Source organism: Alterirhizorhabdus solaris, assembly GCF_007785815.1.
Taxonomy (GTDB): Bacteria; Pseudomonadota; Alphaproteobacteria; order Sphingomonadales; family Sphingomonadaceae; genus Alterirhizorhabdus; species Alterirhizorhabdus solaris.
This window is the reverse complement of the sequence record NZ_VNIM01000022.1, coordinates 1-51,009: the sequence shown is the minus strand read 5'-3', so window position 1 is coordinate 51,009 and position 51,009 is coordinate 1. Positions and strand designations below refer to the sequence as shown.

55 protein-coding genes and 1 tRNA gene are annotated in these 51,009 nt (G+C 69.0%); 30 read left to right on the top strand and 26 right to left on the bottom strand.

Annotated elements, in window-relative coordinates; genetic code table 11:
* Together FOY91_RS21620 and FOY91_RS07650 are read left to right on the top strand one after the other, a co-directional pair.
* A partial coding sequence (locus FOY91_RS21620; protein WP_203234520.1) for a hypothetical protein occupies positions 1 to 975 on the top strand: 975 nt, incomplete at its 5' end.
* Between the two features lie 44 nt (positions 976 to 1,019).
* A tRNA-Val gene (locus tag FOY91_RS07650) sits at positions 1,020 to 1,094 on the top strand.
* A gap of 12 nt (positions 1,095 to 1,106) precedes the next feature.
* Here the strand turns inward: FOY91_RS07650 and FOY91_RS07645 are convergent.
* From FOY91_RS07645 to FOY91_RS07630, 4 genes are all read right to left on the bottom strand, one after another.
* Complete coding sequence (locus FOY91_RS07645; protein WP_145149741.1) at positions 1,107 to 2,444, bottom strand: site-specific integrase; 1,338 nt, start codon at positions 2,442 to 2,444, stop codon at positions 1,107 to 1,109.
* Positions 2,445 to 2,609: 165 nt separating this feature from the next.
* Positions 2,610 to 3,143, bottom strand: a complete 534-nt coding sequence (locus FOY91_RS07640; RefSeq protein WP_145149739.1) for a hypothetical protein — start codon at positions 3,141 to 3,143, stop codon at positions 2,610 to 2,612.
* The gene (locus FOY91_RS07635; RefSeq protein ID WP_145149737.1) at positions 3,140 to 3,445 is read right to left on the bottom strand and encodes a hypothetical protein; all 306 of its coding nucleotides are present in this window, start codon (positions 3,443 to 3,445) and stop codon (positions 3,140 to 3,142) included. Before FOY91_RS07635 ends, FOY91_RS07640 begins: the two co-directional genes overlap by 4 nt.
* Positions 3,442 to 4,470, bottom strand: coding sequence for a hypothetical protein (locus FOY91_RS07630; RefSeq protein WP_145149736.1), 1,029 nt, complete (start codon positions 4,468 to 4,470; stop codon positions 3,442 to 3,444). Before FOY91_RS07630 ends, FOY91_RS07635 begins: the two co-directional genes overlap by 4 nt.
* Positions 4,471 to 4,497: 27 nt before the next feature.
* On the opposite strand from FOY91_RS07630, the gene FOY91_RS07625 reads away from it, so the two are divergent.
* The 6 genes from FOY91_RS07625 to FOY91_RS07605 all read left to right on the top strand — a co-directional run bounded on the left by FOY91_RS07625 (position 4,498) and on the right by FOY91_RS07605 (position 12,241).
* Complete coding sequence (locus FOY91_RS07625; RefSeq protein ID WP_145149734.1) at positions 4,498 to 7,110, top strand: hypothetical protein; 2,613 nt, start codon at positions 4,498 to 4,500, stop codon at positions 7,108 to 7,110.
* On the top strand, positions 7,107 to 7,889 hold the full coding sequence (locus FOY91_RS21615) for a hypothetical protein (RefSeq protein WP_162527172.1): 783 nt from the start codon (positions 7,107 to 7,109) through the stop codon (positions 7,887 to 7,889). The genes FOY91_RS07625 and FOY91_RS21615 overlap by 4 nt, the downstream gene beginning before the upstream one ends.
* Positions 7,890 to 7,914: 25 nt before the next feature.
* Entirely contained in the window at positions 7,915 to 10,335 is a 2,421-nt protein-coding gene (locus tag FOY91_RS07620; protein ID WP_162527171.1) for a Calx-beta domain-containing protein, read from the top strand.
* A gap of 11 nt (positions 10,336 to 10,346) precedes the next feature.
* A complete protein-coding gene (locus FOY91_RS07615; RefSeq protein WP_145149731.1) occupies positions 10,347 to 11,540 on the top strand; it encodes a hypothetical protein in 1,194 nt (397 codons plus the stop codon).
* A gap of 118 nt (positions 11,541 to 11,658) precedes the next feature.
* Positions 11,659 to 12,069, top strand: coding sequence for a hypothetical protein (locus FOY91_RS07610; protein WP_145149729.1), 411 nt, complete (start codon positions 11,659 to 11,661; stop codon positions 12,067 to 12,069).
* Positions 12,062 to 12,241: a hypothetical protein gene (locus FOY91_RS07605; protein WP_145149727.1), complete on the top strand. Its 180-nt coding sequence runs from the start codon at positions 12,062 to 12,064 to the stop codon at positions 12,239 to 12,241. Before FOY91_RS07610 ends, FOY91_RS07605 begins: the two co-directional genes overlap by 8 nt.
* Positions 12,242 to 12,244: 3 nt before the next feature.
* Here the strand turns inward: FOY91_RS07605 and FOY91_RS22600 are convergent, their stop codons facing one another.
* Positions 12,245 to 12,373 (bottom strand): hypothetical protein, encoded by a 129-nt coding sequence (locus tag FOY91_RS22600; protein WP_275265944.1) that lies wholly within the window; start codon positions 12,371 to 12,373, stop codon positions 12,245 to 12,247.
* Between the two features lie 101 nt (positions 12,374 to 12,474).
* Here FOY91_RS22600 and FOY91_RS07600 point away from each other — a divergent pair, with 101 nt between their 5' ends.
* The 3 genes from FOY91_RS07600 to FOY91_RS07590 are packed head-to-tail and all read left to right on the top strand — an operon-like array spanning position 12,475 to position 13,657.
* On the top strand, positions 12,475 to 12,936 hold the full coding sequence (locus FOY91_RS07600) for a M15 family metallopeptidase (RefSeq protein ID WP_145149725.1): 462 nt from the start codon (positions 12,475 to 12,477) through the stop codon (positions 12,934 to 12,936).
* Positions 12,933 to 13,229: a hypothetical protein gene (locus tag FOY91_RS07595; protein ID WP_145149723.1), complete on the top strand. Its 297-nt coding sequence runs from the start codon at positions 12,933 to 12,935 to the stop codon at positions 13,227 to 13,229. The genes FOY91_RS07600 and FOY91_RS07595 overlap by 4 nt, the downstream gene beginning before the upstream one ends.
* On the top strand, positions 13,226 to 13,657 hold the full coding sequence (locus tag FOY91_RS07590) for a hypothetical protein (RefSeq protein ID WP_203234519.1): 432 nt from the start codon (positions 13,226 to 13,228) through the stop codon (positions 13,655 to 13,657). The genes FOY91_RS07595 and FOY91_RS07590 overlap by 4 nt, the downstream gene beginning before the upstream one ends.
* Before the next feature lie 90 nt (positions 13,658 to 13,747).
* On the opposite strand, the gene FOY91_RS07580 is transcribed toward FOY91_RS07590, so the two are convergent.
* From FOY91_RS07580 to FOY91_RS07575, 3 genes are all read right to left on the bottom strand, one after another.
* Positions 13,748 to 14,005: a hypothetical protein gene (locus FOY91_RS07580; RefSeq protein ID WP_145149719.1), complete on the bottom strand. Its 258-nt coding sequence runs from the start codon at positions 14,003 to 14,005 to the stop codon at positions 13,748 to 13,750.
* Between the two features lie 54 nt (positions 14,006 to 14,059).
* A complete protein-coding gene (locus FOY91_RS21610) occupies positions 14,060 to 14,221 on the bottom strand; it encodes a hypothetical protein (protein ID WP_162527170.1) in 162 nt (53 codons plus the stop codon).
* A gap of 74 nt (positions 14,222 to 14,295) precedes the next feature.
* Positions 14,296 to 14,604, bottom strand: coding sequence for a hypothetical protein (locus FOY91_RS07575; RefSeq protein ID WP_145149717.1), 309 nt, complete (start codon positions 14,602 to 14,604; stop codon positions 14,296 to 14,298).
* Positions 14,605 to 14,815: 211 nt separating this feature from the next.
* On the opposite strand from FOY91_RS07575, the gene FOY91_RS07570 reads away from it, so the two are divergent.
* Positions 14,816 to 15,619: a DNA adenine methylase gene (locus tag FOY91_RS07570; RefSeq protein WP_145149715.1), complete on the top strand. Its 804-nt coding sequence runs from the start codon at positions 14,816 to 14,818 to the stop codon at positions 15,617 to 15,619.
* Between the two features lie 167 nt (positions 15,620 to 15,786).
* Entirely contained in the window at positions 15,787 to 17,007 is a 1,221-nt protein-coding gene (locus FOY91_RS07565; RefSeq protein ID WP_145149713.1) for a tyrosine-type recombinase/integrase, read from the top strand.
* Positions 17,008 to 17,236: 229 nt separating this feature from the next.
* On the opposite strand, the gene FOY91_RS07560 is transcribed toward FOY91_RS07565, so the two are convergent.
* Entirely contained in the window at positions 17,237 to 18,091 is an 855-nt protein-coding gene (locus FOY91_RS07560) for a helix-turn-helix domain-containing protein (RefSeq protein WP_145149711.1), read from the bottom strand.
* A 315-nt stretch (positions 18,092 to 18,406) separates the two neighbouring features.
* On the bottom strand, positions 18,407 to 18,604 hold the full coding sequence (locus tag FOY91_RS07555; protein ID WP_145149709.1) for a hypothetical protein: 198 nt from the start codon (positions 18,602 to 18,604) through the stop codon (positions 18,407 to 18,409).
* A gap of 140 nt (positions 18,605 to 18,744) precedes the next feature.
* Between FOY91_RS07555 and FOY91_RS07550 the strand changes: the two genes are divergently transcribed.
* Together FOY91_RS07550 and mdoH are read left to right on the top strand one after the other, a co-directional pair.
* Positions 18,745 to 20,235 carry an OpgD/OpgG family glucan biosynthesis protein gene (locus FOY91_RS07550; RefSeq protein ID WP_145149707.1) on the top strand — a complete coding sequence of 497 codons (1,491 nt, stop codon included), beginning with the start codon at positions 18,745 to 18,747 and terminating at the stop codon, positions 20,233 to 20,235.
* 27 nt (positions 20,236 to 20,262) lie between these two features.
* Positions 20,263 to 22,044: a glucans biosynthesis glucosyltransferase MdoH gene (gene mdoH / locus FOY91_RS07545; RefSeq protein WP_145149705.1), complete on the top strand. Its 1,782-nt coding sequence runs from the start codon at positions 20,263 to 20,265 to the stop codon at positions 22,042 to 22,044.
* Here mdoH and cpdR read toward each other — a convergent pair.
* Positions 22,041 to 22,415: a cell cycle two-component system response regulator CpdR gene (gene cpdR / locus FOY91_RS07540; RefSeq protein WP_145149703.1), complete on the bottom strand. Its 375-nt coding sequence runs from the start codon at positions 22,413 to 22,415 to the stop codon at positions 22,041 to 22,043. The genes mdoH and cpdR overlap by 4 nt on opposite strands.
* Before the next feature lie 169 nt (positions 22,416 to 22,584).
* Here cpdR and FOY91_RS07535 point away from each other — a divergent pair, with 169 nt between their 5' ends.
* Positions 22,585 to 23,463, top strand: a complete 879-nt coding sequence (locus FOY91_RS07535) for an N-formylglutamate amidohydrolase (protein ID WP_145149701.1) — start codon at positions 22,585 to 22,587, stop codon at positions 23,461 to 23,463.
* Between the two features lie 204 nt (positions 23,464 to 23,667).
* Here the strand turns inward: FOY91_RS07535 and FOY91_RS07530 are convergent, their stop codons facing one another.
* The 3 genes from FOY91_RS07530 to FOY91_RS07520 are packed head-to-tail and all read right to left on the bottom strand — an operon-like array spanning position 23,668 to position 26,526.
* Positions 23,668 to 24,231: a cytochrome b gene (locus FOY91_RS07530; protein ID WP_145149699.1), complete on the bottom strand. Its 564-nt coding sequence runs from the start codon at positions 24,229 to 24,231 to the stop codon at positions 23,668 to 23,670.
* The gene (locus tag FOY91_RS07525) at positions 24,231 to 25,028 is read right to left on the bottom strand and encodes a SapC family protein (protein ID WP_145149697.1); all 798 of its coding nucleotides are present in this window, start codon (positions 25,026 to 25,028) and stop codon (positions 24,231 to 24,233) included. Before FOY91_RS07525 ends, FOY91_RS07530 begins: the two co-directional genes overlap by 1 nt.
* A 43-nt stretch (positions 25,029 to 25,071) precedes the next feature.
* A complete protein-coding gene (locus FOY91_RS07520; protein ID WP_145149695.1) occupies positions 25,072 to 26,526 on the bottom strand; it encodes an FAD-binding oxidoreductase in 1,455 nt (484 codons plus the stop codon).
* 112 nt (positions 26,527 to 26,638) lie between these two features.
* Between FOY91_RS07520 and FOY91_RS07515 the strand changes: the two genes are divergently transcribed.
* Together FOY91_RS07515 and FOY91_RS07510 are read left to right on the top strand one after the other, a co-directional pair.
* Complete coding sequence (locus tag FOY91_RS07515) at positions 26,639 to 27,079, top strand: hypothetical protein (RefSeq protein ID WP_145149693.1); 441 nt, start codon at positions 26,639 to 26,641, stop codon at positions 27,077 to 27,079.
* 113 nt (positions 27,080 to 27,192) lie between these two features.
* On the top strand, positions 27,193 to 28,746 hold the full coding sequence (locus FOY91_RS07510) for a DEAD/DEAH box helicase (RefSeq protein ID WP_145149691.1): 1,554 nt from the start codon (positions 27,193 to 27,195) through the stop codon (positions 28,744 to 28,746).
* 547 nt (positions 28,747 to 29,293) lie between these two features.
* On the opposite strand, the gene tgt is transcribed toward FOY91_RS07510, so the two are convergent.
* The 8 genes from tgt to FOY91_RS07470 form a co-directional block, all read right to left on the bottom strand.
* Complete coding sequence (tgt, locus tag FOY91_RS07505; RefSeq protein WP_145149689.1) at positions 29,294 to 30,430, bottom strand: tRNA guanosine(34) transglycosylase Tgt; 1,137 nt, start codon at positions 30,428 to 30,430, stop codon at positions 29,294 to 29,296.
* Positions 30,431 to 30,476: 46 nt separating this feature from the next.
* Positions 30,477 to 31,511 carry a tRNA preQ1(34) S-adenosylmethionine ribosyltransferase-isomerase QueA gene (gene queA / locus FOY91_RS07500; protein ID WP_145149687.1) on the bottom strand — a complete coding sequence of 345 codons (1,035 nt, stop codon included), beginning with the start codon at positions 31,509 to 31,511 and terminating at the stop codon, positions 30,477 to 30,479.
* Positions 31,512 to 31,689: 178 nt separating this feature from the next.
* The gene (locus FOY91_RS07495; protein ID WP_145149685.1) at positions 31,690 to 32,529 is read right to left on the bottom strand and encodes a peptidylprolyl isomerase; all 840 of its coding nucleotides are present in this window, start codon (positions 32,527 to 32,529) and stop codon (positions 31,690 to 31,692) included.
* 33 nt (positions 32,530 to 32,562) lie between these two features.
* Positions 32,563 to 33,063: a pantetheine-phosphate adenylyltransferase gene (coaD, locus tag FOY91_RS07490; protein ID WP_145149683.1), complete on the bottom strand. Its 501-nt coding sequence runs from the start codon at positions 33,061 to 33,063 to the stop codon at positions 32,563 to 32,565.
* The gene (locus tag FOY91_RS07485; RefSeq protein WP_420822866.1) at positions 33,063 to 33,956 is read right to left on the bottom strand and encodes a polyprenyl synthetase family protein; all 894 of its coding nucleotides are present in this window, start codon (positions 33,954 to 33,956) and stop codon (positions 33,063 to 33,065) included. Before FOY91_RS07485 ends, coaD begins: the two co-directional genes overlap by 1 nt.
* Before the next feature lie 17 nt (positions 33,957 to 33,973).
* Positions 33,974 to 34,216 carry an exodeoxyribonuclease VII small subunit gene (locus tag FOY91_RS07480; RefSeq protein WP_145149679.1) on the bottom strand — a complete coding sequence of 81 codons (243 nt, stop codon included), beginning with the start codon at positions 34,214 to 34,216 and terminating at the stop codon, positions 33,974 to 33,976.
* Between the two features lie 7 nt (positions 34,217 to 34,223).
* The gene (locus FOY91_RS07475; RefSeq protein ID WP_145149677.1) at positions 34,224 to 35,963 is read right to left on the bottom strand and encodes a long-chain-fatty-acid--CoA ligase; all 1,740 of its coding nucleotides are present in this window, start codon (positions 35,961 to 35,963) and stop codon (positions 34,224 to 34,226) included.
* A gap of 111 nt (positions 35,964 to 36,074) precedes the next feature.
* Positions 36,075 to 36,767, bottom strand: a complete 693-nt coding sequence (locus tag FOY91_RS07470) for a DUF1013 domain-containing protein (protein WP_145149675.1) — start codon at positions 36,765 to 36,767, stop codon at positions 36,075 to 36,077.
* 769 nt (positions 36,768 to 37,536) lie between these two features.
* Between FOY91_RS07470 and FOY91_RS22595 the strand changes: the two genes are divergently transcribed.
* Entirely contained in the window at positions 37,537 to 37,671 is a 135-nt protein-coding gene (locus FOY91_RS22595; RefSeq protein ID WP_275265943.1) for a hypothetical protein, read from the top strand.
* 24 nt (positions 37,672 to 37,695) lie between these two features.
* On the opposite strand, the gene FOY91_RS07460 is transcribed toward FOY91_RS22595, so the two are convergent.
* Positions 37,696 to 38,703, bottom strand: coding sequence for an NAD(P)H-quinone oxidoreductase (locus FOY91_RS07460; protein WP_203234518.1), 1,008 nt, complete (start codon positions 38,701 to 38,703; stop codon positions 37,696 to 37,698).
* A gap of 68 nt (positions 38,704 to 38,771) precedes the next feature.
* On the opposite strand from FOY91_RS07460, the gene FOY91_RS07455 reads away from it, so the two are divergent.
* From FOY91_RS07455 to FOY91_RS07435, 5 genes are all read left to right on the top strand, one after another.
* Positions 38,772 to 38,969, top strand: a complete 198-nt coding sequence (locus FOY91_RS07455; RefSeq protein WP_145149673.1) for a DUF1192 domain-containing protein — start codon at positions 38,772 to 38,774, stop codon at positions 38,967 to 38,969.
* 152 nt (positions 38,970 to 39,121) lie between these two features.
* Entirely contained in the window at positions 39,122 to 41,434 is a 2,313-nt protein-coding gene (gene clpA, locus FOY91_RS07450; protein ID WP_145149671.1) for an ATP-dependent Clp protease ATP-binding subunit ClpA, read from the top strand.
* A gap of 38 nt (positions 41,435 to 41,472) precedes the next feature.
* Positions 41,473 to 42,351 carry a class A beta-lactamase gene (gene bla, locus FOY91_RS07445; RefSeq protein ID WP_420822865.1) on the top strand — a complete coding sequence of 293 codons (879 nt, stop codon included), beginning with the start codon at positions 41,473 to 41,475 and terminating at the stop codon, positions 42,349 to 42,351.
* A gap of 28 nt (positions 42,352 to 42,379) precedes the next feature.
* Positions 42,380 to 43,261, top strand: a complete 882-nt coding sequence (locus tag FOY91_RS07440; RefSeq protein ID WP_145149668.1) for a dienelactone hydrolase family protein — start codon at positions 42,380 to 42,382, stop codon at positions 43,259 to 43,261.
* An 11-nt stretch (positions 43,262 to 43,272) separates the two neighbouring features.
* Positions 43,273 to 43,902, top strand: coding sequence for a glutathione S-transferase family protein (locus FOY91_RS07435; RefSeq protein WP_145149666.1), 630 nt, complete (start codon positions 43,273 to 43,275; stop codon positions 43,900 to 43,902).
* Positions 43,903 to 43,974: 72 nt separating this feature from the next.
* On the opposite strand, the gene FOY91_RS07430 is transcribed toward FOY91_RS07435, so the two are convergent.
* Positions 43,975 to 44,703 carry a Bax inhibitor-1/YccA family protein gene (locus tag FOY91_RS07430; RefSeq protein WP_145149664.1) on the bottom strand — a complete coding sequence of 243 codons (729 nt, stop codon included), beginning with the start codon at positions 44,701 to 44,703 and terminating at the stop codon, positions 43,975 to 43,977.
* Positions 44,704 to 44,831: 128 nt separating this feature from the next.
* On the opposite strand from FOY91_RS07430, the gene thpR reads away from it, so the two are divergent.
* A complete protein-coding gene (gene thpR, locus FOY91_RS07425) occupies positions 44,832 to 45,356 on the top strand; it encodes an RNA 2',3'-cyclic phosphodiesterase (RefSeq protein ID WP_145149662.1) in 525 nt (174 codons plus the stop codon).
* A gap of 7 nt (positions 45,357 to 45,363) precedes the next feature.
* Here thpR and FOY91_RS07420 read toward each other — a convergent pair whose 3' ends face one another.
* Positions 45,364 to 45,543, bottom strand: a complete 180-nt coding sequence (locus FOY91_RS07420; protein ID WP_145149660.1) for a hypothetical protein — start codon at positions 45,541 to 45,543, stop codon at positions 45,364 to 45,366.
* Positions 45,544 to 45,746: 203 nt separating this feature from the next.
* Positions 45,747 to 46,928 carry a PQQ-dependent sugar dehydrogenase gene (locus FOY91_RS07415; protein WP_145149658.1) on the bottom strand — a complete coding sequence of 394 codons (1,182 nt, stop codon included), beginning with the start codon at positions 46,926 to 46,928 and terminating at the stop codon, positions 45,747 to 45,749.
* 199 nt (positions 46,929 to 47,127) lie between these two features.
* Between FOY91_RS07415 and rimP the strand changes: the two genes are divergently transcribed.
* The 5 genes from rimP to FOY91_RS22310 form a co-directional block, all read left to right on the top strand.
* Complete coding sequence (gene rimP / locus FOY91_RS07410) at positions 47,128 to 47,703, top strand: ribosome maturation protein RimP (protein WP_145149656.1); 576 nt, start codon at positions 47,128 to 47,130, stop codon at positions 47,701 to 47,703.
* 5 nt (positions 47,704 to 47,708) lie between these two features.
* Positions 47,709 to 49,307, top strand: coding sequence for a transcription termination factor NusA (gene nusA, locus FOY91_RS07405; protein ID WP_145149654.1), 1,599 nt, complete (start codon positions 47,709 to 47,711; stop codon positions 49,305 to 49,307).
* Positions 49,307 to 49,537, top strand: coding sequence for a tautomerase family protein (locus FOY91_RS07400; RefSeq protein ID WP_145149652.1), 231 nt, complete (start codon positions 49,307 to 49,309; stop codon positions 49,535 to 49,537). Before nusA ends, FOY91_RS07400 begins: the two co-directional genes overlap by 1 nt.
* Positions 49,524 to 50,282, top strand: coding sequence for a DUF448 domain-containing protein (locus tag FOY91_RS07395; RefSeq protein ID WP_145149650.1), 759 nt, complete (start codon positions 49,524 to 49,526; stop codon positions 50,280 to 50,282). Before FOY91_RS07400 ends, FOY91_RS07395 begins: the two co-directional genes overlap by 14 nt.
* On the top strand, positions 50,283 to 51,009 hold a 727-nt coding region (locus FOY91_RS22310), incomplete at its 3' end, for a translation initiation factor IF-2 associated domain-containing protein (protein ID WP_238995294.1).

Genomic DNA, 51,009 nt, shown 5'->3' with positions numbered 1-51,009 from the left:
ACCGCCCCCATCCCGCTCACGCTCGCCACCCTGAACGAGACGATCGCGCCGCAATCGCAATTGACCGAGCGGGATCGCAAGGGCGTGCCGCTGCTGCTCGGCCCGCACGGCATCAGCGTGGACCGGGGCAGGCCGATCGGCTGGCGGCGGCTGGCGGCGGCCAGGGCGGAGGCGCTGTCGATGGGCCAGTGGTGCGCGATCTCGGGCGCCGCCGCCTCGGCCGGCATGGGGCGGCTGACGACGCTTGGCGGCGCGCTGACGCTCACCTTCGCCAACGTGCGGCTGGGCTACTGGTGGGATCACGGCAACACGGTCGGTCGGGAAGGCGGCCACGCCGTCGTCCGTTGGCTCGGCCGGCGGTTCGACACCTTCGTGTTCCTGTTCGACGAGATGACCGCGCGCTATTCGCGCAACTGGCGGCGGGTATATCTGTCCGACGGCGGGCATTTCGAGAACAGCGGCGCCTACGGGCTGCTCCACCGGCGGGTGGGCGTGATCCTGCTCAGCGACGGCGGCGCGGACCCCGGCTATCGCTTCGACGATCTGGAGCAGCTCGTCCGCAAGGTGCGGCTGGACCTGCGCGGCGAGGTGGAGCCGCTGGATGCGGGCGAGGTGGCGACGCTGGCCGGCGGGGCGGCGCGCTTCTTCCTGAACGCGCCTGCGGGTGCCGACTGGCACGACCGGCTGATCGACCCCGCCGCCTTCGCGCTGCTACTGCGCGTGCGCTTCGCCGGCGAGGCGCGATCGAGCCTGATCGTGTGGCTGAAGCCCCGCCCGATCCCGGCGATGGCGGCGGACGTGGCGGCCTATGCGCGCGCCAACCCCGATTTTCCGCAGCAATCCACCGGCGACCAGTTCTTCGACGAGGCGCAATGGGAAAGCTACCGCAAGCTGGGCCTTGAAATGACTGACCTGCTGCTGCGCGAGGCCGGCCCCGCCTTCCTCGACGGGCTGCGCAAGGCGAGCGGACGATAAACCCGTTGCGCGATCCGAAACCCTTCGCTAGTGACCGCCACCGTGGGCGTGTAGCTCAGTGGTAGAGCACTGTGTTGACATCGCAGGGGTCGCAAGTTCAATCCTTGCCACGCCCACCACGAAGTTTGGCTCTATCCGGTCATTTTCACCTCCATCGGTGGTGTGCCGGGTAGAGCAACTTCGGCGCCAGTTCGGCGCAGAGCGCCAGGCGCGCGCAAGTCGATCTCTCCCAGCATGTCAGTCAAAGCAGCGGTCACGGTCGCGAATCGCCCGATCGCGTAGACTTCGGTCGAGCCCGTCACGGCGTGGCCCATGAAGCCTTCCAGATCCCATTTCGCGACGCCGCGGTTACGCAGGATCGTCGCCAGGCTGTGGCGCAGGAGGTAGGGCTTCCATTCCCGCCCCGTCGGCAGCTTCAGCCCCGTCAGCATTGTCGACCAAGCGCGGTCCACATCCTGGACAGCACGCCCGTAATAATTGACGAGGTAGCCGGCCCCTTTGCGTTGATCCTGATCGAGACGGCGGAACGCCACGAGTTCGGCGGCCAGCCATTCGGCCAGCACGGGCATGACAGGGATCAGAGGCCGATACTTGTTCGTCTGGGCACGGCCGAACGGATTGAGATCAAGCGTTGGCGAACCGGGATACCACTGCTCGCGGTCCGGCGAGACGCAGATGTCGACGACACTGTCCGGACGCGCGATCGTGCACAGCGATGCTACCATGAAGGCATGCAGCGACGCGCGCTTCTTGTTCAGCTCGGCCGCATAGGCGAGCATGTCGGCGATTACCGGAACGTCGACGCGCACGCGGCGCGGACGTGACACCTGCTTGCGCGGCAACGGCCGGTAGATCGGCCGGCGCTCGGACCGGGGCGGATCCGCGTCGGCGGCGTGATTGAGCGCGGCAGCGACCTGAAGCACCGATTCCTCGGTCGTCGCGGCCGATCGCGGACGCGAGGCGGTGACCACGCCGGCCTTGTTCCGCCAGACGACCGGCCGCGCCTTGGACCACGCGCGGAATGCGGTGACAAACGGCATCCCGCACGCCACCGCACAGCTGGTGCTGATGCCGAACGTCCCTCCCCGCCCCTCCTCGTCGCTCATGAAATCGACGACGTGCTTCAGCCGCGCCTGGATGCTGACGGCCGAGTCCTTCAGGTCGCCATGCTCAAGGCGATAGTCGGCGATCGCGTCGCTCAACAGATACGCCTCGGCCGATGCGAGCGGTTGCCCGCAAGTGTGGCAGTAGGCTGGGGCTTCGCCGGCATCGCTCAGATATCGCCGGTCGAGGGCGAGGATGGCCTGGTCGACGTCCGCTGTGCCCGTTGAAGCGCTTGCCTCGCGTCGCGCGGCTGGGTCGTACCAGAAGATGTACCAGCGAGGCGAACGTTCGGTCCCGTCATCCCGCCGGAGTTTCTCGAGCCAGTATTTCCCCCGTCGATAGACCGGCGGCGCGCGTCCCTGCATCGTCCCTGTTCCTTGAGATAATTAGCCTTCTCCTCGTGTAGGAGATCGATGAGGCCGACGCTCACCAGAAGGTCGAGGTCGGCAGCAGTCAGGTCGAGACCGCGACCACAGTCGGCGGCCCGGCATACCCGCTTATCGAGGTGGACGATCAGCGATCCGGTCATTTCAATTCGCCTCCCGCGAGTGTTCGAGGCCGATCACGCCGGCGGCTTCCAGCTGCTCGACGACTTTTCGGGCAAGGGCCGTGGCACGCTCGTCGATGCCTTCATACGCCTCGGGCAACATGCCTTGTTCGAGGACCGCGGTAGGCTCGGCGCGATACGCATCCGAGGCCACGGCCACCTGCGCGATCAGCGCGTCGCGCAAGACGGGCTCGAGACCGCGTCGATCCTCGATCGTGAACATGGGGCGCGGCCGGGACTGGACGGGCTGCGGCGGCGCGGGCTGGATCACCTCGCCGGTCGCCTGCCACCACGCGAACAGCGCGTCGACGCACCCCGGGCAGAGGTCATCGCCCTCCCGGCCCACGCCGCCGATCGCGCGCTTGCGGTCGACGGCGCCCGTCTCGGCCACCGCGGCCTTCCCCCAGCTGACCATGCGCGGCTCGATTCCCGGCGTGCCGATCGACTCCACGTGGCGTGGGTCGGCCGAGAAACCGCAGCGATCGCAGCGCATGATCGTGATCGTGGTGCTGCTCACGCCCCGACCTTCCGAAGCTCTTCATGGATCCGGGTCAGGCTCTTCGAGCGTGATGCCTTGATCGCCTCGAAGACCGCCTCGACCACGACGTCGAAGGTCTTCTCGACGTCTGCGACCGATTCGGCCGACGCCGCGATGCTGGCGGCGGCCGTCCTCACCATCATCACCGCCGCCTCGAACAGGAGCGTATTGGTGTCGGCCGGCGACAGCACGACTTTCGCGATCTCGATCTCGCGCTGGAACAGGGCGCCCAGCCCGGTCTGAAGCTTGCGGCTGAGGTCTTTCCGGATCTGATCGTTCACGCTGCCGCCTCCACTACCTGAGCCGCCGGCGCTGGCGGCGTGAGATCGATTTCGCGGAACGCGAGCAGCGGGTGGACCCACTCGGCCGCCGCCTGCCGGCTGCACGCGGCGACGGCGTTGCCGCCGCCGGCCAGCGCCTCTGCGAGCAAGCCGGGCAGCAGCGCCGCCTTCACCTTCCCCCACCGTGAATGCGTCTCCGGCCCGACAAGCGGCTCCGCGATCGCAAGCAGCTGCGACTTGGGCAGCAGCGCGAGGAACGCCTCGGTCGGCTCCCACAGCCGGCGCAGCGAGGCGTCGTCGCCGCCGGTGAGCGCGGCCAGCGCGTCGTGCGTGGTGAAGCTGAACCCGGGCGCGTTGGCGCCCCGTTCCAGCGTCAGCCCGGCCAGCACCGCGCCGGCCAGCCGCTTGGTCGCCGCGCCCGCCCGCCGGTACTCGGCAAAGGCAACGGCAAGATCCTCGCCGGTGATGAAGTTCTCGGCCGCGATCTCGCGGATCGCATCGCGCCAGATGTGGTGGGCGACCTGCTGTTCGGTCTGCGCGCGCGCCGCATCGGCCGCCGTGGCGCTGATGCCGACCATGTTCTCGCCGCGCGAGGGCGCGCCGGCGCCGACGACGCGCGGGCTGTCGCGCCCCACCAGCACGCGCAGCTGCGACCAGACGGCATGATCCAGCCCGACGTCGCCGTCGCGCTGCGCGTTCTCGACCAGCCGCGCGCGCAGCAGCTCGCGCCGCATCGAGCGCACCGTCTCGAGCACGTCGGCCGAGACGCCATGCTCCTCCTTTACCGCCGCCCGCGCCGGCCCCGCGTAGAACTCGGGATCGCACAGTGCATCCGACGCCTTGACGTCGATGCCCCGTTCGCGCGCCTGCGCGGCGACGGCGCCAGTGCCGGTGCCAAACTTGGCCTTCCGGCTCTCCCACCAGTAGGTCACCTGCGGATCGCCGGCCTCGCCAATCTCGATCGCCGCGACGATCTCGCCATCCGGCAGCGTCAGCCCGCCGCCCTCGCCCTTCTTCGGCGTCACCTGCAGCGTGTAGTCGCTGCCGCCGCCGTGCGGGCTGGCGGGCGGCGCGGGAACGAAGCGGATATCCCGGTCGACCTCGGCGCGCGTCGCGGTGCGAACCGCTTCCAGCCGCGCATCGACCAGCGTGCGCAGCTTGCCCTCGTCGACGATCCGCCCGCGCTGCTCCGCCTCATCGGCGAACAGGTCGAGCTCGAAGCGGCCGCCGGCCTCGCGGTAGACGGCGGCCAGCGGACGAAGGAGATCGAGTTTCCGCTGGTGCAGGATCCGAAGCTCGCCGCCGAGCTCGCCGCTTACGAGATCGTCAACGCCCGCGAATTCGGGCCGATTGTGCTGCCGCTCAAGCCGCGCTGGATCGGCTACAAGCCCGGCGACTGCCTGACCATCGACGTGCCCGAACTGAACATGATCGGCCAGACGGCGATCGTGATGAACCGCTCGCTCGATCCGTCGACCGGCGTGGTGACGCTCACGCTGCGGTCGGAGACGGCCGCGAAGCACGACTTCGCGCTGGGCCGCACCGCCAGCCCACCGCCAACGCCAAGCCTTCAGGTGATCGACCCGTCGCAGCTGCTGATCCCCGGCATTTCGGCAGTGTGGGGTGCTATCGCCGACGACGGCGGCAAGCCCGACGACAACGCCGACGTGACCGGCGAGAACACCGCGCTCGACACCGCCAACGTCGCGGGCACGCCGGCCTCCCAGATTAAGGCCGCCGCCGCGCAGGTGGCCACCCTCACCGGCACCGGCCCCGGCTCGATCAGCTACGACATCGGCACAGTGCGGACCGCGCTCGAAGGCCAGATCGTCACCGGTAAGGCCGAGCAGAAGGTCATCACCGACAGCCTCTCGCTTCAGATGGGCGTGCGGCGCAACCTCGTCGTCAACGGCGGGCTGGAGCGCGGGCTGGAGGGCATCAACCTGCCGGCCGGGCAGGGCTTCAGCAAGAGCGACAACCCGACGTGGGGGCCGATCCTCTCGTCCAACACCGCCAGCGGAACGCAGGCTGTGGCATTCCCTCGCTTCGCCGCGCAGGCCGGGCAGCGGCACGTCATCACCGGCGACATCACGCTCGTCGCCACCGCCGGCGCCGCCTACCTCGACATCCTCTACACGGACGCGGCGGGTAATCTGCTGTCCGGCGGCGATGGCCCGGAGAAGCGCCGTACCGCGTCATTCCAGTTCGCCGAAGGGAGCGCCGGCCGCGATGCCTCGGCGGCGGAATCGCTGGCTCCAACCGGCACCGTTTGGGCGCAGCCCCGCTTCGTCTATGAGGGCGTTTCCGGCATCACCGTGATCGGTGTGCGACAGGTGAAGGCCGAGCTCGGCGCGCTGCCTTGGACCGCGTACAGCGTCGCCGATCAGACGCTCCAGTCGACCTTCGCCGACATCACCACTGTCAAGAACGTCGTGGTCGGCCCGGACAGCGCGTTGGCCCAGCTCGATACGCGGCTGACGGCGGCGGCGCAGCAGGCGGGCAACGATGCGCTGGCGGCCAAGGGCCAGATCAGCGACCTCTCGACCGTCGTCGCGGGCAACAATCTGGCGGCCGGTCAGCGGTTCCAGTCCGTCGAGGCGTCGATCGGCGCCGAGCGCGCCGGATCTCCGAACCTTGTCCGCAAAGGCGACGGCCGGTCGGGTTTTCTCGGCGTGGGCGCAAACGCGGGCGGCTTCGCCGTGACGAACCACCCGACACTTGGGAGCATCTTCCAGAAAGCCGGCGCGGCGGCGAACGACACTCTGTTCTGGGACATTCCTGTCGAGGCAGGATGGACCTTAAGCATCAGCGCGGAAATGGGGTTCAATCCACCCGACGCGGGGATCGCCTACGTCCGTTATCTCGGCGGCGAGCCCTATGTCGGCGACCCGGCAGGCACTTTCCGTAGCGAGAACTGGATCCGTGCCGGCGGTCAACTTTTCACCGTTCCGGCCGGGGTCACGGCACTTCGCATTCTGGTGGCGGCGACCAAAGCCTGCGACTTCGGCGTGTCGCGGGTGCAGCTTCAGCGCGGCGCGTGGACCGCCTACCGATACGACGCCGACGTGCGGGACATCACCGCGTCTGCCGCGATCACGCAGGCGGCGGTGGCGGACGTGCAGGGACGGACGGCCTCGTACATCCAGCTTCAAGCGATCGCCGGCACGAGCATGGCGAAGTTCACGGTGGCGGCGGCGGGCGGGCCGAACCCCTATTCGCGGATGCTGTTCGAGGCGGACCAATTCCTGTTCCGTGGCGATGTAATCATCGACGGGAGCATCCGGACATCCGCGATCGTCGATGATGGCATCACGATGCTGGGCAACATGCAGCTGGGTGGCCCGGTCGATGGGTCGGGCGCTACGGTGAACGCGGTGACCTATAATTTCGTGCTCGATTATCCAGCCAAACTCATCGTCCTGGGCACCGGCTCGCACGGCTACATGGGATCGATCCCAAGCTACGACGTGATCCTCGCGCTCGACGGCGTGCAGATGGGGACCGGCGCAGGATCTGGCGCGAGCTACGCAGAGTCATCTTTTGCGATCACGGGCGGCGCTGTCGTGCCCGCCGGCCCGCATTCGGTCGTGCTGCGATGGCGTGGTGACAACCCGGCGATCCGGTTGGTCGCCGGCAGCATCGTTCTTCTGGGAGCCAAGAAGTGAGCTGGTATGCCATCGGCACGCCCGGGCAACTGGCCCGGGCGCTCATGCAGGGCACTGCCGCAGACGCCGCCCGGCAGCTGCTGGCCGGCGAGGCGGCGGTGCCCGTGGACGACGCCACCCCGCGCGTTATCTCGACGGATGGCAGTGCTGCGGTTGCGCCTATCGCCGTGGCGTTGCCGGCGATCACCACCGCCGTGCAGCTGTCCACCACCATTCCGGTGCCCGCCGGCGCGCGTTGGCTGGCAAAGGGCGCCGCCTTCACCGGCCCCCAGGACATCAGCTTCGCGGCCCCCGGCGATTACGTCGTCAAGATGGACGGCCGGTGGATGGGTGCCGGCACCGTCACCGTCCTGTCGGCCGCCGACTATCGGGCTTGGCTGGTCGACCAGGTGAAGGCCGAAGGCGAGCGCCGCTCGATGCTGGTGATGTCGATTGGCGGATCGAAAAAGACGAAGTACGCGGCCAAGTCCGCAGAGATCGAAAACTGGTATGCGCTTGGCGGTCTGGGCGCGATCACCTCGACGCTACTGGCGGCCTTCAGCGCCCTCAACACGACGGTACGCAAGCGCAAGTTCCGCTTTGCTATCCAGGACGCAGCCAAGCACGGCGACACGGTGCCGGCCGCGATCGCGCGCTTCGTCTCCGGCGCCGACGCCAGCCTCGACGAAATCGCTCGGCTCGAAGGGATCGAACAAGCCGGCGTCGACACAATCCGGGCGGCCGGCTCCAGCGCCGCCGCGCTCGCCGCCTATCGCGCGGTCAATTGGACCGCTGCCTGACCAGCCACTCCATCGGAGGACGTACATGAAGAAGATCCTGCTCTGGGACCCTCGGTTCCCGGATCGCACCCCGCTGGTCATTGTCGTCAGCAACGCCATCGCCACCGCGATCACCATCGACGGCACCGGCGCGGTGCTCCCCGAGGTGGTGCTCGGCATCGCCCGCATCGGTGGGGATACCGGCGCAGCGCCCGACCTGCCGGCGATCGCCTTCACAGTTTCCGCCGTCCCGATCGCCGAGGGCGATAGCGGCACGAAGACCGTCACCCACCGGCTGAGCGTCGTGCGTAACGGCGTGACGGGGCCGCTGGTGGCGAACCTCACCTACACCGGTACCGCGACCGCCGGCGGCGACTATATCGCCTCGCCCGCATCCGCGACGATCCCGGCAGGGCAGGATTACGTCGACTTCACCACCACGATCAACAGTGACACCGTGGCCGAGCCGGACGAGACGATCATCATCACCGCGACGCTGGCGGCCTATCCAGCGGCGGTCGCGATCAAGACGATCACGATCGGGAACGACGACGCCTCGATCCCGATCAACCCCGGCTCGCCTTCGGGGGACCGCACGGCCAGCTTGACGAGCCGTGCGCAGCTGCCGGACGGTGCCGCGCCGGCCAACGCCGGCTTCGGCTTTCCGTGCACCGGCCTTGATATGGCCTCTGACGGCACGTTCTGGGCGGGCCATGGCAGCGCCGCCCCGGAGGCCAATACCGGAGTCGTGAAGCTCAATTCGGCCCTGACGGCGGTCACCGCCCAGATCACGACGGCTCAGCTGGGGCTTCCAGCCGGCTCGGTTCAGGGCGTGACGATCGACGATAGCGACGGCTCGCTATATTTCATTCTCGTGAACTTCACCGGGCCGGTGACCTACATCGTCCATTGCACGGCCGCCGGTGTGCTGATCAGCAGCACGCAGATCGGCACGTCGATGAACGGCATCGCCTACGACAACCAGCGCGACTGCCTGATCGTGCTCTACGACAGCGGCAATATCCGGTGGCAGGACAAGTCCGCGCCCCACAGCGTCCTCACCGGCGTACCGGCCTTCGCCGCTGCCGGCAGCGACAACGATCAGCTGTTCTATGATCCGACCCGCAAGGAGCTGCTGGTCACGGGCGGGGCAAACAACGTCAACGGCACCGTCGATGTCTACAACGTTGCCAGCTCCACCCAGACCCTGCTCGGCACGATCACGCTCGACCAGTGCCTGGCGATCGAGGGCGTCGTCCGTCGGGGCGACGACCTGATCGCGCTCTCGGATCAGAAGACCCACCCCGGCAGCAATGGCTTCAACTTCAACCAGGTCGACGTCTACGCCAACGCCTTCCTGCCCGGCACGCCCAGCTTCACGCTGGCCAACGCCAGCGCCGCCGAGGGGGGTGCCGCGGGCTTCGTCCTCACCGCCAACCGGAACGGCACCGCCGGAGACCTGACGGGCACGTGGACGGCCGTGATGAACGGCACGGCCGTCGCTGCCGACTTCCCCGCCGGGACGGTGCCGAGCGGCACGTGGACGATCCCGAACGGGTCGAACGCCACCACGATCTCCGTGACCTCGTTCGACGACACCACGCAGGAGTCGAACGAAACCTACGGCATGTCGGTGAGCTACAGCAGCGCCGTGGTGGCGACCGGCACCGGCACGATCAACGACAACGACGCTCCTGCGGGCAGCTATCAGGCCGAGTCCAACGCCCTCTTCGCACGGATGGCGACTGCGCCGGACACCACGCGCAAGGGCAAGATCGATGACCTGATCGTCGCCCTGAAGAACGGCGGTATCTGGTCGAAGCTCGATGGCCTTTACGTCATGGCCGCGCACGCTCAGCAGCCGGCGCTGCTCAACTGGACGGGCGCCAAGGCGGATGCGGCATTGGTCGGCACCACGCCGCCGGCGTTCACGACCGACAAGGGCTTCACGACGGACGGTGCTGCCAACTACATCGATTATGGATGGACGCCTGCCGGCGGCACCAGTTTCCAGCAGAACAGCGCGGGTATGGGGCTGTGGATCAACAACAATGCCGCCATGTCGAACGGTACGGCCTGCCTGTCGGTGGCCGTCTCCGGACAGCCGATCGCGCTGAACCCGCGCGGATCAACGGGGAATTCTGCCTACCGTGTTAATCAGACCGCCGCATCTGGTGCCGCCTCCGGGCGAACGGACAGCCGTGGCGCTAATTCGGTCAGCCGTACCGCAGCTAACGCGACACAGATGTACGCCAATGGTGCAGCGAGCGGACCGGCAGGCACAACAGCTTCCACCGCACCCGTCGCGTCCAACTTCCTCTCCGGCGCCGGTAGCAGTCCGCTTGTCTACCAGGCGCAGAGCTTCGGCATGGCATGGATGGGCGCCGGACTTACCGCGAGCGAGCATCAGGCGCTTTACGACGCGGTCAGCACATACATGACCGCCGTCGGCAACCAAGTAATCTAAGGGTGACTAAAATGATCCGACATCTGTTGGCGCTCGCCGCGCTTGCCTTCGCCACGCCTGCCGCCGCGCAGGTCCACACCTCGCCGGTCGAACTGGTGGACGCCACGCCCTCCACCCCCGGCATCGTCATCAGCAAGGCGGTGCTGGTGCCGCCGGTGGCGAAGGGCAAATCGGTCAAGTCCTGCGGCAAGGCGGGCGCGTTGTGGGCCTACGTGCTGCTGACCGACGAGTGCCCGGCGGCGGCACTGGCGTCGGCTGCACCCGTCAGCCTCCGCCCCGTCGTCGATCCGGCTCTGCCCCGCGACGTGACCGGCACGATCACGAAGACGGCGGCGAACATCGGCAGCGGCGGGCGGATCAGCAACGCCAGCGTGGCGGGCATGTCCGTCCTGTCGCGCACCAAGGGCCGCGTGGTCGACGGCTACACGTTCGAGGATCTGAAACTCACCGGCTCCACCTTCATCTACCGGGCCTTCACGTATCAGGACGGCATCACGAACCCGGTGTTCCGCCGCATCCGCTCGATCGGCGGCGGCGCAGGCGGCATCCTGCTGCGCAAGAACATCGGCAATGCACTAATCGAGGACGTGCGCATCGAGGCGGACCTGACGAAGCCGAACACCAGCCCCGGCGATGTGCCGGAAGGCATCAGCCTGTGCTGCCGGGGCGAAGCGGACACCGGGCACGCCGTAATCCGCCGCGTGTGGGTCCAGGGCATCCGGCACGAGCCGAAGGGCGGCGGCTTCAGGAACGGAGATGGCCTGCTGGTGGCGAACCACTTTTCCGCCGACGTGACCGACAGCTATTTCGGCTGGAACAGCGATGCCGGCGTAGACCTGAAACCCGCGACGGTGCGCGTCGACTGCGTGATCCTGGAAGGCAACCGGCGGGGCATGAAGGCATGGTCCAGCCAGTCGCACGGCCTCGTCTGGTTCAAGGATAACGGCCAGCCTGGCAGCGGGGCTGCGGCGGACCTTCAGGTGCAGGGTGATGAGGGAAAGCGCAACCGCGTGACTTTCGACACGCTGGTGGTCGAGCGGACGCAGGGCGGCACCTATCCGATCGTGCAGGTCGAGAACGGGCAGGCCGATGTGTACGCCACCCGCTGCCTGTTCATCGGGGTGCCGAAGGGTACGCCGCTGATCGTCGCGGCCGGCAAGGCCAAGGGATCGACGTTCAGCGGCGGCGAGGGCTGCGCGCTCTGACGATTTGAGGCGGAGCAGGGACGCAACACGCCCCGCCTCGCCGGCCGCTTCGCACGAGCCTCTTAAGAATTGTGAAGAGCGGCCCGGCCACGTCGCTAGCCCTCGGGGGGAGAACGCCATGAGCAATGAAGCAGGGCCGGCGGCGGGGCCGCCGGCGGCGGGAGCGACGCAGGCTGTCACCGTCATGCAGCCGGTCGACCGGACGCTATCGGTCGACGTCAGCCATATCGCTGCCTGGGCGGTCGCCGCCGTCGCGATCGCGGCGCTCGTGGGGCTGGTCTACCGCCTGCTGACACGGGACATGACCCGCGAGCTGCGCGACGTGCAGCACAAGGTGCGCAACGTCAGCACGCGCGTCGACGCGATCGAGCATCTGCGTGCCGGCGACATCGAGCGCATCGTCCGCGTCGAGACGAGCATCGCCGGCATGGAGAAGGGCCTCGAGCGGGTCGAGCGCACGATCAACGACCGCTTCGACACCCTCCCGGGCCTGATCCGCGAGATCCGTGCAGTGGCACCACGTGGCTGACGCCGACGCGCCGATCGACGCGCTGGCCGCCGGCGTGCTGGGCGTCGTCCGCGTGATCGATGGGGCCGCCGCCGGCATCGACGCCGCCTTCGCGGCCGAGCTGCGGGCGCGCCACGGCGTACCGGAATGGGATCAGCCGGCGCCGATGAACATCGAGGCCTACGCGGTCTAAGCTTCAGCGTTCGGCCCGCAGCACCAGCCACGCCACGATCCAGCTCAGCATCGAGATGAGCAGCACCAGTAGAAGCCGGCGGAAGCTCACTACCTTGCCTTTCCTCCGGCCACCCGGTGGCAATCTCTGCATGAATATCCCCCGCAGACGCTGACCCAATCAGCTCACGGCCGGGATCACTCCCGGTTCGTCGAGCGAGTCTGCATGCCGAACAATCTAGAAAGGACAACGACATGTCGACGGTATTCCCGCGCGAGAAGGATGCGCTTGCCTTCTACGGGTCGCCCGGCACCGGGCAGGTCCGGATCAAGCCGCCGTACCAGCTGTATTTCGGCGAGCAGAAGGTCTCGTCCGTATTGATCCACGGCAAGTGCGCCGACAGCGCGATGCGGGCGATGGATCGGATCGCCAAGGCGTACACCCCGGCCGACATCCACCGGCTCGGCTTCGACGCGTTCGGCGGTTGCTTCAACAACCGGCCGAAGCGTGGCGGCACCAGCCTGTCGATGCACGCCTACGCCTGCGCGATCGACTGGAACCCGGCACGGAACCCGCTGAAGGCGGATCACCGCACCGCCTCGTTCGCGAAGGTGGAGTGCAAGGCGTTCCTCGACGCGTGGGAGGCGGAGGGCTGGATCAGCCTTGGCCGCGCCCGGGACTTCGACTGGATGCACGTGCAGGCGGCCCGGCTGTGAGCCGCGTCATCCAGTTCGCCGGGATCGTCGCCTACATGCTGCTGGCAGCGGCAATCCTGTTGCTGATCGCCCACACGTTCGACGCGGCGATGGCGAAGGCGACGCCCGACGGAAAGGTGCCGCTTGCTGACGCGGGCCTGTTCACTGCGCTGCTGCTGTCGTTCCGCGAGGTGATCGGCCGGATCGGCTCGATCTTCGACCACCAGGATCGCGCGGACCTGACGCAGGCGCTGTCCAACTCGACGCCGACGCAGCGGCCGAACCCGCCGGCAGCGCCGGGTGAGGGCGCGTGAGCCCCTACCTCATGCTCGGCGCTGCGCTGGCGCTGGCCGGTGCCTATGTCGGCGGCCGGATCGACGGGCAGAAGATCGAGCAGGGCGCCGAGCTGCGCGCCGATCGCGAGGCCGAGGCGGTCCGCGTGCGCCTGCAGGGTCAGATCGACGCCTCCGCTACCGCCGGCCAGACGGCCGAGTTCAAACGCCAGTCCGATGTCAGGAGTTTCACCCGTGAGAAAGAGACGATCGTCGAGCGCCCGGTTTATCGCAACGTGTGCGTGGATGCTGATGGCGTCGGCCTGCTCGACCGCGCCGCCGCCGTCGCGAACGGCCTCGGTTTCACCCCACCTGCTCGCCCCGCCGCCGATGCTGCCGCAGGTGGCGCGGACGGCGGAGGGGGCGATGGACGGGCGGCAGTGCCTGTCGAGCGCGCTGGACCTCTATGACGTGGCGGGCGGGATCCGCGGAGCGATGATCGAGCTGCAACGCGAGGTGGGAATGCGGCTGCCCTAATCTCGGGCCTTCCGACGATCGCCCTATTTACCTTCCGCTGCCCGCTGTCTTTCATTCATCAGTGTCCAGAGAACGATCTGGCAGTCGCGCGCCAGCATCCGTCCTTCCTCGTCATTCAACTGGTGGCGAATGATATAATCCGTGAGGATATCGGAAGACTTCGCCACCTGAGCGCATAGGCGAGAGACAGCTGAAGCATGGCCCTTTGCTAGGGGGTCAGTGACGATCCGACTGTCCGGTTCGATAAACGCGGTGGTCGCTAATAGACTTAAGATCATCATCCGACTTCCACCCTCATGAGCTGCGACGAGAACAACGCCACGAGCATTCGCACATCAGCCGAGCGCCGCCCTCACCTCATCATAGGGCTCGATCACCAGCTCACTTCGACCGTCAACGAAGACGATAAGCGTTCCATCATCAGCGGCCTGATATCGCAACCCCGGATGAGGGTGAACGGTGATCGGGTTGCCGTCCGGCAGGTGAAACTCAGGCATAAGACGCTCCATCGATTCGTACCGTCCATCGTGCGGCCGGCTTAGCTTAGCGTCCACCGCAGCTGAGCGCGCGCCTAGCCGATGATGTCCCAGCTGGCGCGATCGGCGGCTTCTTGGTCGGTCACCTTGCGCCCGGCCGGACCACCCGGCTTGTACGGGGTCATCGTGGCGAACCCGACGCGATCCTGATCGATCGAGCCGGTCAGCTGCTCGTACAGCCGCTTGGTGACGTGGAAGGCACGCGCCTGATCCCCGGCCGTCATCCAGTCGAGATAGCATTGGCGGAGCATGCGGCCGAGCAGTTCGGGATCCTCGCGAAAGCCGAGCGCGAACGCGGTGCCTTCCGGGCGCGGCTCGTATGTGCCCATGAAATCGTAGATCACCGAAACCTCCGGTCCTGCGGGACGCGCAGCCGCGCGTCGCCGAGGTGTCTCGCTTCCTTACCGAACACGTCCGCTGGCTGAAACCAGCGGGGGTTGCCGTGCGTCAACACGGCGAACCGACGGGGGATCGCTCCCGTCACGAGCGGCTGGCTATGCCGCTATCGCCCCGCACCTGCCGAAGCGGGCGGGGCCTCAATGGACATGAAAGATTATGGAGACCCTAACGACCGTTGCGGCCGTGAGCCCGGCCGCGCCCTATCTCGGCGGCAAGCGCAATCTTGCCCGTCGCCTCGTCGATCGCATCGGCGCGATCCCGCACACAACCTATGTCGAGCCGTTCGTCGGCATGGGCGGGGTGTTCCTGCGCCGCACGGCGCGGCCGCGCGCCGAGGTCATCAACGACCTGTCGGGCGACGTCGCCACGCTGTTCCGCGTGCTGCAGGAGCATTATCCCTACTTCATCGACATGCTGCGCTGGCGCCTCACCAGCCGGGCCGAATTCGACCGGCTGCGTGCACTGCCGGGCGATCGTTTGACCGACCTCCAGCGCGCGGCGCGCTTCCTCTACCTTCAGCGCCTCGCGTTCGGCGGCAAGGTGAAGGGGCAGCACTTCGGCGTCAGCCGTGCCAACCCGGGGCGGTTCGACGTGACGAAGCTGGAACCGATGCTGGCGGATATCCACGAGCGCCTCGCCGGCGTTGTGATCGAGCAGCTGCCCTATGCCGAGGTGATCCGGCGCTACGACGGGCCAGAGACCCTGTTCTATCTCGATCCGCCCTACTGGGGATGCGAGCGCGATTACGGCGACGGCTTCGCGCGTGACGACTTCGAGCGGCTGGCCGACCAGCTGGCGGCGATCAGCGGCAGGTTCATCCTCTCGATCAACGACACGCCGGGCGCGCGCGAGGTGTTCGGCCGCTTCGTCATCGATGAGGCCGAGACGACCTGGACGGTCGGCGCGGCAGCCGCCGGCGGCGGCAAGCGCGTGACGGAACTGATCATCAGCTCGCGCTGATCTGTGTGGGTATCGTGCGCCGGTGGGTGGGTATCGGCCCGCCGGCGCCCCCGGAAAAGCGCGGAAATGCGCCACCTGAATAGCGCGAGGCGGAGGGGTTGTCCGCCGCGCAGCGGCCGCCGGCCGCCTCATCTTCCATTCCAGAACTCAACATGCGGGGTAGGATCATGCTCACCGACAAGGCGGTGCGTGCCGCGCGGCCGCGCCCGGCCGGCTACAAGCTGCCGGATGCCGGCGGCCTGCACCTGTTCGTTGCGCCCAACGGCCGCCGGTCTTTCCGCCTGCGATTCCGCTGGGAAGGGCGCGAGCAGCTGCTCACCTTCGGCACCTGGCCGGAGATCTCGCTCGACGCGGCGCGCGCGCGGCGCGACGAGGCCCGCGCGCGGCTCGATCGAGGCGAGGATCCTCGCGTCGCCCCGGCCGCCGCGATCGTGCAAATTCGCACGTTCGAGGATGTCGCTTGTGCATGGCACGCACATACGTTGCCGCGCTGGACGACGGTGCATGCCACCGACGTTCTCGCCAGTCTTCAGCGCGACGTCTTCCCGGCGATCGGCGCGATGCCGCTCGCCGAGATCACGCCGCCGGTGGTGGTAGATGCGCTGCGCGCCATCGAGCGGCGCGGCCGGCGCGAGACGGCGCGGCGCGTGCGCCAGCGGATCTCGATGGTTTTCGAGCATGCGATCGCCGAAGGCCTCGTCGACGTGGATCCGGCTGCGCGAATCGGGCGTGCTCTGATGCCGCCGGCGCCGGCACGCCGGCAGCCGGCGATCGTCGACGTCGCCGAGGTGCGCGCGCTGCTCCTTACGACCGATGGCGTCGACGCCGCGCCGGCGGTGAAACTCGCGTCGCGATTTCTGGCGCTGACGGCCGTGCGGCTGGCGGCGGTGCGCGGCGCGTGCTGGAATGAGATCGAGGATATCGATGGCGACGCGCCGACGTGGCGGGTGCCGGCGGCGCGGATGAAGCTGGCGGCCGCGAAGAAGCTCGATGCCGCGAACGATCACCTCGTGCCGCTCAGCGCGCAGGCGGTGGCGCTGCTGCGCGCAGCGCGCGCGCTAAACCACGGCGGCGGGCTGATCTTTCCGGGCGGGGATGGCGCAGCGCCGATCGGCGAGGGCGCGATCGGCGCGCTCTACCGGCGCGCGGGCTTCGCCGGGCGGCATGTGCCCCACGGCTGGCGTGCGACCTTTTCCACGATCCTCAACGAGCGGTTTCCGGAGGATCGTGGCGCAATCGATCGCGCACTGGGCCACGCCGGCGGCGGGCGCGACGAGCGCGACGAGGGCATCAATCGCAAGGTGGAGGGGGCGTACAACCGCGCGCTCCACCTCCCGCGCCGGCGACGGCTGTTTCAGGTATGGGCCGACGAGCTGGACGGGATCTGAGACGTAGCACCATGCGGGCGGGTGCGGACCGGGTGGCACGATCCGTGCTCCTCCCCCTCGCCAAGCCCCGTGGCGGCGCAAGCCGCCACATGCCGGACGCTCATGCTTGGCGGCCGGTTGGCGTTAGGCGATCGATCGCGGTCTGGGGGAGCATCAAACTGGTGCATGGGGTCGCGTTAGCGATCCCATTCCTTATCCCTTCAAGCTCTTGGGGCGGATAGCGCACATTTCATGTACTCGCGTTGGGGATAAGAGCACCGAGGCGGTCCAGCGCCTTTCGCAGGGCGGGATCCTTTACCTCGGGCAGCGCCCCGGGCTTGGCAGCGGCCGGGGCCGCGATGCGCGCACCGAGGCGGCGCACCTTCATCGTGAGCAGCTGGCAGAAGCGCTGCCACACCCGGGGCGCCATGCGCTGCCGGTGCTCGAAATAATAGGCGTTCGACGTCTGCTCGCGCTGCGGGCCGAATTCGCCATCGTTCCCCGTCTTCTGGCTCCGCCTGACCCACGAGAGGATGCCGTGCGCACTGAGCCGGCGCAGGGCGTTGACGACGCTGTTCCTATGGCAGCCGGCCGACTCGGCGATCGTCTCGATGCAGGGGAACAGGCGGCCGGTGGCGAAGTCGACGAACTTCAGCGTCGCCTGCAGCACGGTGACGTCGAGGCGCTGAAGCCGGTTGTGGCCGCGTGCCAGTACCACATCCAGCCGCTCGATCTCCTGCCGCAGGGTCGCCGGTCGGCCGACCGGCGCGGCGGCGCCGTCCTGATAGCCTCGCAGCTCGGCTGCGGCCTCGTCGCGGCGCTGGCGGGCGGCGCGGATCTCCCGGACCGGAAGCTCCTTCCACAACTGGCGGCGGAGCTCTTCGGCCGTCCGGACCAATGCCTCGCGATGGGCGAGGCCGTGGCCGATCGAGCCATCGCCGATCGGCGACCAAGGCTGCGCCCGGCCGTCGTCGACGTCGAAGCTGTTGCGGCGGACCTCGCGATCGCGGGCGCGCTCGCGCCCGCTGAGGGCAGCGCCGGCGGAGCGGATCAGGTTGCGTATGTGGCGCGATGCTGGCGCGCCGGTTTCGTGAGTAGGCGACATCGTGTCGGCTCCCGGATGGGAAGTCGATGGGCGCACGAATGCGCCGCCTGAAACGTGATGTTCAGGCGCGCGCTCGTGACAGCGGGATGGCGCTCAGGAGCGCCATGATGTCGTGGAAGGCGTTCGGCGCGATTTCGGCGTTGGGTGAGATTACGCCCGGGATTGCGGCGGTTGGTGCATTGCCAACGGGACAGATAGAAGCTGATTTCTTGCAGAAATCCGGGCTATCGCCTTCGTTGACATCGCAGGGGTCGCAAGTTCAATCCTTGCCACGCCCACCATTCACTCCCCGTTTGGCCGGTCGCGGCACGCGGCTCAGCGCAGGCGGCGGGTGCTGTCCCATCGCAGCAATATGCGTTCACGCAGGCGGTGGAGCGGACGTTGCACGGGCGACGGGGTTACATCCTGCGTCGGTTCATCCTCGCGCAAGATCGCGATCAGCGCGAGCAGCGGCACCAATGCGCCGCCGACGAACGCGAGCATGAGCAGAACCAGCGTTACCGTCAGCGACATCCCCTCCCCCTTTGCGAAATGGATCGGCGGACACGGTATCATGATTCGCCGCTCGCCGCGCTTGCTCCGCCACGCGCGCAAGCGGGGCGGATCGTCGTGGGTCGGATTGCAAAGCGGGGGCGTCCGCGTCCAATAGGCGGATGGCCGACCTCGACCGACGCTCCACCCTCGCCCTGCTCGCCGCGCTGACCGGCGCGACGCCGCTCGCCGCCGCCACCCGCGCCTCGCCCGGACGAGCCTTCTCGTGGGAGGGGTTGCAGGCGATGGCCGCGCGCCGCGCCGCCGCGCCCTTCCGCTCCGTGCCGCCTGTCGCCGCCGCCGCGCGGATCGACTACGACGCGGCCGGCGGGCTTCGCTTCCGCGAGGATCGCACACTGGCGGGCGGCATCCGCCTGTTTCCGCTGACGGCGATGGCGCCGGTGCCGGTGGCGATCAATCTCGTCGAACAGGGCCGCGCCCGTCCGGTCGTCTTCTCGCCCGATCTGTTCGCCACGCGGGGAGGCGGCACCGGCGCGCTCGGCATCGCCGGCTTTCGCGCGATCACGCCGGGGCGCGACAGCGACTGGCTCGCCTTCCTCGGCGCCTCCTATTTCCGCGCGGCCGGCGCGCAGGACCAGTATGGCCTGTCCGCCCGCGCGATCGCGATCGACACCGGCATTACGGGGCAGGAGGAGTTCCCCGTCTTCACCGACTTCTGGATCGAGCCGCGCGGGGCCAACGCCTATCTGATCCACGCCCTGCTCGACGGGCCGAGCGTGACGGGGGCGTTCCGCTTCGACTGCCGGTTTGCGGCGGGCGTGGTACAGGACGTGTCGAGCGTGCTGTTCTTCCGCCGTCCGGTCACGCGGCTGGGCGTGGCGCCTGCCACCAGCATGTTCTGGTACGGCGAGGGCCGGCACGACGCCGCGACCGACTGGCGGCCCGAGATCCACGATTCGGATGGCCTCGCGCTCGCCACCGGCAGCGGCGAGCGGATCTGGCGGCCGCTGGTGAACCCGCCGCGCGAGACGATCGACTCGTTCGCCGACCGGAACCCGCGTGGCTTCGGCCTGATCCAGCGCGACCGCGATTTCGCCAACTATCAGGACGACGGCGCCTTCTACGATCGCCGCCCGAACCTGTGGATCGAGCCGAAGGGGGCGTGGGGGCCGGGCGCCGTCTCGCTGTTCGCCTTCCCCACCACGGGCGAGACCACCGACAACGTCGTCGCCTTCTGGACACCCGAAGCGCCGGTGAAGCGCGGCACGCGGCTGGCGTTCGACTACCGGCTGACCTGGAACTCGGCCGATCCCGCCGCCACCGCCCCCTCGCGTGCGATCGCCTGTCGCTTCGGCACCGCCGGCCGCCCGGGGCACGAGCCGGTGGCGGGCGCGCGCAAGCTGGTGGTCGATTTCCTCGGCGACGCGCTCGTCGGCCTCGGCCGCGACAGCGGGGTGACGGTGGAGGCCGGGGTAGCGCACGGCACCCTGCTCGCCAGCGCCGCCTATCCCGTCGTCGGCCAGCGCGGCCTGTGGCGGGCGACGCTGGACGTGGCGCCGTCCGGCCCCGCCACCGATCCGGCGACGGTGCGCCTGTTCCTGCGACGCGGCGATCAGGCGTTGAGCGAGACGATCATCGTTCCCGTCGGCTGATGACGGCCGCCCGATGATCTGCGCCCGATGATGCCGCCCCCGCTTCCCGCCGAATCGCCGCTGGTGATGCCGCGCCAGCGGTTCAGCCGCGCCGTGCCGCCCTCGGTGCCCGATGCTACGGGGCCGAGCGACATGCTCGCGCGGCGGCTGCTGCTGCTGCTGGCGACGCTGCTGCTGGGCCTTGCCGCCTTGTCCGGGCTGAAACCGGTGCTGGCGCGCGATGGCCTCAGCGCCCTCGACTATCTGCTGATGCTGCTGTTCTTCCCGCTGTTCGCCTGGATCGCGTTCGGCTTCGTCGGCGCGGTGATCGGCTTCTCGCTGCTGATGAGCGGCCGCTCCCCCGGCTATATCACCGCGCCCGAGGTGGCGAACGCCGCCACGGGGCGCACCGCCGTGCTGATGCCGGTGCACAACGAGGACGTCCGCGCCGTCTTCGCCCGGGTGGCGGCGATGTTGCGCTCGATCAAGGCGGCCGGCGACGCGGCGACGACCGATTTCTTCATCCTCAGCGATTCCGGATTGGCGGCCGGCGTCGAGGAGGAACGCTGCTGGGAGGCGCTGGCGCCCGCCTCCCCCGTGCCGCTCTACTACCGGCGGCGGACCGCGAACATCGCCGCCAAGCCCGGCAACATCGCCGAATGGGTCGGCCGGTTCGGCGGCGCTTATGCCTATATGGTGGTGCTGGACGCCGACAGTCTGATGAGCGGCCGGACGATCGCCACCCTCGCCTCCGCGATCGAGGCCCGGCCGGCGGTGGCGCTGATCCAGACGGTGCCGACGGTGATCGCCGCCACCACCCTGTTCCAGCGGTGGATGCAGTTCGCCAGCGTGCTGTACGGCCCGGTCTCGACGGCGGGGATGCTGTGGTGGTTCGGCGCGGAGGGCACCTTCTGGGGGCACAACGCGATCGTGCGCACCGCCGCCTTCGCCGAAAGCTGCGGCCTGCCCGAACTGCTCGGCCCCGCACCGTTCGGCGGCCATGTGCTGAGCCACGACATGGTGGAGGCGGCGCTGCTGCGGCGGCGCGGCTGGGCGGTGCACATGGTGATGATCGGCGGCAGCTACGAGGAATATCCGCCGACGATGATCGATCACGCCATCCGCGACCGGCGCTGGGCGCAGGGCAACATCCAGCACATCCGCCTGCTCGGGTCGGCCGGGTTCCACTGGGTCAGCCGGTTGCAGCTGCTGGTCGGCGCGTCGGCCTACATCACCTCGCCGCTGTGGCTGCTGCTGATCCTGACGACGCTGGCGGCGCAACTGGGGCAGGATGCGCCCGCCGCCGTGGCCGGATCGACGGTCGACGTGCTGGCGCTCACGGTGCTGCTGCTGTTCGGCCCCAAGGCGATGGCGCTGGCCTGGGTGCTGTCCGATCCGGCACGGCGGCACGGCTTCGGCGGCGGGCGGCGGCTGGCGCGGTCGGTCGCGGTGGAGGTGGTGCTTTCCATCCTGTTCGCCCCCGCCGCGATGCTGACGCAGACGATCGACCTCGTCGGCATCGTGCGCGGCAAGCGATCCCGCTGGTCCACCCAGTCGCGCGAGAGCGACGGCATCTCGTTCGAGGATGCGCTGCGCCGCTACCGCTGGCATGTCGTGGCCGGGCTGCTGTCGCTGACGATCGCGCCGGTCGCCCCCATCGCGGCGGCGTGGCTGGCGCCCGTCACGCTCGGGCTGCTGGCGGCGCCGTGGCTGGCGATGTGGACGGCGCGCAATAGCCTGGGCACCCGCGCGCGCGACCTCGGCCTGTTTGGCGTGCCGCCCGCACCGACCGAACCCGATCTGCGGCCGGCAGGCGCCGCCGAGCGCTAGAGCTCCGACGCCTCGCCCACCATGAACATCCGGTCCACCTCCGCCACCAGTTCGCGCAGGTGGAACGGCTTGGACAGGATCTTGGCGTTGGCCGGGGCATGGCCGCCCCGTAGCGACACGGCGGCGAAACCGGTGATGAACATCACCCGCATCGAGGGGGCGATCGTGCCGGCGTGCTGGGCCAGCTCGATCCCGTCCATGCCGGGCATCACGATGTCGGTCAGCAACAGGTCGAACGGGCGGTTTTCCAGCAGCGGCAGCGCCGCCGTGCCGCAGTCCACCGCCGTCACGGCATAGCCCACGCGTTCGAGCGCACGTGCCAGATACTCGCGCATCGAGGCATCGTCCTCCGCGAGAAGGATGCGAATCATTCTGTCAGCCCGTCCTCGATCGTCCCAAGCCGCGCATGATATGCGGGAAGCCTTTACGATTTGCCACCTGCCCCGCCCCGGCCAGGCCCTGTGGCGGGAGCCCGATTCACCTCGTCGGCGGACGCGCTCGGCGCTTCCCCTTCAGGCGATCAGGCTCTAGCGTCCGCCGATGAAGGCGACGCATGACAGCCCGGCCCCGTTCGATCGGCTCGGGCCGACCGATCCGCTGACCCCGCTGGTGGTAAGCGTGCCCCATGCCGGGCGGGACTATCCGGCGTCGCTGGTCGAGCGCAGCACCCTACCGGTGGAAACGCTCGCCGCGCTGGAGGATCGCCACGCCGATGCGCTGGCCGCCGGCCTGCCCGCTATGGGCATCACCACCTTCGTCCAGCGGCGCGCGCGCGCGTGGATCGACCTCAACCGCGACGAGCGCGAGATCGACGCGGCGATGATCGCGCCCGCGCCGCGCCCCGGCACGCTGATCGTCTCGGCCAAGGTGCGCGGCGGGCTGGGCCTGATCCCACGACGCATCGCGGGCGCGGGCGAGATCATGCGCCAGCGGCTGACCGAAGCGGAGGTGGCGGCGCGCATCGCCAGCGACCATCGCCCGTGGCATGGCGCCATCGCCGATGCACTGGCGGCGGCCCGGGCGCGGTTCGGCATCGCCGTGCTGCTCGACCTGCATTCCATGCCGCCGCTGGCGCCGGTCGGCGGCCGGGCCGCGCCGCGCCTCGTCTTCGGTGATGCCCATGGCCGGGCCTGCGCGCCACGTTTCGTCGCGCGCTTGCAGGAAGTGGCGGCCGCGCGCGGGATCGCGACCGCCCGCAACGCCCCCTATGCCGGGGGCCACACGCTCGATCGCCATGGCCGCCCGCCGGGCGCGATCCACGCGGTGCAGATGGAAATAGACCGGAGCCTGTATCTCCGGCCGGACTTGCGGACGCCCGGCGCGGGCCTGGCGGAGACGGTCGCGCTCGTGGAGGGCATGGTGAAGGCGCTGCTCGCCGAACTGGCGGCGGTGCCGGAAACAACGCTCGCCGCGGAGTAGCCCATCGGCGGCCCCCAAGAAAAAACCACCCCGTGCTTTCGCACGAGGTGGCCAAGGTTCAGGGAGGAAGCGTACCCGAAGGTACGCTGATGCCAACCGCGAAAGGGGGGCGCGGCCAGCACTGACACTGAGATAGAGCGGACGCCGATGGCTTTCAAGTCACAGTCGCGCGAAATTTTTCATTCCGCTTAACTCCCGCTTGACTCACCCCTGCCGGGGCTCCGCACCGGGCAGCATCCGCGCCAGCGTGCGATCCCGATCGACGAGGTGATGCTTCAGCGCGGCGGCGATATGGAGCATCACCAGACCCGCCATGATCCACCCGGCGTAGACGTGGAACGTGAAGGCGGGCGCACCCCCCGTCACGCTCTGCGCGATCGGCAGATACGGGATGTCGAACAGCCCGAACCAGTTGAGCGGCCACCGCTTCATCCCGGCGGAGCTGAAGATCCAGCCCGACAGCGGCATCAGGATGATGAGCACGTAGAAGAGCCAGTGCAGCGCATGGGCGCTCCCCGCCTGCCAGCGCGGCATCGCCGGCAGCGGCGGCGGGCGGTGAGTGAGCCGCCACGCCAGCCGGGCAAGGCTGAGGAACAGGATGGTGATCCCCAGCGCCTTGTGGCCGCTGAACAGGGGGTTCGGCGCCGTTTCGGGCAGGAACGAGCCGTAGATCCCGCCGGTGAGATTGTAGAGCACGAACGCGGCGATGACCCAGTGCAGCCAGATCGCCACCCGCGTATAGCGGTCGCCGCGTTCGGCCCGGGCCATCAGGAAGCGGCCACCGGCTCGCCGGCGGGGGCGAACGCCTGTGCGCCCGGCACCTTGCCCAGCTGCACCTGCCGGCCGAAGATCTCGCGGATCAGCGACAGCGAGAACAGGTGGCCATAGACCAGCGCCAGCAGGCCGGACTGGATCAGCTTGCGCGCCACGTCGCCGCGCAGCTCGCGCAGCTTGTCCTCTGAGATCATCTGGAAGCCGCGATACACGAACGGCTGGTCCGCCCCCTCGGGCTGGATCGAGACCTCGCCGTCGATCAGCAGCTTGTGATCCGCCAGTTCCTTCATGAAGGCGGCGGTGCGCTGACCGGCCTGCTCGAACTGCTCGCAGAAGGCCAGCACGTCGCGCGTGGCGGCGGCGGGCTGGCCGTCCTCGAACAGCGGCTCGCCCTCCTCGAACTTGCCGATCACCTCGGTGCCTGGATCGAAGCACAGCGACAGCTCGTCCGCCTCCGGCCGCAGCCGGGCGAGCATGAACGGATAGCGGCGGACATAGGCCGGCACATACACGTCGCTGGTCAACTTGCCCGTCTCGTCGACGAACACGTTGACGCCCTCGTTCAGCCCCATCAGCGCCAGCGGCACGGGGTTGTCGCCGGCCGAGAACACGATCGGATAATGGCGCTGCGCCAGCGCGAATTCCTCGACGGTGAGCGGCACGGCATGGGCGGTGGCGAGGAACGGCGCCGCCTCCACCTTGCGGGCCTTCCAGTCACCATGCGCCACGCTGGAGAGCGGTTCGAGCCGGTTGTAGAAAAGCGGCAGTCCCTGCTCTGGGGCGCTGGCCATCGTGTCTTCTCCTGATCTGCGGAAGGGTGGAATCCCTCGCGGTCTATGGCGCGGGCGGTTCGGGTGCAAGCGGCACGAGCTTGCCCGGATTCATCAGCCCCAGCGGATCGAGCGCGGCCTTGATCGCCCGCTGCGCCGCCAGCCGCGCCGGGTCCGCCAGCCGCGCGTAATCCGCCAGCTTGGTCTGGCCGATGCCATGCTCCGCCGAGATGGAGCCGCCCGCCGCGACGGTAAGGTCGTGGACGAAGGCACTGACCCCCGCCCCTTCGCGTGCCAGCCATGCCCGCCCGTCCTCACCCATCGGCGCGCGCACGTTGAAATGCACGTTGCCATCGCCGAGGTGGCCGAAGGCGATCACGCGGGTGGTGGGGAAGCGCGCCTCCACCGCCTGCCGCGCGCTCTCGATGAAGCCGGGCATCGCCGACACCGGCACCGCGACATCGTGCTTGGCGGCCATGCCGTCCGCCCGCTCCGCCTCGGAGATCGACTCGCGCAGCTTCCACAGCGCCTCGGCCTGCGCCTCGCTGGCGCTCACCGTCGCATCGGCGACGAGGCCGTCGTCGATCGCCTGTGCCAGCGCCGCGCCCAGCGCCCCGGCCGGATCGGGGGCGCCGGTGGGCGCGGTCGCCTCCACCAGCACGTTCCAGCGGTGTCGCCCGGCCAGTGGCGCGCGCGTGCCCGGAATGTGGCGCAGCACCAGATCGAGCGCGACCTCGGGCACCAGCTCGAAGCTTTCCACCGCGGCCCCGGTCGCCGCCTCCAGCCGGCGCAACAGCCCGAGCGCGGCCTGCGGCGTCTCCAGCCCGGCCCAGCCGACCGCGCGTGCGCCGATCGCCGGCACCAGCCGCAGCGCCGCCGCCGTGATGATCCCGAGCGTGCCCTCCGCGCCGCCGAGCAACTGGCGCAGATCGTAGCCGCGATTGTCCTTGCGCAGCGCCGACAGCCCGTCGAACCGCGCGCCGTCGGGCAGCACCGCCTCCACCCCCAGCACCAGCGCGCGCATCGGGCCGAAGCGCAGCACCTGCGTACCGCCGGCGTTGGTGGAGATCAGTCCGCCGATCGTGGCCGTGCCCTTGGCGGCGAGCGACAGGGGAAAGCGCATCCCCACCGCCTCCGCCGCCTCGTGCAGCGCCGAGAGCGTGACCCCTGCTTCCACGATCGCGACGCCGTCCTCGGGCGATACGCCGAGGATCGCCCGCATCCGCCGCAACGACACGATCAGCGCGCGACCGTGCGCCGGCGGCGTGGCACCCGCCACCATCGAGGTGTTGCCCCCCTGCGGCACCAGCGGCATCCGCGCCGTGGCCGCCGCGCGCACGATCGCCGCCACCTGCCCGGCATCGGCGGGGGAGAGCAGCGCCAGCGCCTGCCCCCGCACCCGCCCGCGCCAGTCCACCAGCCACGGCGCCAGATCGTCGGGATCGCGGGTGAAGCCGCGCGGGCCGAGCAATGCCTCAAGCCCGGCGAGCAGGGCGGCGTCTTCATGGTCGATCGTCATCGTCCTGCCCTATAGACGCGGGCGTTGCGCGCCGCCAATTAATCGCCGGTTCAACCCCTTGCCGCGAAGGCAGTGCCATGCGGATCGAGATGTCGTGAACGGAACAGGGGGGATGGCCGCGCTGCTGCTGTCCGGCATGGTGCCGCTGCTGCCGCCCGTGCCGATGCCGGCGCCGGCCGAACGTGTGCAATATGCCGATGTGACCATCCGCGAGCGGGTGGAGCGCGTGATCGTGCGCATCCGCACCGGCCTTGCCGGCAGCAGCCCGACACCGAAATACAAGGAGAAGAAGGCGCCGCGCTGCATCGCCGCCGCCTCCATCGCCGCTGCCGCCGTCACCGAGCCGGACAGCGTGGATTTCGTGCTGAAAGGCGGCGAGCGGGTGCGCGCCAGGCTGGACGACGACTGCCCGGCGCTCGACTACTACGGCGGCTTCTACCTGCGCCCCACCGCCGACCGGACGATCTGTGCCGATCGCGACTCGATCCACGCGCGATCGGGCGGCGAATGCGCCATCACCCGCTTCCGCAAGCTGGTGCCGCCCGCGAAGTAGCGCCGCCCGAAGTCCGCGCCGGGCCGCTTTTGCTTGACTTCGCGCGGGTTCGCCGCCAAGCGCCGGGGCTATTGCATGGCCGGAAATCGGCCGTGCCTTTATCCGGATCGCCCATGACATTCGCCGATCTCGGCCTCTCCGACGAACTCCTCCGCGCCATCGGCGAATCCGGCTATACCGAGCCGACGCCGATCCAGGCGCAGGCCATCCCCCCCGTGCTGATGATGAAGGACATCGTCGGCATCGCGCAGACGGGCACGGGCAAGACGGCGGCGTTCGTGCTGCCGATGATCGACATCCTCGGGCAGGGCCGCAGCCGCGCGCGGATGCCGCGCTCGCTGATCCTGGAGCCGACGCGTGAACTGGCCGCGCAGGTGGCCGAAAATTTCGAGAAATACGGCAAGTATCACAAGCTCTCGATGGCGCTGCTGATCGGCGGCGTCTCGATGGGGGATCAGCAGGCCGCGCTCGAAAAGGGCGTGGACGTGCTGATCGCCACGCCGGGCCGGCTGATGGACCTGTTCCAGCGCGGCAAGATCCTGCTCAACGGCTGCTCGCTGCTGGTGATCGACGAGGCGGACCGGATGCTCGACATGGGCTTCATCCCCGATATCGAGGAAATCTGCTCCAAGCTGCCGGCCACGCGCCAGACCCTGCTGTTTTCCGCCACGATGCCGCCGCCGATCAAGAAGCTGGCGGACAAGTTCCTCTCGAACCCCAAGCGGATCGAGGTGTCGCGCCCGGCGTCGGCCAACCTCCAGATCGAGCAGTTGCTGGTCGAGGTTTCGTCGCGCAACAAGAAATCCCGCCTGCGCGACCTGTTGCGCGCCGAGGACGTGCGGACCGCGATCATCTTCTCTAACCGCAAGACGATGGTGCGCGAACTGGCCGACACGCTGCGGCGTGACGGTTTCGCCGCCAGCCAGATCCACGGCGACATGGAGCAAGCCGAGCGGCTGCGCGAGTTGGAGCGGTTCAAGGCCGGCGAGATCAACATCCTCGTCGCCTCCGACGTGGCCGCACGCGGGCTGGACATCAAGGGCGTGAGCCATGTGTTCAACTTCGACGTGCCGTGGCATCCGGACGATTACGTCCACCGCATCGGCCGCACCGGACGCGGCGGCGCGACCGGCAAGGCGATCACGCTGGTGACTCCCGAGGACGCCGAGGCGATCGACCAGATCGAGAAGCTGACCAGCACGAAGATACCCCGTGCCGCCGGCAACGACGCGCCCGTTCCCGACGCGCCGGCCGAGGCACCTCGCACCGAGGAACCACGCCGCGACCGTGGCCGCAGGCCGCGCCGCGAGGAGCGGACGGAACAGGCCCCGGTCGAAGCATCGCGGGCCGACGCCCCTCGTCAGGAGGAGGCCGCCGCGCCCCGCGAGGAGGCTGCACCGCGTCGCGAGGAAGCGGCACCGCGTCGCGAGGCCGTTTCGCCTCAGCCACGTGTCGATGCGGGCACCCATCGCGCCGAGCGCCCGGCCTCGCGCCGTGACGATCGCTCCCGCACCGACAGCGCCCCTCGCCGCGACGACCGGCCCCGTCGTGACGATCGACGCGACGACCGCCCGCCCGCCCGCGAGCCGGAACTGCCCGCGATCGAGACGGCCGATGGCTGGAACGGCCCGATCCCGGCCTTCCTGGACTATAAACTGCGGAGCTGAACTACGCTTGCGGTAGCCGGGAAGTCGCTCACGTTTCCCCCTGTCATGCCGGACCTGTTCCGGCATCCACCGCCGCGCACGAAGGGCCGACTTTAGCTTGTTGCGCGGTAGACCCCGGCACAAGCCGGGGTGACGACGTAGGTGGCGATCACGGATCAACGCCCCACTCGGCCGCGTTCGTACGTCGCTGCAAAACGTGATCGATCATTCCCGATCGACATCGCCCCGCATGATGGGCCTTACCGCCCGCCCTGCTGTGACACCTTAGGGTCAGGCGGTTCGACCGGCATCCCGCTCTGTCCCCACCAGTCAAAGCGGTACCGCGTTACGCCGCAAGCCGCCAGCAGGCGCGGGCCGCGACCGATCACGCCGAGGCGCGTCGGAAGCCTTCCACGTTCAGCCCGCAATCGTACGGTTGATGGCGAATGCCTCGACCAGGTGGGTACGGTCGATCCGGACGGGGATATTCGACACGTTCGGATCGTCATCGACGCGCTCGTCCCGAGACATGCGCCAGATCGTACGCTGTCAGGCAGAGAACCGTGCTTCAGCCCCCCTGCCCGGTCCGCCGATACCGCGCGCGAAAGCCGTCGGCGAAGGCGGCCAGCGTTGCCCCGGAGATCGCGTCGCGCAGCCGCTGCATCAGCGACTGGTAGAAGGTCAGGTTGTGCTCGGTCATCAGCATCGCCCCCAGCATCTCGCCCGAGCGGACGAGGTGGTGCAGGTATGCCCGGCTCCACCCGGTGCAGGCCGGGCAACCACATTCGGCATCGAGCGGCGCCCGGTCCTCGGCGAACTTCGCATTGCGGATGTTGATCGGCCCGTCCCACGTGAACGCCTGCCCGTTGCGGCCGGAGCGCGTGGGCAGCACGCAATCGAACATGTCGATCCCGCGCTCCACCGCGCCGACGATATCGTCGGGCTTGCCCACCCCCATCAGATAGCGCGGTTTCGCCGGGTCGAGCTGGCCGGGCGCATAATCGAGGCAGGCGAACATCGCCTCCTGCCCCTCCCCCACCGCCAGCCCGCCGACCGCATAGCCATCGAATCCGATCGCCAGCAGCGCCTCGGCCGAGGCGCGCCGCAGCCCCTCGTCCAGCGCGCCCTGCTGGATGCCGAACAGCGCCGCATCCTCGCGCCCCGCCTGATCGAACGCTGTGCGTGACCGGCCGGCCCAGCGCATCGAGCGTTCCATCGCGCGCGCCTGCTCCTCGGGCTTGCTGGTGGTGGGCACCAGTTCGTCGAACGCCATCACGATGTTCGAGCCGAGCAGGTGCTGGATCTCCATCGAGCGTTCGGGGGTGAGCATGTGGCGCGAGCCGTCGAGGTGGCTGCGGAAGGCGACACCCTCCTCCGTCACCTTCGATAGCGCCGAAAGCGACATCACCTGATAACCGCCGCTGTCCGTCAGGATCGGGCGATCCCAGCCCATGAAGGCGTGCAGCCCGCCCAGCCGCGCCACCCGCTCCGCGCCGGGGCGCAGCATCAGGTGGTAGGTGTTGCCGAGGATGATATCGGCCCCCGTCGCGCGCACGTCGGCGGGCTTCATCGCCTTCACGGTGGCGGCGGTGCCGACCGGCATGAAGGCGGGGGTACGGATCTGCCCACGTTTCGTGGCGATGCTGCCGGTGCGGGCGCGGCCATCGGTGGCGGCGATGGTGAAGGCGAAGCGGGGCGCGGTCATCGCCGCTCCATGAAGCGTGGCCGCCCCGCTGTCGAGTTTGGCGATCCTAATCCCCGCCCGGCAGCAGCAGGCTCGCGTCGCCATAGCTGTAGAACCGATAGCCGCCCGCGATCGCATGGGCATAGGCCGCCTGCATCCGCTCCCGCCCCATCAGCGCCGAGACGAGCATGAACAGGGTGGAGCGCGGCAGGTGGAAGTTGGTCATCAGCCCGTCGATCCCGCGGAAGCGGTAGCCGGGGGTGATGAAGATCGCGGTGTCCCCCTCGAACGGGCGGATCGTGCCGCTTTCGTCGGCCGCGCTCTCGATCAGGCGCAGGCTGGTGGTGCCGACCGCGATCACCCGCCCGCCACCTGCGCGCACCGCGTTGAGGCGGTCGGCGGTGGCGGCGTCGAGCCGGCCCCATTCGGCGTGCATCCGGTGGTCGGCGGTATCGTCCACCTTCATCGGCAGGAAGGTGCCGGCGCCGACGTGCAGCGTCAGCGTGGCATGATCGACCCCGGCCGCCTCAAGCCCCGCCAGCAGCGCGGGGGTGAAGTGCAGCGCGGCGGTGGGGGCGGCGACGGCGCCCGGCTCGGCGGCGAACATCGTCTGGTAGTCGTCGGCGTCGCGCGCGTCGGCGGGGCGCTTGCCGGCGATATAGGGAGGCAGCGGCATCCGCCCCGCGCGTTCCAGCAGCAGTTCCACGGGTTCGTCGCCATCGAAGGTCAGCAGCAGCGAGCCGTCCTCGGCCCGCGCCCCGGCCACCGCCGTCACCCCCGCGCCGAAGTCGATCGTGTCGCCCTCGCGCACGCGCTTCGCATTGCGGACGAAGGCGCGCCATGCGCGTGGCCCCTCGCGCTTGTGCAGCGTCGCGCCGATCCGGGCATCGCCGCGCCGCCCCTCGAGTTGCGCGGGGATCACGCGGGTGTCGTTGAACACCAGCAGATCGCCGGCGCGCAGCCGGCCGGGCAGGTCCGTGACATGTGCGTCCACCGTCGCCGGGCCGTCCAGCACCAGCATCCGCGCCGCATCGCGCGGGGAAGCGGGACGCAGAGCGATGCGATCGGGCGGCAGGTGGAAATCGAACAGATCGACGTGCATCGATGATCCTCGGGCGGGGCAGCCGGCTTGCTACCGACGCCCGGCCAGTCGGGGGACAGGCTGCGATGGCGTTCCGCTGGCGGGGCCGCGCCGCCGGTAAACAATTGTAGCCGCCATCCAGATGCCGGCCAGGTTCGCGACGGCAAGGCAGCTGCCGTCGCCCTATACCAGCGCTACCTCAGCGCCGACGCTTCGGCGCGGGCTTCGTGGCGGGCGGCGCGGCCAGCACCTCGGCGGCGTCGCCGGCGGCGCGGGCGGCCCCGTCGGCCGAGACCTTCGCGGCCTGCGCGCGCTCGCTGGCGGTCGCCTTGTCGCCCGAGGAGGCGGCGCGCGCCGCGCTTTCTGAGGCCATCGCCGCATCCACCGCCTGCTGCGAGGCAGCATCGGCGGCCGCCGACGCGGCATCACTGGCACGCGCCGCGCTGGGTGGGGGCGGCGGCACGTTGTCGCTGGCGAAGGAGGCGCGGATGATGCGCGAGGGGTTGGCCGGCGGCTCGCCCCGCTCGATCAGGTCGACATAGCCCATGCCCGAGATCACGCGGCCGACGGCGGTGTATTTGCCGTCGAGCTGGAGGTTGGGCGCGAGCATGAGGAAGAACTGGCTGTTGGCGCTGTCCGGCGATTCGGCGCGCGCCATCGACATCTCGCCGCGCACGTGCGGCATGTCGTTGAACTCGGCCTTCAGGTCCGGCAGGTCCGATCCGCCAGAGCCGTCGCCCTTGGGATCACCGCCCTGCGCCATGAAGCCCTCGATCACGCGGTGGAAGATCAGCCCATTGTAGAAACCGCGCTTCACCAGCAGCCTGATCCGCTCCACGCTGGCGGGTGCCTTGTCCGGCCGCAACAGGACGGACACGCGGCCGCCGGTGGACAGGTCGAGGTTGAGGATATTGGCCGGATCGGCCGCCGGGGCCGGCGCGGGGGCGGCCGGCGTGGCGGGCGAAACCGCCGGCTTCTGGGCGAAGGTGGGGGCGGCGACCAGCACGAGCAGCGGCGCCAGCATCCGAACGATACGCATTCTTACTCTCCCGGGGCGGTGCCCCATCAAGGATCAGCTGCCGCGACGGCCGAGCAGCCCGACGCGCGCCGCCATATCGGCCACTACCGCCTCGGGCACGAACTTGTCGATCGGGCCGCCGTAGATCGCGATCTCCTTCACCAGCCGCGAGGCGATCGGCTGGAGCGCGACGTCGGCCATCAGGAAGACCGTCTCGACCCGGTCGTTGATCTGCTGGTTCATTCCCGCCATCTGATATTCGTACTCGAAATCGGAAACGGCGCGCAGGCCACGCACGATGATCGAGGCGCCTTCGCGCTCGGCGAAGTCCATCAGCAGCGAATCGAAGGCGACGACGCTGATGTTGCCCGCCAGCGATCCGGTTTCCCGCCGTACCATCGCCATTCGCTCGTCCACGCTGAACATGGGCGACTTGGAGGCATTGGTCGTGACGCCCACGACCAGCCGGTCCACCAGCCCTGCGGCACGCGCGATGATGTCCATGTGACCCAGCGTGATCGGATCGAACGTGCCCGGATAGACCCCGACCCGCATCACCGGTCCCTCTCGACGACATAGCGTGCGACGGCCCGGAGCAGGCCCGCCTCGGCACCGAAGCTGGAGAGATGTGCGATGGCCTGATCGACGAGCATCGACGCCTGCTGCCGTGCGCGCTCCACCCCCAGCAGCGAGACGAAGGTGGCCTTGCCGGCGGCCTCGTCCTTATGCAGCGGCTTGCCGACGGCGGCCTCGTCGCCCTCCACGTCGAGCAGGTCGTCGGCGATCTGGAAGGCCAGGCCGATGTCGCGGGCATAGCCGCGCAGGCGGGTGCGGCCCTCGGCCGGCACGTGCCCCATGATCGCCGCGGCTTCCAGGCAGAAGCCAATCAGCGCGCCCGTCTTGAGCTGTTGCAGCCGGGTGACGGTGGAAAGATCGAACGTCTCGTGCTCGGCGGCGAGGTCCATCGCCTGCCCGCCCGCCATGCCGGAAGGACCGCTGGCCCGCGCCAGCTCCCGCACCAGCTCGATGCGAACGAACGGGTCGGCGTGGGTCGCCTCGTCGGCCAGCAGCTCGAAGGCGAGCGCGTGGAGCGAATCGCCGGCCAGCACCGCCGTCGCCTCGTCGAACTGGATGTGCACGGTCGGCCGGCCACGGCGCATGTCGTCGTCGTCCATGCAGGGCAGGTCGTCATGCACCAGCGAATAGACGTGGATGCATTCGATCGCGGTCGCCACCCGTAGCGCGGCGGCGCGATCGACGTTGAAAAGGTCGCACGCCGCGCATACCAGCAGCGGGCGCATGCGCTTGCCGCCGCCGATCGCGGCGTGGCGCATGGCGTGGAACAGCCGGGCGCGCGGATCCTCCGGCACGGGCAGCAGCAGATCGAAATTGCGGTCGATCTCGGCGGCCACCCGCTCCAGCGCGGGCTTCAAGCCGATCTGCGCGATCTCGCTCACCGGCCGGTTCAGCCGGCGTCGAAGGGTTGCGTGCGCGCCGGCTTGCCGTCCGCGCCAAGCGTGATCTTCTCGATCCGGGCCTGCGCCGAGGCCAGTCGCGCCTCGCACTGCGCGCGCAGGCGGTCCCCCTCGGCGTACAGCTCGATCGACTCGTCGAGGGTCGCCTCCCCGCTTTCGAGGCGTTGCACGATCGTCTCGAGGCGCTTCAGCGCGTCCTCGAACGAAAGCTCGGTGATACCGTCCTGATCCATCGTCCGGCTATTGGCGGTCGGCCGCGGTGTGGTCAAGCACGGCGGGCGCCGATGCGGTGGGCCGCGAGGCCGCCGACAGGGCTCGCGCCCGCTCTTCCGCCACCAGTTCCTTGCGGCTCAGCTTGCCGATCAGCGTCTTGGGCAGGGTCCGCCGGATCTCCACCGCCACCACGCGCTCGTGCTTGCCCAGCTGCGGGTTGAGCCACGTTCTCAGCGCCTCGCCATCCGCCGGGGTGCCGGGGTACAGCGTGACGAACGCCTTCGGCCGCTCGCCGAGGTAATCGTCGGGCACGCCGATCACCAGCGCCTCGCGCACGTCCGGGTGGGTGTACAGCACCGCCTCCACCTGGCTGGGGAACACCTTGAACCCGCCGACCGAGATCATGTCCTTCAGCCGGTCGACGATCCGCACATAGCCGTCATCGTCGATCGTGCCGACGTCCCCGGTCCGCAGCCAGCCATCGACGAAGCAGGCCGCGTCCGCCTCCGGATGGTTCCAGTAGCCGGACATGACCTGCGGCCCGCGCACCACCAGTTCCCCCGCCTCGCCCGGCGGCGCGGGCCTGGCCGGATCGTCGCGGTGGACGAGGGCGAAGCGGGTGGCCGGCAACGGCTGGCCGATCGTGCCGGTGCGGCTCTCGCCCTCATAGGGGTTGGTCGAGGCGATGCCGCCTTCCGTCAGGCCGTAGCCCTCGATCAGCCGCGCGGCCGTCGCCTCCTCGAACCGCGCCTTCAGCTCGGCGGACAGCGGCGCCCCGCCCGAGACGCACACCCGCAGCGACGACAGGTCCGCCTTCGCCAGCCCCGGGTGATCGAGCAGCGCCTGGTACATCGTCGGCACGCCGGGCAGCGAGGTGGCGCGGGTGCGCGCGACGGCGGCAAGCACCTGCCCCGCATCGAACCGCGGCAGCAACACGATCTCCCCGCCGGCCGAGACGGTGCGGTTCAGCACGGCGGCGTTGGCGAAGATGTGAAACAGCGGCAGGACGCCGACGATGCGGTCGTCGTCCCCGGCGTGGGGATCGATCGAGGCGATCTGGCGGGCGTTGGCGGTCAGCGCCTGATGCGTCAGCATCGCCCCGCGGGGCGTGCCGGTGGTGCCGCCGGTATATTGCAGCATCGCAATATCATTTTCCGGGTCGATCGACGCCGGGGTGCAGCCGCCGTCGTTGTCGATCAAAGCGGAAAAGGCGGTGATGCGCGGGTCGTCCGGCCGCTTCGTCACCTCGCCGCCGCGAAACAGGCGATAGAACAGAGATTTTGCCGGCGGCAGCGCCCCCGCGACGGAGCCGACGATCAGCCGCTCCAGCCCCGATCGCTCCATCACGGCGATGGCGGTGGGCAGCAGCAGGGAGGCGGACAAGGTGAACAGGATGCGCGTGCCCGAGTCCGCGACCTGATGCGCCAGCTCGTCGGCGGTATAGAGCGGCGAGAAGTTGACGACGGTCGCGCCGGCCAGCATCGCGCCGTAATAAGCCGCCACGTAATGCGGCACGTTGGGCAGGAACAGGCCGACGCGATCGCCTTTCGCCACCCCCATGCGCGTCAGCCCGCAGGCGACGCGGCGCACCCCGTCCAGCGTTTCGGCATAGCTGTACTTGCGCCCGAGGAAATCGATCAGCGGCGCCGTGCCCCGCCGAGCGGCCGTCCCGGCCAGCATGTCGGGCAGCGAGAGCGGAGCGAACGTCCGGTCCCACCCGGTGGGGTGCCTGTAGGCGTTGCGCCATGCGGCGGCGGGATCGCTCATGACGTTAACGTAAGACGCGGATCCGGATGAGGCAATCCCGGCATGGCGACCGGGACGCCCGCAATCATTCGTCATGCAGGCGCCCGCATGGAGCGCCCGCAGCGAGCCGTGTCAGGCGGTCTTCTTGAACGGATCGACCATGCCGGCGGGCAACTGGATGCCGCCGACCGTCGCCTCGGCATGAACCGCGTCCGCCGCCAGATGCGCGGCCTCGCGCTGGGCGCGCAGCTCACCGATCAGCGCCTCGCGGTCGCCCTCCAGCCGGTCGTCGACCGGGGCCTCGATGCCGGCCGCCTTGGCCGCCTTGGCGACGAGCGCGTCCAGCTCGCGCTGCGAGCACAGGCCGAGCGTGACGGGATCCTTGGGGGTGATGTTGGCGATGTTCCAGTGGGTGCGATCGCGCAATGCGGCGATAGTGGTGCGCGTGGTGCCGATCAGCTTGGAGATCTGCCCGTCCGATACCTCCGGGTGATTGCGCAGGATCCACGCGATGCCGTCCGGCTTGTCCTGCCGCTTGGAGACGGGCGTGTAGCGCGGCCCCTTGGTGCGGCGGACCTGCTCCGGCCCCTTCAGCATCGCGAGCGAGTGGCCGGCGTCGGCCTGCCCCTTGTCGATCTCGGCCTGCGTCAACTCGCCCGCGCGCACCGGATCGCGGCCGGTCAGCTTGGTGGCGGCGGTATCATCGGCGATCGCCTGGATCTCGAGAATATGCAGCCCGCAGAACTCGGCAATCTGCTCGAAACTGAGGGCAGTATTGTCCACCATCCACGATGCGGTGGCATGCGGCATGAGAGGCTGGGCCATCGGCGATCTCCACGAATAAAAAGGGCCGCCCCTTCACGGAGCGGCCGATACTTGGCATCAGCTGTAATCCCGCCGTCGGGCGAGGGCAAGGCGGATTGCGGCGCAGGGCGGGCGGATACGTGGACAAACGGCGACGAAGGTTGTCGGCGACGGCATTTTCGGCGACTGCGTGAAGGTGTTACGGACCGCCGATCATCCCGGTCTGCGGCATGAATGGGACGACACCGACGTCGTGGTCGGCGGCACCCGCACGCCTCCCTTTTCGGCGATGAGCCCCGCCGGCCGGTGCCGATGCCGATGCCGGACGTCGGCCGCACGCTAGCGCAGGCCGATGCGATCATCCGCCGGCCGGCGGAAGGATCGCCGCCGATCCGGGCCGACCGCCTGATCGCGCGCGAACGATGGAGTGGCTGGTTCGGGAGCAGTGGAGCCACGAGCCGTATGTCGCGGTCGCGCGGCTCCGGTCGCGCACGCTGACGCGATCCGTGGCCGATCCGGCGCAGCGGTTGACGGGGGTGGCAACGCGGCACCTACTCGGCCGGAAGGCGCGCGAGCGACCGGCCCGTTCTGGTCGGCCACGCCGCCACCCTCGCCGACATCGCGCTCGTGGCCTGTGCGCGGGTCGCGGACGAGGGCAGCTTCGCCCTGGCGCTCTATCCGGCCGTGACGCGGTCGATCGCGCACGCGCAAGGCAGCGTCCGCGATCAGCCCGGGGTTAAGCGACGCGCCCGCCCACCGTTACCGTTCCCGTGACCCTGGGGAGCTTTCGATGGCGCGGGAACGGCTGGATCCGATCGACGACTGGTTCGACGACGCGATGGTGGAAGTGCCCTGCCAGGACCTGCTCGACCTGCTGGAACGTTGCCTGAAACGGCTGGCGGAGGAGACGCCGACGCTGCACTGACCGCCGCCGCCCGCAGGCGGGCGATCAGCTATCGCCGGTGGTCAGCACGATCTTGCCGATGTGATCGCCCTCCTCCATCCGCCGGTGCGCGTCGGCCGCGCGGTCGAGCGGAAAGGTGCGGTCGATGATCGGGCGCAGCCGCCCCGCCTCGACATGCGGCCATACGGTGCGGCGCAGTTCGTCCGCGACCAGCGCCTTGAAGTCGGCACTGCGCGGGCGGAGCGTGGAGCCGGTCAGCGTCAGCCGCTTGCTCATCACCTTCCAGATCGGGATCTCCGCCTTCGCGCCCCGCTGTACCGCGATCGAGACGTGGCGGCCGTCGTCGCCGAGGCAGTCCAAGTTGCGCGGCAGATAGTCGCCACCGATCATGTCGAGCACCACCTGACAGCCCTTGCCGCCGGTGAACGCCTTCACCTGTTCGACGAAATCGGCCGTCTGGTAGTTGATCGCCAGATCCGCGCCGATCTCCCGCGCGCGGGCCGCCTTGTCCTCGCTGCCCACCGTCACGATCACCGTAAGGCCGAACAGCTTGCCCAGCATGATCGCGGTGGTGCCGATGCCGCCGGTGCCGCCGTGGACCAGCACGGTATCGCCCTCGGTCGCATAGGCACGCTCGAACAGGTTGGTCCACACGGTGAACACCGTCTCGGGCAGCGCCGCCGCCTCCACCATCGACAGGCCGTCCGGCACCGACAGGCAGTGGCGCGAGTCGGCAAGCGCATATTCCGCATAGCCGCCGCCCGACACCAGCGCGCACACACGGGTGCCGAGGAGCGCCGGCTCGACCCCGTCGCCCAGCGCCACGATCTCGCCCGCCACCTCGAGTCCGGGGATCGAGGGCGCGCCCGGCGGCGGGGGATAGGCTCCCTTGCGCTGCATCACGTCCGGCCGGTTGACACCGGCAGCCTCCACGCGGATCAGCACCGCGCCCGCCGGGGGCACCGGCACCGGCCGCTCCACCGCAACGAGCACCTCCGGTCCGCCGCTTTCCGCCGGGTCGATCGCCCGCATCGTCGTCGGCAGACCCGCCATCATTCATCCCCCGCAAAATCGTCTCCGGGTTTATTGACAGCGTGGCCGGTCCGGTCAACGATAACCCCATGGACGCGGAAGAACTTTTTCCGAAGCGAACGGACGACACGCTCATGGCGCTGGCGCGGCAGGATCTCGATCCGCTGTCCGTGGCCGAGCTGGAGGCGCGCATCGCCGCGCTGGAGGCGGAGATCGCCCGCACCGCGGCAAAGCGCGAGGCGGCCGTTAACCACCGCGCAACCGCCGATGCCCTATTCAGGCGATGATGGCGGGGCGACCGGCATACGCCCGCTCGGGGCGGAATATCCGGCGGGTCGCCGCACTTCTTGATCGCGCGCTTCTCCATCACGACATGGGGGTCAACAGCCCCGTCGATGATGGCATCGCCGATCATCCGGGTTCGAAGGAGTAGATGCCCATGCCTTCTTTTGCCCGCGAACTGGAGCAGACGCTCCACAACGCGCTGACCGCGGCCAGCAGCCGCCGGCACGAATATGCCACGCTCGAACATCTCCTGCTGGCGCTGATCGACGACGAGCATGCCTCCAAGGTGATGGCGGCCTGCGGCGTGGAGGTGGCCGACCTGAAAGAGGCCGTGCGCCTCTACCTCGACACGGAACTGGATGCGTTGAAGGTGGGGAGCGATACCGATCCCTCCCCCACCAGTGGTTTCCAGCGCGTCGTCCAGCGCGCCATCCTGCACGTCCAATCCTCGGGCCGCGAGGAGGTGACGGGCGCCAACGTGCTCGTCGCGCTGTTCAGCGAGCGCGAGAGCTACGCCGTGTTCTTCCTGCAGCAGCAGGACATGAGCCGCCTCGATGCGGTCAGCTTCATCAGCCACGGCGTCGGCAAGGCCGGCCAACCCACGGAGCAACGTGACGTGAAAGGCGCCGAGGAAGAGAAAGCCACCAAGCAGGACGGCAAGAAGGGCGAGAGCGCGCTCAAGCAGTTCTGCGTCGATCTCAACGAGAAGGCGCGGAACGGCAAGGTCGATCCGCTGATCGGGCGCGGCCCGGAGGTGGATCGCACGGTGCAGATCCTGTGCCGCCGCTCCAAGAACAACCCGCTCTATGTGGGCGATCCCGGCGTCGGCAAGACGGCGATCGCCGAGGGGCTGGCGCGCAAGATCGTCGAGGGGCAGGTGCCGGAGGTGCTGCTTCCCGCCGTCATCTACTCGCTCGACATGGGCGCGTTGCTGGCCGGTACACGCTATCGCGGCGACTTCGAGGAACGGTTGAAGCAGGTGGTGACGGAGCTTGAGAAGCTGCCGCACGCCATTCTGTTCATCGACGAGATTCACACCGTGATCGGCGCCGGCGCCACCAGCGGCGGCGCGATGGATGCCTCGAACCTGCTCAAGCCGGCCCTGTCCGGCGGCAGCATCCGCTGCATCGGATCAACGACTTACAAGGAGTTCCGCAACCACTTCGAGAAGGACCGCGCTTTGCTGCGGCGCTTCCAGAAGATCGACGTGAACGAGCCGACCGTGGAGGATACGATCAAGATCCTCGCCGGCCTGCGTTCCGCGTTCGAGGAGCATCATCACGTCAAGTACACGCCCGACGCGATCAAGTCGGCGGTGGAGCTGTCTGCGCGCTACATCAACGACCGCAAGCTGCCCGACAAGGCGATCGACGTGGTCGACGAAGCGGGCGCGATGCAGATGCTGGTGCCCGAAAACAAGCGCAAGAAGGTCATCACGCCCAAGGAGATCGAAAGCGTGATCGCCACGATGGCGCGCATCCCGCCGAAATCGGTCTCGTCGGACGACAAGAAGTCGCTCGGCACGCTGGAGACGGACCTCAAGCGGGTGGTGTTCGGGCAGGATCAGGCGATCACCCTCCTGTCCTCGGCGATCAAGCTGAGCCGGGCGGGCTTGCGCGATCCGGACAAGCCGATCGGCAACTATCTCTTCACCGGCCCCACCGGCGTCGGCAAGACGGAGGTCGCACGGCAGCTCGCCAGCATCATGGGCATCCCGCTCCAGCGGTTCGACATGTCCGAATATATGGAGCGTCACTCGGTCAGCCGACTGATCGGCGCGCCCCCGGGCTATGTCGGTTACGATCAGGGCGGGTTGCTCACCGATGCGGTCGATCAGCATCCGCACAGCGTGCTGCTGCTGGACGAGATCGAGAAGGCACATCCGGACCTGTTCAACATCCTGCTGCAGGTGATGGACAACGGCAAGCTGACCGATCACCACGGCAAGACGGTGGATTTCCGCAACACCATCCTCATCATGACGACGAACGCGGGCGCCTCCGACATGGCCCGCGAATCGCTCGGCTTCGGCAATCTTTCCCGCGAGGGTGAGGACGAGGAAGCGGTGAAGAAGATGTTCACGCCGGAATTCCGCAACCGGCTCGATGCGATCGTGCCATTCGGCTATCTGCCGACCGAGGTCATCAGTCGGGTGGTGGACAAGTTCATCCTCCAGCTGGAGTTGCAACTCGCCGACCGCGAGGTGCACATCGCGCTGGATGACGACGCCAAGGGCTGGCTGACGGCACGCGGCTACGACAAGCTCTATGGCGCGCGGCCGATGGGCCGGCTGATCCAGGAGAAGATCAAGCAGCCGCTGGCCGAGGAACTGCTGTTCGGCAAGCTCGTCCACGGCGGCGAGGTGAAGGTGCACCTGAAGGACGACGCGCTCGCCTTCGAGATCACCGCCGCCGCGCCGAAGAAGCCCAAGAAGGGCGGCAAGCCCAAGGAAGAAGTGCAGGCGTGAGGCCAGGCGACGGGGTGATGCCCGTCGCGGCGGCACGGATGGGCCGGCGGGCGATGCTCGCCGGCCTTTTCGTGTCGCCGCTGGTCGGGTCGGCGGCGCTTGCCCGCGTGCCGGGGTTGACCGCGCGGCTGGCGACGATCGAGGCGACGACGGGCGGGCGGCTGGGCGTGGCGATGCTTGATACCGCCACGGGCGAGGCCGCCGGCTATCGCGCGGACGAGCGGTTTCCGATGTGCAGCACGTTCAAGCTGCTCGTCGCGGCGATGACGCTCCACCGGGCCGGTCGCCTGCCTGGCACGCTTGATGCGATCGTGCCGTACGGTGCGGCGGATCTTATCGCGCACTCGCCCGTCACCGCCCGCCATGTGGCAACGGGCTTGACGGTGCGCGCACTGTGCCATGCGACGATGACCGAAAGCGATAACGCCGCCGCCAACCTGCTGCTCGCGCGGTTGGGCGGGCCGGCGGCGCTCACCCGCTTCGTGCGCGGGCTGGGCGACCGGGTGACGCGGCTCGACCGGATCGAGCCGGTGCTGAACGAAGCGCGCCCCGGCGATCCGCGCGATACCACCAGCCCCGCCGCCATGCTCGCCACGATGCACCGGTTGCTGTTAGGCCCGGTGCTGTCCACGCCCGGGCGGGCGACGCTGACCGGCTGGCTCGTGGCGAACCGTACCGGCGACACCCGGCTGCGGGCCGGCGTGCCGACCGGCTGGACGGTGGGCGACAAGACCGGCGCGGGCGAGAACGGCACCACCTGCGACATCGGCATCTTCTGGCCGCCGGGGCGCGCACCCATCCTGATGACCGCCTATCTGACCGGCGCCACCGTGCCCACCGAGGCGCGCAACGCGGCGCTGGCGGCGGCGGCGCGCGCGGTGATCGCGGCCTTGCCTCCGCCGGGCGGCCGGGGTTAGCCTCCCCCCGACGTACCGGGAGACGACGATGACCGACGAGACCATCCGCGCGAAGGCGATTGCGCTCTACGATCGCTTCACCCACGGCACGCAGGATCGCCGCAGCTTCATGGCGGAACTGACGGCGGTCGCCGGGGGCACCGTGGCGGCCAATGCGCTGCTCGCCAGCATCGCCGCCAGCCCGGCGGCCGCTGCGATCGTGCCGGCCGGCGACCCGCGCCTGAAGACGGCGACGGTGCGCTGGCCAGCGGCGGGCGGGCGAACGCTCTCGGGCTATCGCGCGGCGCCTGCGGGCGCGAAGGGGCGCTTGCCGGCAGTGATCGTGATCCACGAGAACCGCGGCCTGACCGAGCATATCCGCGACGTCGCCCGCCGGGTGGCGCTGGCGGGGTTCGTGGCGGTTGCACCCGATTTCCTCACCGTGGCCGGCGGAACCCCGACCGATGAAGACAAGGCGCGCACGATGATCGGCGCGCTGGATCTCGCTGCCACCACGGCGGATGCGGTAGCGACAGTGGCATGGCTGCGCGGCGACAAGACGACCAACGGCAAGGTCGGCGCGGTCGGTTTCTGCTGGGGCGGCGCGCTGACCGACCGCCTGGCGGTGGCCGCCGGCACCGCGCTGACGGCCGGCGTCCCCTATTACGGCCCTGCCCCCGCCCCGGCCGAGGCGGGCAAGGTGAAGGCGGCGATGCTGCTTCATTATGCCGGGCTGGACGATCGGGTGAACGCCACCGGCCTGCCGTGGGCCGAGGCACTGAAGAAGGCGGGGGTTCCGGTGGAGTCGTTCGTCTATCCGGGGGTGAACCACGCCTTCAACAACGATACCGCCGTCGGTCGTTACGACGCGGCGGCGGCGAAACTGGCGTGGGATCGCACGATCGCCTTCCTCCACGCCCGGCTCGGTTGAGGGAGGCGGGCATGACCGACACGCTGACGCTCTACACCAATCCGATGTCGCGCGGGCGGATCGCCCGCTGGATGCTGGAGGAGGTGGGGCAGCCTTATGAGACGAAGATCCTCGGCTACGACGGCGCGATGAAGGCGCCGGCGTATCTGGCGATCAACCCGATGGGCAAGGTGCCGGCATTGGTGCACGGGCAGACCGTGGTGACCGAGGTTGCCGCGATCTGCGCCTATCTGGCCGATGCCTTCCCGGCCGCCGGCCTCGCGCCCGCGCCCAACGCTGCATCACGCGGCCCTTATTATCGCTGGCTGTTCTTCGCCGCCGGCCCGCTGGAGGCCGCCGTGACCGACAAGGCCCTTGGCGTGACGGTGCCGTACGACAAGAAGATGATGGCCGGTTACGGCGATTTCGCCACCGTCATGGACGTTCTGGAAGACGCGCTGTCGGTCGACGGGTGGCTGGCCGGCGATCGGTTTTCGGCAGCGGACCTGTATGTCGGCGCGCATGTGATGTGGGGGTTGCAGTTCGGCTCGATCGAGAAACGTCCGGCGTTCGAGGCGTTCGCCGCCCGACTGGCGGAACGGCCGGCTCACCGGCGCGCCACCGAGATCGACGATGGGGCCATGCCGGATCAGGCACGCTGATCGCAGCGACCGGACGGCAAAAGGCCCGGCGGATCGCTCCGCCGGGCCTTTTGTTTGTCGTGACGCTGAAGGTTAGCGGCGGTCGCCCATGAACTGCAGCAGGAACGTGAACATGTTGACGAAATCGAGATAGAGGGTCAGCGCACCCATCACCACCGATTTGCCGATGAAGTCCGTGCCCTGCACCTGGAAGTACATGCTCTTGATCTTCTGCGTATCATAGGCGGTGAGGCCCGCGAACAGCAGCACGCCGATCCCGCTGATGACCAGCTGCATCACCGGCGACTGCAGGAAGATGTTGATGACCATCGCCACCAGCAGGCCGACGACGCCCATGATGAGGAAGGTGCCGAACGCCGACAGATCCTTCTTCGTGGTATAGCCGAACAGGCTCAGGCCGGCAAAGGCCGCCGCCGTCGCGAAGAACGTCTGCGCGATCGATGTGCCGGTGTAGACGAGAAAGATCGTCGACATCGACAGACCCATCGCCACCGAGAAGGCCCAGAACAGCATCCGCGCCGTGCTCGTCTGCAGGCGGTTGATACCGAAGCTGAGGACCATCACGAACGCGAGCGGCGCGAGGATGACGAGCCAGCGCAGCGGCGTCGCCATCACCTGCTGGGCATAGCCCGAGCCGGCGAACAGCATCGCGACGATACCTGTCAGCAGCACGCCCGATGCCATGTAGTTATAGACCGAAAGCATGTAGGACCGAAGCCCTGCATGGACCTCGGCCTCCCGTGCTCCGACCGACGACGGGCTCGCCGCAGCGGTCGTCCGGGGGTCAGACCAGTTTGCCATCGCAAGAAAACTCCCGATAAGGCGATCGACCAAAGCGGGATCGCCTTTGGGGAATATCGGCCGCCCTCCCCGCGAATACAAGGGAAAGCGGCTGGCGCCGTTTGTGTCGATTGTTTGCCGGGGACGCCATGCACCGCCTGTTCGTCGCTCTCCGTCCACCCGCCGCGATGCGCGCCCGGCTGCGATCATTGCAGGGCGGTATCGCCGGCGCGCGCTGGCAGGACGACGCGCAACTGCACCTTACGCTGCGCTTCATCGGCGCGGTCGATCGCCACGTGGGGGAGGATATCGCCGCCGCGCTCGGTGCGGTCCATTTCCCCCGCTTCGCGCTGGCGCTGGACCGGATCGGCTGCTTCGATCGCCACGGCCGGATCGACAGCCTGTGGGCAGGGGTGACGCCGGCCGACGATGTGACGCGGCTCCACGCCAAGGTGACGCAGGCGCTGGCCCGCGTCGGTATCGCACCGGAGGGCCGGGCCTATCTGCCGCACCTCACGATCGCCCGTTTCAGCCGCGCCGCCGCGCCGGCCATGGTGCCGACCGGGCCGATCGTGTCTGAAACCTATGAGATGACGGAATTCTGCCTGTACGAGAGCGTTCTCGGCCGGGACGGCGCGACCTATCTGGTGATCGAACGCTACCCGCTGGCGTAGGCGCCGGTCAGCGCAGCTTGTTGATCGACAACCCGTCTTCCTTGGCCCGCGTCTTCACCGATTCCTCACTGCGGGTCAGCGCCTTGGCGATCGCCTTCAGCGCCATGCCCTTCTTGGCGAGGGTGTGGAGCTTCTGGATCTCGTCCTGCGTCCACGGCTGGCGGTGTCGTTCGAACTTCTCGGCCATGAGTGACTCCCTGCGATCAGCGCCGCGCCTAGCATGGCGTGCCGGTGGATGCCGCATCTTTGCACGATCGGCCGGCGGGGCGGGGTGAGACGGGACGGTGGGTCGCATACCGCCCCGCCTCGCCGACGTCCCTAGCCGGCCGCCGACCGCCCGGTTGTGACCCCGCTCACATGGTAAACGGCCCGGGCATTTTTCCCCTGCGATCAGCCGGGTTTCGGCATCAGCCGCAGCAGGCGGCCGCCGCTCTCGCCGTCCTCCAGCACCCAGAGCGCGCCGTCCGGCCCCTGCTCCACCTCGCGGATGCGCGCGCCCATGTCGAACCGCTCGGCCTCGCGCGCGGTGTCGCCATCGAAGGCGATCCGGACGAGCGCCTTGCTGGACAGGCCACCGATGAAGGCACTGCCCTGCCACGCCGGGAACAGCGCGCCCGAATAGAACATCAGCCCGGCGGGCGAGATGACCGGATTCCAGCTTACCTTGGGTGCCTCGAACTCGGGCTGGGTCGAGTGATCGGGGATGACGCGGCCATCGTAATGATCGCCGTTCGAGACGATCGGGTAGCCGTAGTTGCGACCCGGCAGGATCAGGTTCACCTCGTCGCCGCCCTTTGGCCCCATCTCCTGCTCCCACAAGCGCCCCTTGGCGTCGAAGGCGATGCCGAGCAGGTTGCGATGGCCATAGCTCCACACCGCGGGGTGGAAGCCCTTCGCCGAAAGCGGATTATCGGCGGCCGGCGTGCCGTCGTCGTTCAGCCGCAGCACCTTGCCGAGCGTCACCCTGGGGTCCTGCGCCGGATCGAACTGCTGCCGCTCGCCATTAGTGAAGAACAGTTTGCCATCGGGGGCGAAGGCGATGCGGCCCGAATAATGGCCGTTGCCCTCCACCAGCGGGCTGGCGCGGAAGATCGTTTCGATCCCGTCCAGCGTCTCGGCCCCGGGCTTGCCAGCGAGGCGGCCGCGCGCCAGCACCACCCCCTTGCCGCCCTGCCCGGCAGTGGAATAGCTGAAATACACGAGCCGGTTCTGCGGGAAGCCGGGGTGGAGCACCACGTCCATCAGCCCGCCCTGCCCCGCCGAGTCGACCGCCGCGATCGTGGTAACGGTGCGCCGGGTCTTCCCGTCCGCCGAGACGAGCAGCATCTGCCCGGCCTTTTCCGTTACCAGCATCCGCCCGTCGGGGAGGAACGTCATCGCCCAGGGCGCGGCGAATTTGGCGACGGGCGTGGCATCGAACGGCTTGGCGGCACCGCGCTGCGGCCCGGTGATCGGCGCCTGTACGCTGGCGCCGGCGGCGGGCGCGGGCGCCGCCGCGGACTCGGCGTCTCCCCGACTGCCGCAGCCGACGAGCAGTGCGGCGGTGGCGAGGAGAAGGGGGGAGAGGCGCATATATCACTCCGAACAAACGACCAGATCGATAACTGCGAACGCCCCCGTCCGCGCAATGTTGCAGTCTTGTCGGCGCGGGCGAACCCGGCTATATCGCTCCCGTCTTCTCGACATTGGAAACTTTGCCGAGGTCGGCTCCCCCCGGAGCCGGCTGATGAAGGCGCTTATGTCGTTGCCCGCGGATGCGGCAGGAGATTGAATGGCGGATATCGCGCTGCTGATGAAGCTGATCGAACCCGAGGCGCAGGCACTCGGGCTCTCGCTCGTCCGCGTGGCGATGTTCGGCGGCAAGAGCGATCCGACGTTGCAGATCATGGCCGAGCGGCCGGATACCCGCCAGCTCGACCTGAGTGACTGCGAGGCGTTGTCGCGGCGCGTGTCCGAGATCCTCGACGCCGAAGACCCGATCGAGGAAGCATACAGGCTGGAGGTATCCTCGCCCGGGATCGACCGGCCGCTGACCCGCCGGCCGGATTACGAGGACTTCAAGGGCTTCGACGCGCGCATCCGGCTCGCGGTGCCGCTCGATGGCCGCAAGGTGTTCGAGGGCCGGCTGGACGGGCTGGAGGGCGATCATGTGAAGCTGCACGCCGAGCGTGTCGGCGAGGTGCTGATTCCGCTGGCCTCGATCGGCAACGCCAAGCTGCTGCTGACCGACGCGCTCATCAAGGCCACCGCGCCGCTCTCCACCGAGGGTGCGGACAAGATCATCGAAGACGCGATCGTCGAGGGTGCGCCCGCCGACGCCGCCGACAGAAATTCAACGGAAGGATGAAGCCGATGGCCACCGCCATTTCCGCCAACAAGGCCGAGCTGCTCGCCATCGCCGACGCCGTGGCGCGCGAGAAGCTGATCGATCGCGAGATCGTGATCGAGGCGATGGAGGACGCGATCCAGCGCGCCGCGCGCTCGCGTTACGGCGCCGAGAACGACATCCGCGCCAAGATCGACACCAAGCAGGGCGACATGCGGCTGTGGCGCGTCGTCGAGGTCGTCGAGGAGGTCGAGGACTATTTCAAGCAGGTGAACCTGAAGGAAGCCGAGAAGCTCCAGAAGGACGCCAAGGTCGGCGACTTCATCGTCGATCCGCTGCCGAACATCGAGTTCGGCCGCATCGCCGCGCAGGCCGCCAAGCAGGTGATCTTCCAGAAGGTGCGCGATGCCGAGCGCGACCGCCAGTATGACGAGTTCAAGGATCGCGCCGGCGAGATCATCACCGGCGTGGTGAAGCGGGTGGAGTTCGGCCACGTCGTCGTCGATCTGGGCCGCGCCGAGGGCGTCATCCGCCGCGACGCGCAGATCCCGCGCGAAGTGGTGCGCGTGGGCGATCGCGTGCGTTCGCTGATCCTGCGCGTGGCGCGCGAGACGCGCGGGCCGCAGATCTTCCTCAGCCGCGCCCATCCCGACTTCATGAAGAAGCTGTTCGCGCAGGAAGTGCCGGAGATCTACGACGGCATCATCGAGATCAAGGCCGCCGCGCGCGATCCGGGAAGCCGCGCCAAGATCGGCGTCATCAGTCACGACGGCAGCATCGATCCGGTCGGCGCCTGCGTCGGCATGAAGGGCAGCCGCGTGCAGGCGGTGGTGCAGGAGATGCAGGGCGAGAAGATCGACATCATCCCCTGGTCGCCCGATCTGGCCACCTTCGTGGTCAATGCCCTGCAGCCGGCACAGGTCGCCCGCGTGGTGATCGACGAGGAGGACAGCCGTATTGAGGTGGTGGTGCCCGACGACCAGCTGTCGCTGGCGATCGGCCGTCGCGGCCAGAACGTGCGGCTTGCCAGCCAGCTCACCGGCTCGGCGATCGACATCCTCACCGAGGCGGACGCCAGCGAGAAACGCCAGAAGGAGTTCGTGACGAACAGCGAGCTGTTCCAGAACGAGCTGGACGTGGACGAGACGCTCTCTCAGCTGCTGGTGGCCGAAGGCTTCGGCTCGCTGGAGGAAGTCGCCTATGTCGAGGCGGACGAGATCGCCACGATCGAGGGTTTCGACGAGGAACTGGCCGCCGAGTTGCAGAGCCGCGCGCAGGAAGCGCTCGACCGTCGCGAAGCCGTGAACCGCGAACTGCGGCAGGGGCTGGGCGTGGACGACGCGCTGATCGACATGCCGTATCTGACCGAGGCGATGCTCGTGACGCTCGGCAAGGCCGGCATCAAGACGCTCGACGATCTGGGCGATCTCTCCACCGACGAACTGGTGCTCAAGAAGCGGGTCGAGCCGCGCCGCCGGGTGGAAAGCAACCGCGCCGAGGACAAGCCGGGCATCCTTTCCGAATATGGCCTGACCAACGATCAGGGCAACGAGATCATCATGGCCGCGCGCGCGCACTGGTTCGATGAACCGGAAGCCGACGCCGCCCCGGAAGCGGAGGCCTGATGCCGTTCATCGACATCCGGCTCGCCGGCCCCGCCACGCGCGAGCAGAAGGCGGGGATCGTCGCCGACGTGACGCGCGTGATGGGCGAGCGGCTGGGCAAGCCGGCGAGCGCGGTGCAGGTAAACATCACCGAGCTGTCGCTTGAGAATTACGGTGCGGGCGGCATCCTGATCGCCGATCGCGCGGCGCCTCCGATCCCGGAGGACGCTTTCGCGGATGGGCAACGATGATCGCCCCGATGGCCTGACCGCCGACGCCGAACCGCCGGGCCACGCCGGGCGGAAGGAACGTCACGTGCCCGAGCGCAAATGCGTTCTCTCGGGCGAGAAGGCGCCGCGCATGGCGCTCGTCCGCCTCGCGCTGGGGCCGGACGGCAGCGTCGCGCCCGATGTGCGCGCCAAGGCCGGCGGGCGCGGCGCGTGGATCGGCGTGGACCGCGCCACGCTGGAAACCGCGATCGCCAAGGGCAGGCTGAAGGGCGGTCTGGCGCGTGCGTTCAAGACCGCCACCTTCACCATCCCCGACGATCTGCCCGACCGCATCGAGGAGGCATTGCGCCGCGCCACGCTGGATCGGCTGGGGCTGGAGGCGCGCGCCGGCACGTTGCTGACCGGATCGGAAAAGATCGCCGAGGCCGCGCGGCGGGGCAACGTGGCGATGCTGATCCACGCCGCCGATGCGGCGGCGGACGGCAACCGCAAGCTCGATCAGGCGCTGCGGGTGGGTCGTGAGGAACAGGGCAGCGGCGCACGGGGACTCGTAATCCCGGCGAACCGGGCCATATTGTCGATGGCGTTGGGCCGCGAAAATGTGGTACATATCGCGCTGATCGTGCCGGCTGCCGCCGCGCGCGTCGCGCAAGCGCTCGGTCGCTGGTGTGACTTTATTGGACGAGATGACGGCGACGATCCTTGCGACATGGGTTCGCAGGGGCCATCGGCGCTTCGGGATGAGAGTGAAGGGTTCGGTTGCTAGATGAGCGATAACGACAAGCCGAAACTGGGTATGCGCGCACCGCTGGGGCTGAAGCGCACGGTCGAGACGGGCAAGGTGAAGCAGAGCTTCAGCCACGGCCGCTCGAACACCGTGATCGTGGAAACCAAGCGGCGCCGCGTGCTCACCAAGCCCGGCGAAGCGGAAGCGCCCGTCGCGGAGGCACCCGCCCCCGTTGCCGTGGAGGCGCCCGCTCCCGTGGCAGCGCCCGCGCCTGCCGCCGCACCGGCCCCGGTTGCACCGCCCGCCCCGGTTGCCGCAGCCGAGCCGGTTGCGCCACCTGCGCCGGTCGCAGCCCCTGCGCCGGTCGCAGAGACGCCCGCACCCGTGACCCCGCCGGCCCCTGCGCCGGCGCCACCCGTCGCGGCCGCCTCCGCACCGACGCCGTCCGCTCCGGTCGCAACGGCACCTGCGCCTGCGCCGGTTCGCGCGCCGACCCCGGCCGCCCCGCCGCGCCCGGCCCCGCCACGGGCGCAGCAGCGCCCGGTGCCGACCCGCACGCTTTCGCCGCTGTCTCTTATAAACATCTCCCAGCCCACGAGACATCTCAGGGTCTCGTATTCCGGCTTCTTCTTGCAAAAAAAAAACTCCGCTACCTACAACTGCACCTTCAGCCGCCCGTGGCACGCCGCCCCCCCCGCTCCCTCGTCGGCCACGCCGCCCCTCAAACCCTCTCTCTTATACACCTCTCCCTGCCCACTCTACCCTT

Bases quoted from the DNA above. Each gene is read 5' to 3' on its own strand.
- FOY91_RS07645 (WP_145149741.1), bottom strand. From the start codon at position 2,444: ATGCAGGGACGCGCGCCGCCGGTCTATCGACGGGGGAAATACTGGCTC.
- FOY91_RS07620 (WP_162527171.1), top strand. From the start codon at position 7,915: ATGAAGAAGATCCTGCTCTGGGACCCTCGGTTCCCGGATCGCACCCCG.
- FOY91_RS07615 (WP_145149731.1), top strand. From the start codon at position 10,347: ATGATCCGACATCTGTTGGCGCTCGCCGCGCTTGCCTTCGCCACGCCT.
- FOY91_RS07610 (WP_145149729.1), top strand. From the start codon at position 11,659: ATGAGCAATGAAGCAGGGCCGGCGGCGGGGCCGCCGGCGGCGGGAGCG.
- FOY91_RS22600 (WP_275265944.1), bottom strand. From the start codon at position 12,373: ATGCAGAGATTGCCACCGGGTGGCCGGAGGAAAGGCAAGGTAGTGAGC.
- FOY91_RS07600 (WP_145149725.1), top strand. From the start codon at position 12,475: ATGTCGACGGTATTCCCGCGCGAGAAGGATGCGCTTGCCTTCTACGGG.
- FOY91_RS07580 (WP_145149719.1), bottom strand. From the start codon at position 14,005: ATGATGATCTTAAGTCTATTAGCGACCACCGCGTTTATCGAACCGGAC.
- FOY91_RS21610 (WP_162527170.1), bottom strand. From the start codon at position 14,221: ATGCCTGAGTTTCACCTGCCGGACGGCAACCCGATCACCGTTCACCCT.
- FOY91_RS07570 (WP_145149715.1), top strand. From the start codon at position 14,816: ATGGAGACCCTAACGACCGTTGCGGCCGTGAGCCCGGCCGCGCCCTAT.
- FOY91_RS07565 (WP_145149713.1), top strand. From the start codon at position 15,787: ATGCTCACCGACAAGGCGGTGCGTGCCGCGCGGCCGCGCCCGGCCGGC.
- FOY91_RS07560 (WP_145149711.1), bottom strand. From the start codon at position 18,091: ATGTCGCCTACTCACGAAACCGGCGCGCCAGCATCGCGCCACATACGC.
- FOY91_RS07555 (WP_145149709.1), bottom strand. From the start codon at position 18,604: ATGTCGCTGACGGTAACGCTGGTTCTGCTCATGCTCGCGTTCGTCGGC.
- FOY91_RS07550 (WP_145149707.1), top strand. From the start codon at position 18,745: ATGGCCGACCTCGACCGACGCTCCACCCTCGCCCTGCTCGCCGCGCTG.
- mdoH (WP_145149705.1), top strand. From the start codon at position 20,263: ATGATGCCGCCCCCGCTTCCCGCCGAATCGCCGCTGGTGATGCCGCGC.
- cpdR (WP_145149703.1), bottom strand. From the start codon at position 22,415: ATGATTCGCATCCTTCTCGCGGAGGACGATGCCTCGATGCGCGAGTAT.
- FOY91_RS07535 (WP_145149701.1), top strand. From the start codon at position 22,585: ATGAAGGCGACGCATGACAGCCCGGCCCCGTTCGATCGGCTCGGGCCG.
- FOY91_RS07530 (WP_145149699.1), bottom strand. From the start codon at position 24,231: ATGGCCCGGGCCGAACGCGGCGACCGCTATACGCGGGTGGCGATCTGG.
- FOY91_RS07525 (WP_145149697.1), bottom strand. From the start codon at position 25,028: ATGGCCAGCGCCCCAGAGCAGGGACTGCCGCTTTTCTACAACCGGCTC.
- FOY91_RS07520 (WP_145149695.1), bottom strand. From the start codon at position 26,526: ATGACGATCGACCATGAAGACGCCGCCCTGCTCGCCGGGCTTGAGGCA.
- FOY91_RS07515 (WP_145149693.1), top strand. From the start codon at position 26,639: ATGGCCGCGCTGCTGCTGTCCGGCATGGTGCCGCTGCTGCCGCCCGTG.
- FOY91_RS07510 (WP_145149691.1), top strand. From the start codon at position 27,193: ATGACATTCGCCGATCTCGGCCTCTCCGACGAACTCCTCCGCGCCATC.
- tgt (WP_145149689.1), bottom strand. From the start codon at position 30,430: ATGACCGCGCCCCGCTTCGCCTTCACCATCGCCGCCACCGATGGCCGC.
- queA (WP_145149687.1), bottom strand. From the start codon at position 31,511: ATGCACGTCGATCTGTTCGATTTCCACCTGCCGCCCGATCGCATCGCT.
- FOY91_RS07495 (WP_145149685.1), bottom strand. From the start codon at position 32,529: ATGCGTATCGTTCGGATGCTGGCGCCGCTGCTCGTGCTGGTCGCCGCC.
- coaD (WP_145149683.1), bottom strand. From the start codon at position 33,063: ATGCGGGTCGGGGTCTATCCGGGCACGTTCGATCCGATCACGCTGGGT.
- FOY91_RS07480 (WP_145149679.1), bottom strand. From the start codon at position 34,216: ATGGATCAGGACGGTATCACCGAGCTTTCGTTCGAGGACGCGCTGAAG.
- FOY91_RS07475 (WP_145149677.1), bottom strand. From the start codon at position 35,963: ATGAGCGATCCCGCCGCCGCATGGCGCAACGCCTACAGGCACCCCACC.
- FOY91_RS07470 (WP_145149675.1), bottom strand. From the start codon at position 36,767: ATGGCCCAGCCTCTCATGCCGCATGCCACCGCATCGTGGATGGTGGAC.
- FOY91_RS22595 (WP_275265943.1), top strand. From the start codon at position 37,537: ATGGCGCGGGAACGGCTGGATCCGATCGACGACTGGTTCGACGACGCG.
- FOY91_RS07460 (WP_203234518.1), bottom strand. From the start codon at position 38,703: ATGGCGGGTCTGCCGACGACGATGCGGGCGATCGACCCGGCGGAAAGC.
- FOY91_RS07455 (WP_145149673.1), top strand. From the start codon at position 38,772: ATGGACGCGGAAGAACTTTTTCCGAAGCGAACGGACGACACGCTCATG.
- clpA (WP_145149671.1), top strand. From the start codon at position 39,122: ATGCCTTCTTTTGCCCGCGAACTGGAGCAGACGCTCCACAACGCGCTG.
- bla (WP_420822865.1), top strand. From the start codon at position 41,473: ATGGGCCGGCGGGCGATGCTCGCCGGCCTTTTCGTGTCGCCGCTGGTC.
- FOY91_RS07440 (WP_145149668.1), top strand. From the start codon at position 42,380: ATGACCGACGAGACCATCCGCGCGAAGGCGATTGCGCTCTACGATCGC.
- FOY91_RS07435 (WP_145149666.1), top strand. From the start codon at position 43,273: ATGACCGACACGCTGACGCTCTACACCAATCCGATGTCGCGCGGGCGG.
- FOY91_RS07430 (WP_145149664.1), bottom strand. From the start codon at position 44,703: ATGGCAAACTGGTCTGACCCCCGGACGACCGCTGCGGCGAGCCCGTCG.
- thpR (WP_145149662.1), top strand. From the start codon at position 44,832: ATGCACCGCCTGTTCGTCGCTCTCCGTCCACCCGCCGCGATGCGCGCC.
- FOY91_RS07420 (WP_145149660.1), bottom strand. From the start codon at position 45,543: ATGGCCGAGAAGTTCGAACGACACCGCCAGCCGTGGACGCAGGACGAG.
- FOY91_RS07415 (WP_145149658.1), bottom strand. From the start codon at position 46,928: ATGCGCCTCTCCCCCCTTCTCCTCGCCACCGCCGCACTGCTCGTCGGC.
- rimP (WP_145149656.1), top strand. From the start codon at position 47,128: ATGGCGGATATCGCGCTGCTGATGAAGCTGATCGAACCCGAGGCGCAG.
- nusA (WP_145149654.1), top strand. From the start codon at position 47,709: ATGGCCACCGCCATTTCCGCCAACAAGGCCGAGCTGCTCGCCATCGCC.
- FOY91_RS07400 (WP_145149652.1), top strand. From the start codon at position 49,307: ATGCCGTTCATCGACATCCGGCTCGCCGGCCCCGCCACGCGCGAGCAG.
- FOY91_RS07395 (WP_145149650.1), top strand. From the start codon at position 49,524: ATGGGCAACGATGATCGCCCCGATGGCCTGACCGCCGACGCCGAACCG.